This window comes from Streptomyces sp. NPDC102258, assembly GCF_055584685.1.
The window spans coordinates 248,354-305,814 of sequence record NZ_JBVJLO010000010.1 but is presented as its reverse complement, the minus strand read 5'-3'; the positions used below and the strand labels follow the sequence as shown (position 1 = coordinate 305,814).

Annotated in this window: 48 protein-coding genes (2 of these 48 running past the window's edge); 17 read left to right on the top strand and 31 right to left on the bottom strand. The window is 72.4% G+C overall.

Translation table 11 applies throughout. The features are described from left to right. Window positions 1–236, bottom strand: partial view of an ABC transporter ATP-binding protein gene (locus tag ACZ6ZT_RS19535; protein ID WP_469720656.1) — the 5' portion only. The gene continues 802 nt to the left of window position 1, outside the view; the window shows 236 of its 1,038 coding nt (coding positions 1–236); it begins with the start codon at window positions 234–236; its stop codon lies beyond the left edge, outside the window. A 28-nt stretch (window positions 237–264) separates the two neighbouring features. Then, a complete protein-coding gene (locus ACZ6ZT_RS19530; RefSeq protein WP_469720654.1) occupies window positions 265–1,647 on the bottom strand; it encodes an NYN domain-containing protein in 1,383 nt (460 codons plus the stop codon). A 221-nt stretch (window positions 1,648–1,868) separates the two neighbouring features. Here ACZ6ZT_RS19530 and ACZ6ZT_RS19525 point away from each other — a divergent pair, with 221 nt between their 5' ends. After that, window positions 1,869–2,030: a hypothetical protein gene (locus ACZ6ZT_RS19525; RefSeq protein WP_469720652.1), complete on the top strand. Its 162-nt coding sequence runs from the start codon at window positions 1,869–1,871 to the stop codon at window positions 2,028–2,030. 77 nt (window positions 2,031–2,107) lie between these two features. Here ACZ6ZT_RS19525 and dnaE read toward each other — a convergent pair whose 3' ends face one another. After that, a complete protein-coding gene (gene dnaE / locus ACZ6ZT_RS19520) occupies window positions 2,108–5,650 on the bottom strand; it encodes a DNA polymerase III subunit alpha (protein WP_469720650.1) in 3,543 nt (1,180 codons plus the stop codon). A 167-nt stretch (window positions 5,651–5,817) separates the two neighbouring features. Between dnaE and ACZ6ZT_RS19515 the strand changes: the two genes are divergently transcribed. From ACZ6ZT_RS19515 to ACZ6ZT_RS19495, 5 genes are all read left to right on the top strand, one after another. Then, window positions 5,818–7,143 carry a DUF2252 domain-containing protein gene (locus tag ACZ6ZT_RS19515; protein ID WP_469720649.1) on the top strand — a complete coding sequence of 442 codons (1,326 nt, stop codon included), beginning with the start codon at window positions 5,818–5,820 and terminating at the stop codon, window positions 7,141–7,143. Window positions 7,144–7,239: 96 nt separating this feature from the next. After that, window positions 7,240–7,929: a hypothetical protein gene (locus ACZ6ZT_RS19510; RefSeq protein WP_469720647.1), complete on the top strand. Its 690-nt coding sequence runs from the start codon at window positions 7,240–7,242 to the stop codon at window positions 7,927–7,929. Between the two features lie 52 nt (window positions 7,930–7,981). After that, entirely contained in the window at window positions 7,982–8,776 is a 795-nt protein-coding gene (locus ACZ6ZT_RS19505) for a DsbA family protein (RefSeq protein WP_469720646.1), read from the top strand. A gap of 179 nt (window positions 8,777–8,955) precedes the next feature. Beyond that, a complete protein-coding gene (locus ACZ6ZT_RS19500; RefSeq protein ID WP_469720645.1) occupies window positions 8,956–10,638 on the top strand; it encodes an alkaline phosphatase D family protein in 1,683 nt (560 codons plus the stop codon). A gap of 223 nt (window positions 10,639–10,861) precedes the next feature. Then, on the top strand, window positions 10,862–11,812 hold the full coding sequence (locus ACZ6ZT_RS19495; RefSeq protein WP_469720689.1) for a zinc metalloprotease: 951 nt from the start codon (window positions 10,862–10,864) through the stop codon (window positions 11,810–11,812). Between the two features lie 105 nt (window positions 11,813–11,917). Here the strand turns inward: ACZ6ZT_RS19495 and ACZ6ZT_RS19490 are convergent, their stop codons facing one another. After that, window positions 11,918–12,496, bottom strand: coding sequence for a dienelactone hydrolase family protein (locus tag ACZ6ZT_RS19490; protein ID WP_469720643.1), 579 nt, complete (start codon window positions 12,494–12,496; stop codon window positions 11,918–11,920). A 63-nt stretch (window positions 12,497–12,559) separates the two neighbouring features. Here ACZ6ZT_RS19490 and ACZ6ZT_RS19485 point away from each other — a divergent pair, with 63 nt between their 5' ends. Further along, on the top strand, window positions 12,560–13,612 hold the full coding sequence (locus ACZ6ZT_RS19485) for a mechanosensitive ion channel family protein (protein WP_469720687.1): 1,053 nt from the start codon (window positions 12,560–12,562) through the stop codon (window positions 13,610–13,612). Window positions 13,613–13,616: 4 nt separating this feature from the next. Here ACZ6ZT_RS19485 and ACZ6ZT_RS19480 read toward each other — a convergent pair whose 3' ends face one another. The 5 genes from ACZ6ZT_RS19480 to ACZ6ZT_RS19460 all read right to left on the bottom strand — a co-directional run bounded on the left by ACZ6ZT_RS19480 (window position 13,617) and on the right by ACZ6ZT_RS19460 (window position 18,564). Then, a complete protein-coding gene (locus tag ACZ6ZT_RS19480) occupies window positions 13,617–15,209 on the bottom strand; it encodes a Na+/H+ antiporter (protein ID WP_469720642.1) in 1,593 nt (530 codons plus the stop codon). Between the two features lie 459 nt (window positions 15,210–15,668). Continuing rightward, the gene (locus ACZ6ZT_RS19475; protein ID WP_469720640.1) at window positions 15,669–16,139 is read right to left on the bottom strand and encodes a GNAT family N-acetyltransferase; all 471 of its coding nucleotides are present in this window, start codon (window positions 16,137–16,139) and stop codon (window positions 15,669–15,671) included. Next, entirely contained in the window at window positions 16,136–17,077 is a 942-nt protein-coding gene (locus ACZ6ZT_RS19470) for an RluA family pseudouridine synthase (RefSeq protein WP_373918808.1), read from the bottom strand. Before ACZ6ZT_RS19470 ends, ACZ6ZT_RS19475 begins: the two co-directional genes overlap by 4 nt. A 96-nt stretch (window positions 17,078–17,173) precedes the next feature. Continuing rightward, window positions 17,174–17,740: a signal peptidase II gene (gene lspA / locus ACZ6ZT_RS19465; protein WP_469720638.1), complete on the bottom strand. Its 567-nt coding sequence runs from the start codon at window positions 17,738–17,740 to the stop codon at window positions 17,174–17,176. A gap of 65 nt (window positions 17,741–17,805) precedes the next feature. Continuing rightward, complete coding sequence (locus ACZ6ZT_RS19460; protein ID WP_469720636.1) at window positions 17,806–18,564, bottom strand: TraR/DksA family transcriptional regulator; 759 nt, start codon at window positions 18,562–18,564, stop codon at window positions 17,806–17,808. A 545-nt stretch (window positions 18,565–19,109) separates the two neighbouring features. Here ACZ6ZT_RS19460 and ileS point away from each other — a divergent pair. Beyond that, a complete protein-coding gene (gene ileS / locus ACZ6ZT_RS19455; protein ID WP_469720634.1) occupies window positions 19,110–22,256 on the top strand; it encodes an isoleucine--tRNA ligase in 3,147 nt (1,048 codons plus the stop codon). Window positions 22,257–22,331: 75 nt separating this feature from the next. Here the strand turns inward: ileS and ACZ6ZT_RS19450 are convergent, their stop codons facing one another. From ACZ6ZT_RS19450 to rsmH, 17 genes are all read right to left on the bottom strand, one after another. After that, window positions 22,332–22,910: an HD domain-containing protein gene (locus tag ACZ6ZT_RS19450; RefSeq protein WP_469720685.1), complete on the bottom strand. Its 579-nt coding sequence runs from the start codon at window positions 22,908–22,910 to the stop codon at window positions 22,332–22,334. A 162-nt stretch (window positions 22,911–23,072) separates the two neighbouring features. Beyond that, on the bottom strand, window positions 23,073–24,272 hold the full coding sequence (locus tag ACZ6ZT_RS19445; protein WP_469720633.1) for a DivIVA domain-containing protein: 1,200 nt from the start codon (window positions 24,270–24,272) through the stop codon (window positions 23,073–23,075). A gap of 82 nt (window positions 24,273–24,354) precedes the next feature. Further along, window positions 24,355–24,651: a YggT family protein gene (locus tag ACZ6ZT_RS19440; protein ID WP_030155988.1), complete on the bottom strand. Its 297-nt coding sequence runs from the start codon at window positions 24,649–24,651 to the stop codon at window positions 24,355–24,357. 59 nt (window positions 24,652–24,710) lie between these two features. After that, the gene (locus tag ACZ6ZT_RS19435; protein WP_469720631.1) at window positions 24,711–25,328 is read right to left on the bottom strand and encodes a cell division protein SepF; all 618 of its coding nucleotides are present in this window, start codon (window positions 25,326–25,328) and stop codon (window positions 24,711–24,713) included. Window positions 25,329–25,498: 170 nt separating this feature from the next. Continuing rightward, window positions 25,499–26,218, bottom strand: a complete 720-nt coding sequence (locus tag ACZ6ZT_RS19430; RefSeq protein ID WP_469720629.1) for a YggS family pyridoxal phosphate-dependent enzyme — start codon at window positions 26,216–26,218, stop codon at window positions 25,499–25,501. Then, window positions 26,205–26,954, bottom strand: a complete 750-nt coding sequence (pgeF, locus tag ACZ6ZT_RS19425) for a peptidoglycan editing factor PgeF (protein WP_469720628.1) — start codon at window positions 26,952–26,954, stop codon at window positions 26,205–26,207. Before pgeF ends, ACZ6ZT_RS19430 begins: the two co-directional genes overlap by 14 nt. Then, complete coding sequence (gene ftsZ / locus ACZ6ZT_RS19420) at window positions 26,951–28,150, bottom strand: cell division protein FtsZ (RefSeq protein ID WP_469720627.1); 1,200 nt, start codon at window positions 28,148–28,150, stop codon at window positions 26,951–26,953. Before ftsZ ends, pgeF begins: the two co-directional genes overlap by 4 nt. 286 nt (window positions 28,151–28,436) lie before the next feature. Then, on the bottom strand, window positions 28,437–29,288 hold the full coding sequence (locus ACZ6ZT_RS19415) for a cell division protein FtsQ/DivIB (RefSeq protein WP_469720625.1): 852 nt from the start codon (window positions 29,286–29,288) through the stop codon (window positions 28,437–28,439). Between the two features lie 16 nt (window positions 29,289–29,304). Beyond that, window positions 29,305–30,399 (bottom strand): undecaprenyldiphospho-muramoylpentapeptide beta-N-acetylglucosaminyltransferase, encoded by a 1,095-nt coding sequence (murG, locus tag ACZ6ZT_RS19410; RefSeq protein WP_469720623.1) that lies wholly within the window; start codon window positions 30,397–30,399, stop codon window positions 29,305–29,307. 6 nt (window positions 30,400–30,405) lie between these two features. Continuing rightward, entirely contained in the window at window positions 30,406–31,767 is a 1,362-nt protein-coding gene (gene ftsW, locus ACZ6ZT_RS19405; protein ID WP_469720621.1) for a putative lipid II flippase FtsW, read from the bottom strand. Window positions 31,768–31,835: 68 nt separating this feature from the next. Continuing rightward, window positions 31,836–33,263 (bottom strand): UDP-N-acetylmuramoyl-L-alanine--D-glutamate ligase, encoded by a 1,428-nt coding sequence (gene murD / locus ACZ6ZT_RS19400; RefSeq protein ID WP_469720618.1) that lies wholly within the window; start codon window positions 33,261–33,263, stop codon window positions 31,836–31,838. Further along, entirely contained in the window at window positions 33,245–34,315 is a 1,071-nt protein-coding gene (gene mraY, locus ACZ6ZT_RS19395; protein WP_469720616.1) for a phospho-N-acetylmuramoyl-pentapeptide-transferase, read from the bottom strand. The genes murD and mraY overlap by 19 nt, the downstream gene beginning before the upstream one ends. After that, entirely contained in the window at window positions 34,312–35,730 is a 1,419-nt protein-coding gene (locus ACZ6ZT_RS19390; RefSeq protein ID WP_469720614.1) for a UDP-N-acetylmuramoyl-tripeptide--D-alanyl-D-alanine ligase, read from the bottom strand. The genes mraY and ACZ6ZT_RS19390 overlap by 4 nt, the downstream gene beginning before the upstream one ends. Further along, window positions 35,727–37,418: a UDP-N-acetylmuramoyl-L-alanyl-D-glutamate--2,6-diaminopimelate ligase gene (locus ACZ6ZT_RS19385; RefSeq protein ID WP_469720612.1), complete on the bottom strand. Its 1,692-nt coding sequence runs from the start codon at window positions 37,416–37,418 to the stop codon at window positions 35,727–35,729. The genes ACZ6ZT_RS19390 and ACZ6ZT_RS19385 overlap by 4 nt, the downstream gene beginning before the upstream one ends. Window positions 37,419–37,455: 37 nt before the next feature. Then, window positions 37,456–39,432, bottom strand: a complete 1,977-nt coding sequence (locus ACZ6ZT_RS19380; RefSeq protein ID WP_469720683.1) for a peptidoglycan D,D-transpeptidase FtsI family protein — start codon at window positions 39,430–39,432, stop codon at window positions 37,456–37,458. 96 nt (window positions 39,433–39,528) lie between these two features. Further along, complete coding sequence (ftsL, locus tag ACZ6ZT_RS19375) at window positions 39,529–39,987, bottom strand: cell division protein FtsL (RefSeq protein ID WP_469720610.1); 459 nt, start codon at window positions 39,985–39,987, stop codon at window positions 39,529–39,531. Beyond that, window positions 39,984–40,943 (bottom strand): 16S rRNA (cytosine(1402)-N(4))-methyltransferase RsmH, encoded by a 960-nt coding sequence (rsmH, locus tag ACZ6ZT_RS19370; RefSeq protein ID WP_469720608.1) that lies wholly within the window; start codon window positions 40,941–40,943, stop codon window positions 39,984–39,986. Before rsmH ends, ftsL begins: the two co-directional genes overlap by 4 nt. A 247-nt stretch (window positions 40,944–41,190) precedes the next feature. Between rsmH and ACZ6ZT_RS19365 the strand changes: the two genes are divergently transcribed. From ACZ6ZT_RS19365 to ACZ6ZT_RS19350, 4 genes are all read left to right on the top strand, one after another. Further along, window positions 41,191–41,805: a beta-class carbonic anhydrase gene (locus tag ACZ6ZT_RS19365; RefSeq protein ID WP_469720607.1), complete on the top strand. Its 615-nt coding sequence runs from the start codon at window positions 41,191–41,193 to the stop codon at window positions 41,803–41,805. A 137-nt stretch (window positions 41,806–41,942) separates the two neighbouring features. Further along, window positions 41,943–42,953, top strand: coding sequence for an AAA family ATPase (locus ACZ6ZT_RS19360; RefSeq protein WP_469720605.1), 1,011 nt, complete (start codon window positions 41,943–41,945; stop codon window positions 42,951–42,953). Further along, window positions 42,953–44,308 (top strand): DUF58 domain-containing protein, encoded by a 1,356-nt coding sequence (locus ACZ6ZT_RS19355; protein ID WP_469720603.1) that lies wholly within the window; start codon window positions 42,953–42,955, stop codon window positions 44,306–44,308. Before ACZ6ZT_RS19360 ends, ACZ6ZT_RS19355 begins: the two co-directional genes overlap by 1 nt. Further along, entirely contained in the window at window positions 44,305–46,701 is a 2,397-nt protein-coding gene (locus ACZ6ZT_RS19350) for a transglutaminase TgpA family protein (protein WP_469720601.1), read from the top strand. The genes ACZ6ZT_RS19355 and ACZ6ZT_RS19350 overlap by 4 nt, the downstream gene beginning before the upstream one ends. 727 nt (window positions 46,702–47,428) lie before the next feature. On the opposite strand, the gene ACZ6ZT_RS19345 is transcribed toward ACZ6ZT_RS19350, so the two are convergent. Genes ACZ6ZT_RS19345 through ACZ6ZT_RS19335 form a run of 3 tightly spaced genes read right to left on the bottom strand, consistent with a single transcriptional unit; the run spans window position 47,429 to window position 51,135 of the window. Then, on the bottom strand, window positions 47,429–48,061 hold the full coding sequence (locus ACZ6ZT_RS19345; RefSeq protein ID WP_469720599.1) for a TetR/AcrR family transcriptional regulator: 633 nt from the start codon (window positions 48,059–48,061) through the stop codon (window positions 47,429–47,431). A 28-nt stretch (window positions 48,062–48,089) separates the two neighbouring features. Then, window positions 48,090–50,183 carry a YhgE/Pip family protein gene (locus tag ACZ6ZT_RS19340; protein WP_469720597.1) on the bottom strand — a complete coding sequence of 698 codons (2,094 nt, stop codon included), beginning with the start codon at window positions 50,181–50,183 and terminating at the stop codon, window positions 48,090–48,092. After that, window positions 50,155–51,135 (bottom strand): ATP-binding cassette domain-containing protein, encoded by a 981-nt coding sequence (locus tag ACZ6ZT_RS19335; protein ID WP_469720595.1) that lies wholly within the window; start codon window positions 51,133–51,135, stop codon window positions 50,155–50,157. Before ACZ6ZT_RS19335 ends, ACZ6ZT_RS19340 begins: the two co-directional genes overlap by 29 nt. A 206-nt stretch (window positions 51,136–51,341) precedes the next feature. Between ACZ6ZT_RS19335 and ACZ6ZT_RS19330 the strand changes: the two genes are divergently transcribed. The 5 genes from ACZ6ZT_RS19330 (at window position 51,342) to ACZ6ZT_RS19310 (ending at window position 55,551) form a co-directional block, all read left to right on the top strand. Beyond that, window positions 51,342–51,824: an SAV_6107 family HEPN domain-containing protein gene (locus ACZ6ZT_RS19330; protein ID WP_469720593.1), complete on the top strand. Its 483-nt coding sequence runs from the start codon at window positions 51,342–51,344 to the stop codon at window positions 51,822–51,824. A 76-nt stretch (window positions 51,825–51,900) separates the two neighbouring features. Further along, entirely contained in the window at window positions 51,901–52,659 is a 759-nt protein-coding gene (locus tag ACZ6ZT_RS19325; protein ID WP_469720591.1) for a class I SAM-dependent methyltransferase, read from the top strand. 285 nt (window positions 52,660–52,944) lie between these two features. Next, window positions 52,945–53,349: a DUF3040 domain-containing protein gene (locus tag ACZ6ZT_RS19320; RefSeq protein WP_469720589.1), complete on the top strand. Its 405-nt coding sequence runs from the start codon at window positions 52,945–52,947 to the stop codon at window positions 53,347–53,349. Between the two features lie 122 nt (window positions 53,350–53,471). Next, window positions 53,472–54,098 (top strand): DUF4126 domain-containing protein, encoded by a 627-nt coding sequence (locus ACZ6ZT_RS19315; RefSeq protein ID WP_469720587.1) that lies wholly within the window; start codon window positions 53,472–53,474, stop codon window positions 54,096–54,098. Window positions 54,099–54,129: 31 nt separating this feature from the next. Beyond that, window positions 54,130–55,551: a phytoene desaturase family protein gene (locus tag ACZ6ZT_RS19310; RefSeq protein ID WP_469720585.1), complete on the top strand. Its 1,422-nt coding sequence runs from the start codon at window positions 54,130–54,132 to the stop codon at window positions 55,549–55,551. A gap of 25 nt (window positions 55,552–55,576) precedes the next feature. On the opposite strand, the gene ACZ6ZT_RS19305 is transcribed toward ACZ6ZT_RS19310, so the two are convergent. Further along, window positions 55,577–56,497: a hypothetical protein gene (locus ACZ6ZT_RS19305; protein WP_469720583.1), complete on the bottom strand. Its 921-nt coding sequence runs from the start codon at window positions 56,495–56,497 to the stop codon at window positions 55,577–55,579. A gap of 50 nt (window positions 56,498–56,547) precedes the next feature. Then, window positions 56,548–57,461: the 3' portion of a methylenetetrahydrofolate reductase [NAD(P)H] gene (gene metF, locus ACZ6ZT_RS19300; protein WP_469720581.1), read on the bottom strand. 1 nt of this gene lie beyond the right edge of the window; 914 of the gene's 915 nt are visible here — the last part of the coding sequence; the start codon is cut by the window's right edge — 2 of its three bases fall inside, at window positions 57,460–57,461; its stop codon occupies window positions 56,548–56,550.

The window sequence follows — 57,461 nt, the reverse complement described above, 5'->3', positions numbered from 1 at the left end:
CGGACCAGGGTGGACTTGCCGGCGCCGTTGGGGCCGAGCAGGCCGAAGACCTCGCCGCGCCGGACGTCCAGGCAGATCCCGTCGGTGGCGCGGGTCTCGGGCAGGGCGGGGGCGCCGCGCCGGCCGCGTACGGCCGGGTAGGTCTTGACCAGGTCCCGCACCGCGCAGACCACGTCGGAAGCCGCTGCGGTGGCCGCTGCCGTGCCGTGCCCTGCCTGTGCTGTGCCCGTACTCACGAGGGAGCAGCCTACGCGGCTTCCGCCCTCAGCCGGCCGCCGGGGTCGGCGGGCCCTGGCCCGGCGGGACGCCCGCCGGGCCGGGTGCGCCGCCGACGTGTTCGGCGGCGGCGCGGACGTCGATCTCGCGCCAGAACCCGGCGCGGATGGCGTAGCGGTCGTGTTCGTCGATCTGGTCGTCCTTGTGCGCGAGCAGTCCGAACCGGGCGGCGTAGCGCAGCAGCTCCCCGTCGATGCGGTGCGGGACGCGCGGGTACATGGTGGCGAGCTTCTGGAGGTGGACGCTCTCCGGGAGCCGTTCCATCCAGCGCCGGGCGAACACCTGGCCGACCTCGAACGGGTCCCCGCCGACGGTGGTGATGTCCTCCTCGCGGTCGGCCCAGCGCTGTTCGGCGCTGGTGAGCTGGGCGAGGGTGGGCAGGGAGGCGGTCTCGGCCGGTTCGCCGAGCGGGCCGGCCCGGTCGATCCAGCCCTTGTCGGAGGACCAGCGCAGGGCGCTGGCCGGGCTGGGGGCGCCCTGGCCGTTCGGGGCCTGCTGCCCGGCGGCGGCCGGCTGGCCGGGGGCGCGCAGCGAGGCGAGGTCCTTGGGGGTGGGTACGGGCTTGGCGCCTTCGGCGGCGGGCGCGGGTACGGGTGCCCCGTCCGGGGGACTTCCGGCGGGGGCCCGCTCGGGCGCGGCGGCCTCGCCGGCCGGGGCGCCATCGCCGTGGCCGTGCCCGCCCGCGCCGTCGCCGGGGCCGTGGCCGTTCCCGTTGCGGGCGGCTTCGGCGAGGGCCGCTTCGGGCAGCGGCGCGGAGAGGATCGCGGCGATCTCGGGGCGGGGCGCGGGCGGCGGGGCGCAGAGTCCGGCGAGGTCGCGGGCGCGGACGGCCCGGGTGATCCAGGCGCGGTCCAGGACCCGGCGTTCGTCGGCTTCGGCGACGAGGTCCTCGGACTGGTTGTAGTCCCCGTCGGCAGCCTGGACGGCCCACAGGTGGACGGCGACGCCGTGTTCCTTGGCGGACATCAGCCCGGGCAGCAGGTCGCCGTCGCCGGTGACGAGGACCACGTCGGAGCAGGCCCGGTTGCGGGCGAGTTCGGTGAGCTCGGCGTGCATGGCGGCGTCCACGCCCTTCTGCGCCCAGCGGCCGTCGCTGCGGGTCAGGGCGCCGAGGCGGACGGTGACGCGGGGCATGACGCGCAGCCGCCGGTGTTCGGGCTGGGGCACCCGGTCGGGGGCGCCGTCGAACCAGTAGATCCGCAGCAGGGGCTGTTCGGTGTCGGCCTCGGCGCGCTCGCGCAGGCCGTGGATGAGGGCGGAGTGGTCGACGGTGATGCGGGAGCGGGAGGGCTCTCCGGCGAGGAGGCTCGCGGCGGCGCCGAGCAGGTATCCGGCGTCCACCAGGACGACGCAGCGGTCCACGTGTTCCACCCTCTTCCCTGCGGTTCCCTGGGGTCCTCGACAAGTTTTCCCCGAGTCTGCCCGACCGCAAGGGCGTTGACGGCCGGAACTCGATCATCGGCGTGGCGGATGTTCCGGCGGGCCCCGCGAGGGGGCTCCGCTCCGCACGGCAATGATCCAAAATGCGGGGTTTGCGGGGGTGTGTGAGTGTGAAGGCGGCCCTGGCCCCTACACCCCCACGGAGGCATTCCATGGCCAAGAACAAGAACCAGAAGCAGCCCGCGAAGCAGCAGCCGCAGTCGGCGCAGGATACGTCGAAGACGTCGATGGAGTCCTCGCCGCGGGAGCGCTCCGCGCCGAGCCCCCTGGACCTGGCCCACAAGGGCAAGCAGAAGCGCTTCGGCCACAACTGAACCCGCCGCCCCGTGCGGGGTGAACGGAAAAGGGCTCGTCCGGCGCTGCCGGACGAGCCCTTCCGCGTACGGACCGGTCAACCGGCCAGGCAGGACGGCCCGAGCAGCACCTTGAGGTCGCCGAAGAGCGCCGGGTCGGGCTGGACCCGGTGCTTGTCGAGGCGCAGCACGGTGGTGGTCCGCGGCCCCTGGAGCTTGATCCGCACCTCGGTGTTGCCCCTGTGGTGGCGCAGGATCTCCCCGAGACGGGTGACCATCGGCGGGGTGACCTTGACGGTCGGGATGGTGAGGACGACCGGGGCGTTGGTGCCGGCCGACGACAGGTCGGGGACCATCATCTCCATGGCGACCAGCCGCGGGACGTCCTCGCGCTTGTCGAGGCGGCCCTTGACGAAGACGACGGTGTCCTCGACCAGCTGGGTGGAGACGAGCTGGTAGGTCGCCGGGAAGAACATGCATTCGATGGAGCCGGCCAGGTCCTCGACGGTGGCGATGGCCCAGGCGTTGCCCTGCTTGGTCATCTTGCGCTGGAGGCCGGAGATGATGCCGCCGATGGTGACGACCGCGCCGTCGCCGTGCTCACCGCCGGTGAGCTGGGAGATGCCGGCGTCCGTCTTGTCGGACAGCACGTGCTCCAGGCCGAAGAGCGGGTGGTCGGAGACGTAGAGGCCGAGCATCTCGCGCTCCTGGGCGAGCAGGTAGGACTTCTCCCACTCGACGTCGGAGAACTCCACGTCGAGGCCGAAGCCGGGCTCGTCGCCCGCGCTCTCGTCACCCATTCCGCCGAACAGGTCGAACTGCCCCTCGGCCTCCTTGCGCTTGACCGCGACCACGTTGTCGATCATCGGCTCGTGGTGGGCGACCAGGCCCTTGCGGGTGTGGCCCATCTCGTCGAAGGCGCCGGCCTTGATCAGGGACTCGACGGTCCGCTTGTTGCAGACGACGGCCTCGACCTTGTCCAGGAAGTCGGGGAAGGAGGAGAACTTCCCCTTCGCCTTCCTGGTCTTGATGATCGACTCGACGACGTTCTGGCCGACGTTGCGCACGGCGGTGAGGCCGAAGAGGATCACGTCGTCGCCCTGGGCCGCGAAGTTCGGCTCGGACTCGTTGACGTTCGGCGGGAGCACCTTGATGCCCATGCGCCGGCACTCGTTCAGGTAGATCGCGGACTTGTCCTTGTCGTCCTTGACCGAGGTGAGCAGCCCCGCCATGTACTCGGCCGGGTAGTTCGCCTTGAGGTAGGCGGTCCAGTAGGAGACGAGGCCGTACGCGGCCGAGTGGGCCTTGTTGAAGGCGTAGCCGGCGAAGGGGACCAGGACGTCCCACAGGGCCTGGATGGCCTGGTCGGTGTAGCCGTTCTTCCGGGCGCCCTCCTGGAAGATCGTGAAGTTCTTCGCCAGCTCCTCGGGCTTCTTCTTGCCCATCACGCGGCGCAGGATGTCGGCCTCGCCGAGCGAGTACCCGGCGATGATCTGGGCGGCCTTCTGGACCTGCTCCTGGTAGACGATCAGGCCGTAGGTGACCGCGAGCACCTCTTCGAGGGGCTTCTCCAGATCCGGGTGGATCGGGGTGATCTCCTGCTGCTTGTTCTTGCGCAGGGCGTAGTTCGTGTGCGAGTTCATGCCCATCGGGCCCGGCCGGTACAGGGCCGAGACGGCGGAGATGTCCTCGAAGTTGTCGGGCTTCATCAGGCGCAGCAGGGAGCGCATGGGCCCGCCGTCGAACTGGAAGACGCCGAGGGTGTCGCCTCGGCCGAGCAGTTCGAAGGTCTTGGGGTCGTCGAGCGGGAGGGCCAGGAGATCGATGTCGATCCCCTTGTTGGCCTTCACCATCTTGACGGCGTCGTCCATGATCGTGAGGTTGCGCAGGCCGAGGAAGTCCATCTTCAGCAGGCCGAGCGACTCACAGCTCGGGTAGTCCCACTGGGTGATGGTGACGCCGTCGGTGTGCCGCACCCAGACGGGCACGTGGTCGGTGATCGTCTCGCTGGACATGATCACGCCGGCGGCGTGCACGCCCATCTGCCGGACCAGGCCCTCGACGCCGCGGGCGGTGTCGATGACCTTCTTCACGTCCGGCTCGTTCTCGTACATCGAGCGGATCTCGCCGGCCTCGCTGTAGCGCGGGTGCGTGGGGTCGAGGATGCCGGAGAGCGGGATGCCCTTGCCGAGGACGTCGGCGGGCATGGCCTTGGTGAGCCGGTCGCCCATGGCGTACGGATAGCCGAGGACGCGCGCCGAGTCCTTGATCGCGTTCTTGGCCTTGATGGTGCCGTAGGTGCCGATCATGGCGACCTTGTCCTGGCCGTACTTCTCCGTCACGTACCGGATCACCTCGACGCGCCTGCGCTCGTCGAAGTCGATGTCGACATCGGGCATGGAGACGCGCTCGGGGTTCAGGAAGCGTTCGAAGATCAGACCGTGGGTGAGCGGGTCGAGGTCGGTGATGCCCATGGCGTACGCGACGATCGAGCCGGCCGCGGAGCCGCGGCCCGGGCCCACCGCGATGCCCTGGTTCTTGGCCCACATGATGAAGTCGGCGACCACGAGGAAGTAGCCGGGGAAGCCCATCGAGATGATCGTGTCCATCTCGTACTCGGCCTGCCGCATCCGGTCCTCCGGGATGCCTCCCGGGTAGCGGCGGTGCATGCCGCGCATGGTCTCCTCGCGGAACCAGCTGACCTCGGTGTGCCCCTCCGGGATGTCGAACTTCGGCATCAGGTTCCGGAACTGGAACATGCCCTCGGTGTCGACCTGGTCCGCGACCAGCTTCGTGTTGGCGCAACCCTCCTGCCAGGCGTCCGAGGAGTCGATGGCGTACATCTCGTCCGTGGACTTCAGGTAGTAGCCGGTGCCGTCGAAACGGAAGCGGTCGGGGTCCGAGAGGTTCTTGCCGGTCTGGATGCAGAGCAGGGCGTCGTGGGCGCCGGCCTCGCTCGCGTAGGTGTAGTGGGAGTCGTTCGTCACCAGCGGCGGGATGCCGAGCTTCTTGCCGATCTCCAGCAGGCCGTCGCGGACCCGGCGCTCGATCTCGATGCCGTGGTCCATCAGCTCCAGGAAGTACCGGTCCTTGCCGAAGATGTCCTGGTACTCGGAGGCCGACTTCAGGGCCTCGTCGAACTGGCCGAGGCGAAGGCGCGTCTGGAGTTCGCCGGAGGGGCAGCCGGTGGAGGCGATCAGGCCCTCCGACCACTTGGAGATCGTCTCCTTGTCCATGCGCGGCCACTTCGTGAGCCAGCCCTCGGCGTACGCGTCGGAGGACAGCCGGAAGAGGTTGTGCAGGCCGGTGGCGTTCGCCGCCCAGATCGTCTTGTGGGTGTAACCGCCGGAGCCGGAGACGTCGTCGCGCTTCTGGTGGGGCTGGCCCCACTGGATGCGGCGCTTGTTGCGCCGGGACTCGGGGGCGACGTACGCCTCGATGCCGATGATCGGGGTGATCCCGGACTTCTGGGCGGTGTGGAAGAAGTCGTACGCGCCGTGCAGGTTGCCGTGGTCGGACATCGCGATGTGCGTCATGCCCATCTCGTTGCACGCGTTGAACATGTCCTTCAGCCGCGCGGCACCGTCCAGCAGCGAGTACTGGGTGTGGACGTGCAGGTGCGTGAACGGCGTCTTGGTCACGGTGGGGATCCTCCGGCGGGGAGAGAGGGGGGCGGCTCTGAATCCTACGTCGGCCGGGTGACAGTTCCGGGGCACCGACCGGTACGGTCATGCGTTGCAGAACCAAGGACAGTGTCCGAAACCCGATCCCGCACGTGATCGACCAGCGCCACCAGGAGGCACCCGCCATGGCGGTATCCGAGACGACCGACGAGCAGCGCGCCGAGCAGATACTCGACGTGTTCGACACCGCGTTCGGTGAGCTGCTCGCCGCCGACCCCGCCGCCTTCCAGGTCAAATTCCGGAAGATGGCGGCCTCGGCCTTCGCCTTCTACCGGGGCACGGCCTGCCTCTTCTACGCCGACCTGGAGCGCGACCGGCACGGCGGCCCGTACCTGGACGAGCAGACCGGCCGGGTGTGGATCCACGGCGACCTGCACGCCGAGAACTTCGGCACCTACATGGACTCCAACGGCCGGCTGATCTTCAACGTCAACGACTTCGACGAGGCCTACGTCGGCCCCTTCACCTGGGACCTGAAGCGGTTCGCCGCCTCCGTCGCCCTGATCGGCTACACCAAGGCCCTCAGCGACGGACAGATCAGCGAGCTGGTACGGATCTACGCGGGCGCCTACCGCGAGCGCATCCACCACCTCGCCACCGGGGCCAAGCACGAGGAGGTCCCCTCCTTCACCCTGGACACCGCCGAGGGCGCACTGCTCTCCGCCCTGCGCTCGGCCCGCTCCCGGACCCGGTTCTCCCTGCTCGACTCGATGACGGAGATCCGCGACCACGAGCGCCGCTTCACCGACGGCGGCGGCGCGATCGAGCTGGACGCGGCCACCCGCTACAAGGTGCTGGCCGCCTTCGACGGGTACCTGGAAACCCTGCCCGAGGAGTCCCTCGTCCGCCCGGACTCCTACCGGGTCAAGGACGTCGTGGGCCGCCGGGGCGTGGGCATCGGCTCGGCGGGCCTGCCCTCGTACAACATCCTGCTGGAGGGGCACAGCGACGCCCTGGAGAACGACGTCGTGATCTACCTCAAGCAGGCGCAGACCCCGGCGGTGTCCCGGCACGTCACCGACCGGGCGGTACGGGACTACTTCCAGCACGAGGGCCACCGTACGGTGATCTCCCAGCGGGCCCTCCAGGCGCACGCGGACCCCTGGCTGGGCTGGACGGAGCTGGACGGGGCCGGGCAGCTGGTCGCGGAGGTCTCCCCGTACGCGGTGGACCTGGACTGGTCCGACCTGGACGACCCGGAGGAGATCGCGGCGGTCGTCGCCGACCTCGGCCGGGCCACGGCCACCATGCACGCGGCGGCCGACGCGGCGGAGAGCGGCCACTCCCTGGTGCCCTTCTCCACCGAGCGGGCTATCGACGCCGCCATCGCCGCCGACGAGGAGGGCTTCGCCGCCCTGCTGGTGGACTTCGCCCACGCGTACGGGACCCGGGCGCGCGCCGACCACCAGATCTTCGTGGACCTGTTCCGCAACGGCCGGATCATGCCGTAGGCGCCGGTTCGGCGACGGCCGGATCGCGCCGTGGGCCCCGGATCGCGGCCGACCCGGGGCCTTGGATTCACAGGGAGGCATGACAGACTCGCGGCGATGGACATATCAGGGGCAGGACCGAGGGCGCTGCGGGCCGCGCTGTTCAGCGCGCTCGTCGTGCTGCTCTCGGCGGGCTCCCACGTGCTCATGTCCCGGGTCCCGCTGCCGCCCGCGCTGATCGCCGGCGCCTTCGCCGGGGTCTTCGCGCTCGCCTTCGCGCTGGCCGGCCGGGAGCGCGGCTTCGGCCCGATCGCCGCCCTGCTGGTGCCGCTGGAGCTGGCGGCCGACACCGTCTTCACCGCCGGGCAGCACGTCTGCTACGGCCCGGCGGGCGGGCCGGTCTCCGGGCCGCTGCACGCGCTGGGCCTGGACGGGCTGTGCGGCGGGGCCCCGGTCGGTGCCCCGCTGGCCCAGGTGGCCGGGCCCGCCGCGGACCCGGTCTCGCTGCTGGCCGCGCCCGGCCCGTGGACGCCCTGGCTGCTGCTCGGCGCGCACGTCGGCGTCGGGCTGCTGGCCGCCGCCTGGCTGCGGCACGGCGAGCGGGCCCTGGCCCGGCTGCTGCGGGCGGTGGCCGCCTTCGCGTTCCGGCCGCTGCTGCTGGCGGTGGCCTCGGTGGCGGTGGCCGCCGGATGCGCGGGGCGGGCCCTGCGGCCGGTCTTCCCGGGCACGGGGGCCCGTACCCGCTTCCCGGCCCACTCCGTGGGACGACGGGGACCTCCCGTACGCACGGCGCTCGCGAGCGTCTGACGTACGTACGGCAGTCCCCCTTTCCGTCCCTCCCCGTCCCACGGAGATCATCATGAGTGCACGCAACAACCAGCAGAACAAGGCCGCGGCCCGCGAGCGGCTGCGCGTCGAGCGCGACAAGCAGGCCAAGAAGGACAAGGCGCGCCGCCAGGCGTTCGTGGCCGGCGGGATCGTCGCCGTCCTGGCGGTGGCCGCCGGCGTCGGCTACCTGGTCGTCAAGGGCAACGAGCCCGGCTACTGGGACAAGGCCGCCGAGGCCACCCTCGTCAAGCCGAAGAACACCGAGGGCGAGGACGGCCTCACCGTGGTGGTCGGCAAGCCCGAGGCCAAGAAGACCCTGGAGATCTACGAGGACTCCCGCTGCCCGGCCTGCGCCGCCTTCGAGCAGGCGGTCGGCGAGCAGGTCAAGAAGGACGTCGACGCGGGCAAGTTCAAGCTCCGCTACTACGGCGCCACCTTCATCGACAACGCCTCCAAGGGCGAGGGGTCGAAGAACGCGCTGAGCGCGCTCGGCGCGGCGCTGAACGTGAGCCCGCAGGCCTTCCTCGACTACAAGGGCGCGCTCTACTCGAAGGAGCTGCACCCCGACGAGAGCGTCGACAGCTTCGCCAAGGACGATTACCTGCTCAAGGTCGCGGACACGGTCCCGGCCCTGAAGGGCAACGCCGAGTTCAAGAAGGCCGTCGAGGACGGTACGTACGACCGGTGGGCGATGGACATGTCGAAGGCCTTCAACAAGTCCGGGGTCACGGGCACCCCGACCCTGAAGATGGACGGCAAGAAGATCGAGACCCCGGCCACGCCGGAGGCGTTCACGGCGGCGATCGACAAGGCCCTCGCGGGCTGACGGCGGGACGCCGAAGACGCCGGGCTGACGGCGGCCGACGGCAGGCTGGCGGCGGGACACAGGGCCTGATCCCAGGTCATATCCGGCGGCCAACGGGCGGGTGGACTCCGAGAGTTCGCCCGCCCGTTCCCGTCCGGAGGCTGTTCCCGGGCGCATACCGATCAGTAATATCCTTGTCCGTGACCAGTCATCTCTCCCCTTCCGCCGGCAGCGCCGACCCGGCCTCCCGCCCCGCGCACCCGCGCCGCCGTTCGGTCGTCCTGGCCGCCGCGGCCACGGCCGCGCTCGCGCCGCTCGCCTCCCTGGGCGCGACGGCCGCCCACGCGGCGGACTCCGCCCCCGCCTTCCTGCACGGCGTCGCCTCGGGCGACCCGCTGCCGGACGGGGTCCTGCTGTGGACCCGTGTCACCCCCACCGCCGAGGCCGTGCCCGGCTCCGGACTCGGCCCGGACACCGCGGTGGGCTGGGAGGTGGCCGAGGACAAGGCGTTCTCCCGGATCGTCGCGAGCGGTTCGGTCACCGCCCGCGCCTCGTCCGACCACACCGTCAAGGCCGACGTGCGCGGACTGCGCCCGCAGACCCCGTACTGGTACCGGTTCACCGCCGGCGCCGCGCTCTCCCCGGCCGGCCGCACCCTGACCGCCCCGGCCGCCGGCACCACCACCCCCGGCGTCCGCTTCGGCGTGGTCTCCTGCGCCAACTGGGAGTCCGGGTACTTCTCCGCCTACCGGCACCTGGCCGCCCGCGCCGACCTGCACGCCGTCCTGCACCTGGGCGACTACCTCTACGAGTACGCCAACGGGGCCTACCCCGAGGCGAAGTACGTCGTACGCCCCCACGAGCCCCGGCACGAGATCATCTCGCTGGGCGACTACCGCACCCGGCACGGCAAGTACAAGACGGACGCCGACCTCCAGGCCCTGCACGCGGCCCACCCCGTCGTCGCGATCTGGGACGACCACGAGTTCGCCAACGACTGCTGGACCGGCGGCGCGGAGAACCACACCCCGGGCGCCGAGGGCGACTGGGCGGACCGCGCGGCCGCCGCGAAGCAGGCCTACTTCGAGTGGATGCCCGTACGTCCCTCCACCGCGGGCACCGTCTACCGCCGGCTCCGCTTCGGCACCCTGGCCGATCTGCACCTGCTGGACCTGCGCTCCTTCCGCTCCCAGCAGGCCAAGGTCGGCAGCGGCGCGGTGGACGACCCCGAGCGCACCATCACCGGCCGGGCGCAGCTGGACTGGATCAAGGCGGGCCTGGCGTCCTCGGACGCGACCTGGCAGCTGGTCGGCACCTCGGTGATGATCTCGCCGATGGCCTTCGGGGCGCTGCCGGCGCACCTGCTGAAGCCGCTCACCAAGCTGCTCGGCCTGCCCGAGGGCGGAATAGCGGTCAACGTCGACCAGTGGGACGGCTACACGGACGACCGCAAGGAACTCCTCGGCCACTTGAAGGACCGGAACATCAAGAACACGGTGTTCCTGACCGGCGACATCCACATGGCGTTCGCCAACGAGGTGCCGGTGGAGAAGGCGACGTACCCCGGTTCGGGGACGGCGGCGACGGAGTTCGTGGTGACCTCGGTGACGTCCGACAACCTCGACGACACCCTGCACGTCCTTCCGGACACGCTCTCGCTGGTGGCGGAAACGGCCATCAAGGGCGCGAACTGGCACGTCAAGTGGCTGGACATGGACGCCCACGGCTACGGCGTGCTCGACGTGACGGCCGAGCGCTCGCAGATGGACTACTACGCCGTCTCCGACAAGCGGCGCCAGGACGCCACCTCCGCCTGGCAGCGCTCGTACCGCACCCTCAACGGTACGCAGAAGGTCGAGCGGGCCGACGGCCCGGTCCGCTGATCAACTGTCAAATCTGCTGTCACAAGGGGCCCCTGGTACGCACCGGGGGCCCCTTCGGCCTCTTCGGCAACAAATCTTTAACCTACGACTACTTGCCAACTTGATGACATGCGCACGTAAGCTTCCGGCCAGCGTGAGGACCTGCCTCACCCCCCACCACGCTTCGCGAGGAGTCAACGTGCGCGCTGCCGCCCGCATATCCCCCCTGCTCCGCCGCCGCCTCATGGGCACGGCCGTCCTGGCCTCCACCCTGGCGTTCGCCCCGCTGACCGCCCCGACCACGGTCGCGGCCGCCGCCGCCAAGACCCCCGCCGAGGTCTGTGCCGAGCAGGGCTCCGCCCCGGCCAACGCCCGGGTGGCCCGCCCGAAGGACCAGCACGCGGCCGACCCCAACGAGGTCACCGACGCCCAGGTCAAGTCCATGGACGCCGACCTGAAGAAGAAGCTCTCCCAGCTCCAGCTCTCCCCGCAGCGCAGCGAGGGCATCGCCGGCGCCGCGGCCACCACGACCATCCCGGTCTACGTGCACGTCATCACCTCCGGCACCGCCGGCAAGCTGACGGCCGCCCAGGTCAACAGCCAGATCTCGGTCCTCAACGCCGCGTACGCGGGCCAGGGCACCGGCAACGTCGACTCCGGCTTCCAGTTCAGCCTGGCCGGGACCGACTACACCGACAACGCGGCCTGGTACACCGTCTCCGACGGCACCAAGGCCGAGAAGGACATGAAGAACGCCCTGCGCAAGGGCGGCAAGAACGCGCTCAACCTCTACACCGCCAACCTCGGCGGCGGGCTCCTCGGCTGGGCCACCTTCCCCAGCTCCTACGCCTCGCAGCCGAAGATGGACGGCGTCGTCATCCTCAACAGCTCGCTCCCGGGCGGCACGGCCACCAACTACAACCAGGGCGACACCGCCACCCACGAGGTCGGCCACTGGCTCGGGCTCTACCACACCTTCCAGGGCGGCTGCTCGGGCAGCGGTGACTCCGTCTCCGACACCCCGGCCGAGTCCACCGCCGCCTTCGAGTGCCCGACCGGGCGCGACACCTGCACCGCGCCCGGCGCCGACCCGATCCACAACTTCATGGACTACACGTACGACTCCTGCATGTACCAGTTCACGGCCGGCCAGGTCAGCCGCATGAAGAGCATGTGGACCGCCTACCGCGCCTGATCCGCGTCCCCGCCGCGCCCGCGGCGGCCGCGCCTCCCCGCGCGTACGGCAGGGCCCCCGGCGATCACCGCCGGGGGCCCTGCCGCGTACGGGGTACGGGGCCGGCTAGAGGGTGTCGAGGAAGCCGAGGGCGGTCTTCCAGGTCTCCTCGGCCGCCTGCGCGTCGTAGTCCTCCAGGTCCGGGTCCGTGAACAGGTGCCCGGCCCCCGGATAGGTGTGGACCTCCACGTCCGCCCCGGCCCGCCGCATCCGCAGGTACCAGGCGGTCAGCCAGTCGTGCGGCTCGAACGGGTCCGGGTCCGCGATGTGCAGCTGCACCGGCAGCTCGTCCGCCGTCGTCCCCTCCTCCAGGTCCGCCGTGCCGTGCAGGAGCAGCAGACCGCGCGCCTTGTCGTCAGCCAGCGCCAGGTGCTGGGCGACGGAGCCACCGTAGGAGAAGCCCGCGTAGACCAGGCCCTGGTCGGAGTACGGCGCCACGGCCAGCACCGCCCGCTTGAGCAGCTCGTCGCGGCCGACCTCCTCCTGGTGGGCCAGCCCCTCCTCGACCGTCGCGAACGTACGCCCCTCGAAGAGGTCGGGCACCTGGACCTGGTGTCCGGCCGCGCGCAGCCGGTCGGCCGCCGCGTGCACCGCGGGCCGCAGCCCGTACGTCGAATGGAAGAGCACGATGTTCATGCCTCCCATCGTGCCATTCGCGGCGAACGCGGGGGTCCGGGGACCCGGCCCGGCTAGGTTCTGGGCATGGAGATGGAGAACGTCCTGCGTCCCGTCGTGGCCGTCGCCGCCGTACTGGTCCTCACCCTGCTCGCCGGGTGGCTGCTCGACCTGCTGCTGCGCCAGGCCGACGCCCGGCACACCGAGACCCCGCTGTGGGGGCTGCTGCGCCGGTGCGTCACGCCGTTCCGGCTGGCCCTCGCCACCGCCCTGCTCCAGGGTTCGCACCGGCGGGCGGGCCTCTTCCCCGGGTACGGGGCCGCCGTCGGGCACCTCCTGGCCCTGCTGATGATCGCCTCGACCGCCTGGCTCCTGGTGCGGATCGCCACGGCCGTAGTCGAATCCGGCTACGCCCGGTATGCCGCCTCCGCCCCGGACGACGCCCGGGTGCGCCGGGTCCGCACCCAGGTCGCCCTGATCCAGCGGGTGGTCACGGCCGTCGCGGTGGTGGTCGCCGCCGCCGCGATGCTGCTGACCTTCCCCGCGATGCGCGCCGTCGGCGCCTCCGTCCTGGCCTCCGCCGGGGTCCTCGGCATCGTGGCCGGCATCGCCGCCCAGTCCTCCCTCGGCAACCTCTTCGCCGGCCTCCAGATCGCCTTCGGGGACACGGTGCGCATCGGGGACACCGTGGTCGTGGACAAGGAGTGGGGCACGGTCGAGGAGATCACCCTCACCTTCCTCGTCGTCCGCACCTGGGACGAGCGCCGGATCACGATGCCGGTCTCGTACTTCACCGGCAAGCCGTACGAGAACTGGTCGCGCGGCGGCGCCCAGATCACCGGCACCGTCTTCTTCCACCTGGACCACGCGGCCCCCGTCGCCCTGATGCGGGCCGAGCTCACGGAACTCCTCAAGGGCATCCCCGAATGGGACGGCCGCACCGGCAGCCTCGCCGTCACCGACACCACCCCGAACACCATCGTGGTGCGCGCCGTCGTCACCGCCCGGAACGCCGCCGAGCTGTGGACGGTGCGCTGCGCGGTCCGCGAGCGGCTGATCGGCTGGCTGGCCGCCGAACACCCGGACGCCCTCCCCCGCGTCACCACCTCGGAGCCGCCGCCCCCGCCGCCGCCCCCGGACGCCTGACGCGCTACGGGTTGCGCAGGCTGCGTACGTCCAGGTGGCGCAGCACCCGGTCCACGATCTCCGGGTCCGATCCCGGCTCGCTGCGCGCCGACAGCACCTCGTGCCGGGCGGCGGACATCATCTCCCGCTGGATCCGCTGGATGTCCCGGATCCGCTCCACCCGCTTCGCGTAGGCCTCGCGCCGCTCCTCGTCGACCAGATCGGGGCTGATCCTGGCCCCGACGTCGTACGCGCGCCGGTGCAGCGTCTCCAGCAGGTCATCGGGCAGGTCCTCGGCCTCCTCGATCTCCTTCAGCCGCCGCTTGGCGGCCTTCGCGGCGCGCAGCGCCAGCTGCCGCTGCGTCTCCCGTTCGGCGTCGGGGTCCGCCTCCACGCCGAGGCGGCGCACCAGCGCGGGCAGGGTCAGCCCCTGGCACAGCAGGGTCACCATGATCACCGCGAAGGCGATGAAGATGATCTCGTCGCGGTCGGGGAAGGGCTCCCCGGCGTCCGTGCGCAGCGGGATGGCCAGGGCCAGCGCCACCGAGGCCACCCCGCGCATCCCCGACCACCACATCACGACGCTCTCCCGCCAGCTGAGCGGGATCTCCTCGTCGTAGTCGCGGCGCCGGTGCAGCTTCTGCGCGAGCCAGCCGGCCGGCAGCAGCCACAGCAGCCGTACGCCGACCACCACGACGACCACGACCGCCGCCCAGCCGGCCATCTCCCACTCGCGGCCCTTCGCGACGCCGAAGACGTTGTGCAGCTCCAGCCCGATCAGCCCGAACGCCACGCCGGTGACGAGCGTGTCGACGATCTCCCAGAAGGTGTGGCCGGCCAGCCGCCCGAGCACGTCGTCGGCGTCGGAGGCGTACTCGGCGAGGAACAGCGCGGTGGTGAGCACCGCCAGCACCCCGGAGCCCTGGAGCTCCTCGGCCACCACGTACGAGACGAACGGGACCAGCAGGGTCAGCCCGATCTGGAGGGTGGCGTCCCCGAGCCGGCCCATCAGCCGCTGCGTGACCCAGCCCAGCGCGAGGCCGACGGCCACCGCGACGACGGCGGACAGGACGAACTCCCCGAGGGCGTCGGACCAGGAGAAGCTGCCGCTGACGGCGGCGGCGATGGCGACGTGGTAGAGCACGATGGCGGTGACGTCGTTGAACAGGCCCTCGCCCTCCAGGATGGACACCATCCGGCGGGGCAGCCCGAGCGTGCCGGCGACGGCGGTGGCCGCGACGGGGTCGGGCGGGGCGACGAGCGCGCCGAGCGCGACGGCGGCGGCGACGGGCAGCCCCGGCACGACGGCGTTCGCGACGGCCGCGACGGCCGCGGTGGTCACGAACACCAGGGCCACGGCGAGCAGCAGGATCGGCCGTACGTTGGCCGCGAACTGCCGCCAGGAGGTCCGCTGCGCGGAGGCGTACAGCAGCGGGGGCAGCACGAGCGGCAGGATGTACTCGGGCGGGATGTCCACGTTGGGCACGACCGGCACCAGCGCCAGCACGACCCCGCCGATGGTCATCAACACGGGCGCGGGCAACCGCAGCCGGTCCCCGAGCGGCACGGTGACGACGGCCCCGAGCAACAGCACGAACAACAGAGCAAGCTGATCCACTCCCCCACCCTGCCACTACGCGCCGCTGGGTCACCGGGTCGAAGGTCCCGCCCCATCCGTGTCGGCCGCCCCCTCGCGCCCGCGCGGTCACCACACGGCGCTCCGCGCCCGCGCCTCAAACGCCGGCGGGGCTGAAATTGCCCTCCGAGCAATCCGGCCTCCGCCAGGACGTTTCCAGCGCCGACCGGCAAAAGCGCCCGCGCGGTCACCACACGGCGCTTCGCGCCCGCGCCTCAAACGCCGGCGAGGCTGGAATTGCCCTCCGGGCAATCCAGCCTCCGCCGGCACGTTTCCGGCGCCGAGCGGCGAAATCAGCCTCGCCGGCGTTTGAGGCGCGGGGGTCCGGGGGCTGGCCCCCGGCGACGGCGCGCAAGGTGAAGGGGCCGCCCTGCCAAAATCCAGCCCCGCCGGCGATTGAGGCGCGGGGTCTGGGGCGGAGCCCCAGGGGGTTCGGCCCGGCTACGGCAGGGGGCGCCGCATCGCTCGGTGCGGGATGTCCGCGTCCAGGAACTCCGGCCCGTAGGCCACGTACCCGAGCCCCTCGTAGAAGCCGAGCGCATGCGTCTGCGCCCCCAGCTCCACCGCCACCAGCCCCAGCCGGCAGGCCTCGGCCTCGATGGCCCGGACCAGCGCCACCCCGACCCCCATCCCCCGCGCGGACTTCCGTACGGCCAGCCGCCCCAGCGACCCGACATCCGGCGCCCCGGTCTTGCCGAGCGCCGCGTCCCCGTGCAGCAGCCGCCCGGTGCCCAGCGCCTCCCCGTCCGGCCCCACGGCCAGCACGTGCAGCGCCACCGCGTCGTACGCGTCGTACTCGATCGACTCCGGCACCGACTGCTCGACCACGAACACCTCGGTCCGCACCGCGTTGCACGCCGCCCGGTCGGCCCCCGACCGCGCGACCCGCACCGAAACGCCGACGGCGGTCACTGGCTCTCGGCCCGGATCACATCCAGCGCGTGCTGGAGGTCCGCCGGGTAACCGCTCTCGAACTCCACCCACTGGCCGTCGGCCGGGTGCTCGAAGCCGAGCCGTACCGCGTGCAGCCACTGCCGGGTCAGCCCCAGCCGCTTGGCGACGGTCGGGTCGGCTCCGTAGGTCAGGTCGCCGACGCAGGGGTGCCGGTGCGCCGACATGTGCACGCGGATCTGGTGCGTACGCCCGGTCTCCAGCTTGATGTCCAGCAGCGAGGCCGCGCGGAACGCCTCGATCAGGTCGTAGTGGGTGACGGACGCCTTGCCGTCCTGGGTCACCGCCCACTTGTAGTCGGCGCTCGGGTGGCGCCCGATCGGCGCGTCGATGGTGCCGCTCATCGGGTCCGGGTGGCCCTGCACGAGCGCGTGGTAGCGCTTGTCCACGACCCGCTCGCGGAACTGGTTCTTCAGCGAGGTGTACGCGCGCTCGGACTTGGCGACGGCCATCAGCCCGGAGGTGCCGACGTCGAGGCGGTGGACGACGCCCTGCCGCTCGGAGGCGCCCGAGGTGGAGATGCGGTAGCCGGCGGCGGCGAGGCCGCCGATCACGGTGGTGCCGGTCCAGCCGGGGCTCGGGTGCGCGGCGACGCCCACCGGCTTCATGATCACCACGATGTCGTCGTCGTCGTGGACGATCTCCATGCCGGGTACGGGCTCGGCGACCAGCTCGACCGGCCGCGGCGGGGCGGGCATCTCGACTTCGAGCCAGGCGCCACCGTGCACGCGCTCGGACTTGCCGACGACGCTGCCGTCGACCGAGACCTTCCCCTCCGACGCCAGTTCGGCCGCCTTCGTCCGGGAAAAACCGAACATACGGGCGATGGCGGCGTCGACGCGCTCGCCTTCGAGGCCATCGGGAACGGGCAGGGTGCGGATCTCGGGAATCGTACTCACCTGTCGAGTATGCAGGACTCGGCAGAAGAGCATTCCCGCACTCGGCCCCCGCCAGGCCCCGGCCAGGCCCCCGCCGGGCCTCCCCGCCGCCCCAGGTCAGTCCTTGTGGACGGTCCCGTCCGGGTCCAGACCCCTGAAGGACAGCAGCACGATCAGGATCCCGCCGCACACGATCGCCGAGTCCGCGAGGTTGAAGACCGCGAAGTGCGCGGGGGCGATGAAGTCGACGACCGCCCCCCGGAAGACGCCCGGGGAACGGAAGATCCGGTCGGTCAGGTTCCCCAGCGCGCCGCCCAGCAGCAGCCCCAGGGCGATCGCCCACGGCAGGCTGTACAGCTTGCGCGCCAGCCGCACGATCACCACGATCACGGTGGCCGCGATGCAGGTGAAGATGATCGTGAAGGCCTCGCCGAAACCGAACGCGGCCCCCGGATTGCGGATCGCCTCGAACTTCAGCAGGTCCCCGACGACCCGGATCGGCGGCTCGTGCTCCAGCCGGGCCACCACCAGCATCTTGCTGCCGAGGTCGAGCAGGTACGCGAGCACCGCCACGACGAGCAGCGCCGCGATCCGCCGCCGCCCGCGCGGCGCGGCCGGCTCCGGCTGCGGCTCGGCGTCGTCCCCGACGTCCGGAGTACCGATGATGTGCTCCGCCTCTGCCACGTGAGTCCCTCGACTAGCCCGATCCCGACGAGACACGAGAGTACGTCAGGCAACACCTGACGCGCCTAGTGCCTCCGCTCCTGCTTCTGCTTGCAGTCGACGCACAGCGTGGCCCGCGGGAAGGCCTGCATCCGGGCCTTGCCGATGGGCTTGCCGCAGTTCTCGCAGAGCCCGTACGTGCCCGCCTCCAGCCGTTCCAGGGCCCGCTCCGTCTGCTCCAGCATGGAGCTGGCGTTCGCGGCGAGGGCCAGCTCGGACTCCCGGGTGATGTTCTTCGTACCGGTGTCGGCCTGGTCGTCGCCCGCGCCGTCGCCCGAGTCGCGCATCAGGCCCGTGATGGCCACCTCGGAGGCGTCGAGCTCGGCGCGCAGCCGCAGCACCTCCGCCATCAGCTCCTTGCGCGCCTCCTCGACCTCCTCCTCGCTCCAGGGGTCCTCGCCCGGGCGTACGGCGAGCTCCTCGGGCGCCGTGGCCGCCGTGGCCCGGACCTTCGGGAGCCCGCTGGTGGCCGCGGTGGCCGTCTTCCTGGCCGTACCCGCGCTACCCGCGGTCTTCTTGGCAACCACTTTCCGAGCTCCCGTCTTCCGCGCGGCCGGGGCCGCCCCCTCGGTCGTGGCCTTCTTGGCCGCGGCCTTGCCCGTGGTGCCCTTCGCGGCCGCCTTCTTCGCCGGGGCCGCCTTCTGCTCCGCCGGCGTCCCGTCGACCGCGGTCACGGTCGTGCCGGCGGCGCCGCTCTTCGCGCCGGCCGCGGTCTTCCTGGCGGCCGTCTTCTTCACGGCCGCCGCCGTCTTCTTGGCCGCGCCCGTCGTCTTCTTCGCCACCATGGCAGCGGCCCCTTTTCACATACTGTGATCTTGTTCGCGAATCGTGCCGGAACGATAAATCGGCGCCGACCACACGGCAACGGGGCACACGTCCATCGAGGTCAACCTGCATCCGTTGTGCCCAGCGGGAAGCCCGGTAATCCGCCCCGCCCGCCCCGGTGGATCCCGTACGCGCCGATCAGCCCATCCGGGTCACCGCGCCCCCGCCGAAAACCCGGTCTGCCGAGCCGGGCCCCGGCCCGTACACTGGGCCCAGCGAGAGGCATGGATGGGGACGAGTAGCGTCGGACGCAGCCAGGAGCGACCCGGGGACGGTGAGAGCCCGGGGGCGAGCGCGATGTGAAGGATCACCCCGGAGCCGCCGGAAGAACGCCGTACGGATGTCCGTACGGCCAGTAGAACCGGCTTCGCACCCCAATGAGGGGGCCACCGGCGCGTCCGGCGGCCAAGGAGGGTGGTACCGCGGGAGCAGCGCGTCCTTGACCGGGACGGCTCTCGTCCCTCCGGACGGAAGTGACATCCCGCCGGAGGAAGAGTTCAGCCTCATGACCACACCGCCGCAATACCGCCCGGTACCCGCCCAGGTCGACCTGCCCGCACTGGAACACGCGGTCCTCGACTTCTGGCGGGAGAGCAAGACCTTCGCCAAGACCCTGGAGCAGTCCGAGGGCCGCCCCGAGTGGGTGTTCTACGAGGGCCCGCCCACCGCCAACGGCATGCCCGGCGCGCACCACATCGAGGCCCGCGTCTTCAAGGACGTCTTCCCCCGCTTCCGCACCATGCGCGGCTACCACGTGGCCCGCAAAGCCGGCTGGGACTGCCACGGCCTGCCCGTCGAGCTCGCCGTCGAGAAGGAGCTCGGCTTCAACGGCAAGCAGGACATCGAGGCGTACGGCATCGCCGAGTTCAACGCCAAGTGCCGCGAGTCCGTGACCCGCCACACCGACGCCTTCGCCGAGCTGACGACCCGCATGGGCTACTGGGTCGACCTGGACGACGCCTACCGGACCATGGACCCCGAGTACGTCGAGTCCGTCTGGTGGTCGCTGAAGGAGATCTTCAACAAGGGCCTGCTCACCCAGGACCACCGCGTCGCCCCCTGGTGCCCGCGCTGCGGCACCGGACTGTCCGACCACGAGCTGGCGCAGGGCTACGAGACGGTCGTCGACCCCTCCGTCTACGTCCGCTTCCCGCTGACCTCCGGCCCGCTCGCGGGCGAGGCGGCGCTGCTGGTGTGGACGACGACCCCCTGGACCCTGGTGTCCAACACGGCGGTCGCCGCGCACCCCGAGGTCACGTACGTCGTCGCCACGAACGGCGCCGAGAAGCTGGTCGTCGCCGAGCCGCTGCTGGAGAAGTCCCTCGGCGAGGGCTGGGAGGCCACCGGCCAGAGCTTCACCGGCAAGGAGATGGAGCGCTGGACGTACGAGCGCCCCTTCGACCTGGTCGAGTTCCCGGCCGAGGCGCACTACGTCGTGAACGCCGAGTACGTCACGACCGAGGACGGCACCGGTCTGGTCCACCAGTCCCCCGCCTTCGGCGCCGACGACCTCGCGGTCTGCCGCGCGTACGGCCTGCCCGTCGTGAACCCGGTCCGCCCCGACGGCACCTTCGAGGAGGACGTCCCGCTGGTCGGCGGCGTCTTCTTCAAGAAGGCCGACGAGAAGCTGACCGCCGACCTCGACGCGCGCGGCCTGCTCTTCAAGCACATCGCCTACGAGCACAGCTACCCGCACTGCTGGCGCTGCCACACCGCGCTGCTCTACTACGCGCAGCCGTCCTGGTACATCCGCACCACCGCCGTCAAGGACGCGATGCTGCGGGAGAACGAGAAGACCAACTGGTTCCCGGAGTCGGTCAAGCAGGGCCGCTTCGGCGACTGGCTCAACAACAACATCGACTGGGCGCTCTCCCGCAACCGCTACTGGGGCACCCCGCTGCCGATCTGGCGCTGCGAGGAGGACCACCTCACGTGCGTCGGCTCCCGCGCAGAGCTGAGCGAGCTGACGGGCACGGACCACTCCGGCCTGGACCCGCACCGCCCGTACATCGACGAGGTGACCTTCACCTGCACCCACGAGGGCTGCGCGCTGGAGGCCGTCCGCGTGCCGGAGGTCATCGACGCCTGGTACGACTCGGGCTCGATGCCGTTCGCGCAGTGGGGCTACCCGTACAAGAACAAGGAGATCTTCGAGAAGCGCTACCCGGCGCAGTTCATCTCGGAGGCCATCGACCAGACCCGCGGCTGGTTCTACACGCTGATGGCGGTCGGCACCCTGGTGTTCGACAAGTCGGCCTACGAGAACGTGGTCTGCCTCGGCCACATCCTCGCCGAGGACGGCCGCAAGATGTCCAAGCACCTGGGCAACATCCTCCAGCCGATCCCGCTCATGGACCAGCACGGCGCGGACGCGGTCCGCTGGTTCATGGCGGCCGGCGGCTCCCCGTGGGCGGCGCGGCGCGTGGGTCACGGCACGATCCAGGAGGTGGTCCGCAAGACCCTCCTCACGTACTGGAACACCGTCGCCTTCCAGGCGCTGTACGCCCGTACGTCGAACTGGGCGCCCTCCGCGGCCGACCCGGCCCCGGCGGACCGCACGGTCCTGGACCGCTGGCTCCTCTCCGAGCTGCACACCCTCGTCGCCGAGGTCACCGAGGCGATGGAGGCGTACGACACCCAGCGCGCCGGCAAGCTCCTGTCCTCCTTCGTGGACGACCTCTCGAACTGGTACGTGCGCCGCTCGCGCCGCCGCTTCTGGCAGGGCGACAAGGCGGCCCTGCGCACCCTGCACGAGGTCGTGGAGACGGTGACCCGCCTGCTCGCCCCCCTGACCCCCTTCATCACGGAGCGGGTCTGGCAGGACATGATCGTCCCGGTCACCCCGGACGCCCCGGAGTCGGTGCACCTCTCCTCCTGGCCGCAGGCGGACACCTCGGCGATCGACCCGGTCCTCTCGCAGCAGATGCTGCTGGTACGCCGCCTCGTGGAGCTGGGCCGCGCGACCCGCGCGGAGTCCGGCGTCAAGACCCGCCAGCCTCTCTCGCGGGCGCTGGTCGGCGCGACGGGCTTCGACGCCCTCTCCGCCGACCTGCGGGCGCAGATCACGGAGGAGCTGAACGTCTCCTCCCTGGCCTCCCTCTCGGAGGTCGGCGGGTCGCTGGTGGACACCACCGCCAAGGCGAACTTCCGGGCGCTGGGCAAGCGCTTCGGCAAGGGCGTCCAGGACGTCGCGAAGGCGGTGGCCGCGGCCGACGCGGCGGCGCTGTCGCTGGCGCTGCGGTCGGGCGAGGCGGTGGTCTCGCTGAACGGCGAGGAGATCACCCTCACCCCCGAGGAGGTCATCATCACGGAGACCCCGCGCGAGGGCTGGTCGGTGGCGTCCGACTCCGGCGCGACGGTGGCCCTGGACCTGGAGATCACCCCGGAGCTGCGGCTCGCGGGCCTGGCCCGGGACGCGATCCGCCTGATCCAGGAGGCCCGTAAGAACTCCGGCCTGGACGTCGCGGACCGCATCGCCCTGCGCTGGTCCTCCACGGACCCGGAGGTGGTGAAGGCCCTGACGGACCACGCCCCCCTGATCGCGGACGAGGTCCTCGCCACGGACTTCTCCCCCACCCCCCCGGACACCACGTACGGCCCCCCCTTCACGGACACCCCCCTGTCCCTGACCTTCCACCTCCGCAAGGCATAACCACCCCCGAAGCGGCCCGCACCCCCACCGGGGGCGCGGGCCGCTTCCGCTTTCCTCCCCCGGCCGCGGCGAGGGTCAGGCGTGGACCGGGAAGGCCGCCTGGAAGGCCAGGCGAGGGCCGGCGTCCGCGCCGAGGCGGGCGAGCAGGTCGTCGAGCGCGAGGTACTCCTCCCAGGGCGGCCGGCCCGTCGCCCCGGCCAGCGCCCGGACGAGCCGGTCCTCCAGGTCGGGGACCCGCTTGTCCTTCCACACCTTGTCCGCCGTGCTGACCAGGAGGTCCTCGATCGTCACCGCGGGACCGTCCCAGCTCGCGTGGGTGGCGGCGAACCGGGCGAGCGCGGACGGGAAACCGCGTTCCAGCAGCAGGTCGCGGCCGGCCGCCTCGTGCGCCGAGCCGGGCCCGGCGAGCTCCTCGGGGTGCAGGGCCTTGCCGATGTCGTGGGTCGCCGCGCCGAAGAGGACGGCGTCACGGTCGACGTCCAGATCCGGGTACCGGTCCCGTATCCCCTCGACGAGTTCGACCGCCACGTCGTGTACCGCGCGCAGGTGCGCCGCCAGCCGGGGCGGGACCCGCAGCGAGCGCAGGAGTTCCGCCACCACGGGCGGCAGCGGCCGCAGCGGCGGCTCGCCCGGGGCGTCGAGGGCACGGAGCAGGAAGGCGGAAGGCGTCACGGTGACCTCGCGATCGGACCCGCCGACGTTCGCGGCGCCGGGGCTGGAGTGGAGCACCAGGGTACGAGAACGGGCCGGGCCCGGTGACCCCTTGGGGGTTACCGGGCCCGGCCCGTCAGACTGCCGACAGGGGCGGCGGCGCCCCTAGTTGTCGTCCTCGTCGATCAGGAAGCCCCGCATGGGAGACGGCGCCTGCTGCATCGGCTGCGGCGCGGCCGGCCGTACCGGAGCCATCGGCTGCGTCATCGCCGGGGACATCTGCTGCTGCCCGCCGTAGGACGGTCCGCCCATCGGGGAGGGGCCGCCCATCGGGGACGGACCACCCATGGAGTGCCCCATCGCGCCGGCCGGAGCCATCGAGGGCGACGGCGACGGCGGCAGGGCCGGGCCGGCCGGGTTCCGCGGCGGGGCCAGGGAGTCGTCGGCCTGGGTCTCCAGCTGGCGCAGCTGCGACTCCAGGTAGGACTTCAGCCGCGTACGGTACTCACGCTCGAAGCCCCGCAGGTCCTCGACCTTGCGCTCCAGCGTGGCGCGGGCGGACTCCAGCGAGCCCATCGCGACGCGGTGCTTCTCCTGCGCGTCCCGCTCCAGCGCGTCGGCCTTGGCACGGGCGTCCCGCTCCAGGCCCTCGGCACGCGAACGGGCCTCGCCGACGATCTTGTTGGCTTCGGAGCGCGCCTCGGCGATCGCCTGGTCGGCGGTCTGCTGCGCGAGCGACAGGACGCGGGCGGCGCTGTCGCCACCGGGGCCCTGCTGCGGCAGCTGCGGCGGCTGCTGCTGCTGCATCTGCTGCTGCATCGGCTGCATCTGCTGACCCATGGGCTGCATCTGCTGCCCCATCGGCTGCATCTGCTGGCCCATCGGCTGTCCGAGCGGGTTCTGTCCGCCCATGGACTGCTGCTGCATGGGGTTGCCCATCTGCTGCTGCTGCGCCATGGGGTGCTGGCCGCCCATGGACTGCTGCTGCATCGGGTTGCCCATCTGGCCCGGACCCTGCGGTCCGTGTCCACCGGGGCCGGCGGGCAGCTGCGGCGGGCCCATCTGCGGCTGCTGCTGCTGCGGCGGGCCGGATATGGCCGCGGGCACGGGGGCGCCCGGGCCTCGCTGGTCCTGGGGCTCCGGCTTGCGCATGTTCTGCTGCTGTTGCTGCTGCTGCTGGTTCTGCGCGGCGGCACGCGTCGCGGCGGCCAGCTTGGCGCGCAGGTCCTCGTTCTCGCGCAGCAGGCGCGTCAGCTCCGACTCGACCTCGTCGAGGAAGGCATCGACCTCGTCCTCGTCATAGCCTTCTCGGAGGCGGACGGTCGTGAACTGCTTGTTCCGCACGTCCTCGGGAGTCAGCGGCATGTCTTCTTCACCTCTACGTAGTCGTCGGCAGTCGGCAAGACCGTATCGGGACTGTCCCCGCGTGCGCGGAGAAGCTCATCGTTCACACGCTTCTCGCAGCGGTGCTCACGAAACTGATGAGGATGTAAACGATGATCATCAGAACGAAGAAGGACAGGTCGAGTGCCACGCCCCCGAGACGCAACGGCGGGATGAATCGCCGGAGAAGCTTGAGCGGTGGATCGGTGACAGTGTAGGTGGCCTCCAGAACGACCACCATCGCCTTGCCGGGTGTCCATGAGCGGGCGAACTGGAACACGTAGTCCATGACCAGTCGGAAGATCAGCACGATGAGGAAGCACATCAGCGCGATGTAGACCACTTGCAGTGCGACGCCCATCCCGCGCTTCCCTCTCCCCGTTCTCGCTCTGTTCCCGGTCCCGTGTCTGACGGATCGGTCTAGCTTTGGTTGAAGAACCCGCCCTCCGCGATGCGGGCCTTGTCCTCCGCCGTGACATCGACGTTAGCAGGCGACAGCAGGAACACCTTCTGTGTCACGCGTTCAATACTGCCGTGCAGACCGAAGACGAGACCGGCCGCGAAGTCGACCAGACGCTTCGCGTCCGTGTCGTCCATCTCGGTGAGATTCATGATCACCGGAGTGCCCTCACGGAAGTGTTCCCCGATGGTACGGGCCTCGTTGTAGGTCCGGGGGTGCAGCGTCGTGATGCGGTACGGCTCCCGCTCGGAGACGACCTTGGGCATGATCACGGGGGCGTTCTTCTCCAGGCTGGTGCGGTCAGGTGTGATGGATGCCACGGGGGCAATTCGCGCTGGACGTCCGTTTTCTGACGGAATTGGGAGAGGCTCCCGTGGCGCCGGCGGCTGTACTACTCGTACCGGTTCGTCCGGTACGGGCGATTGGTGCACGGGCTGCTGTCGGCGATCCCGGTCCCGCGCGCGCTCCGGTTCCGGCTCGGGCTCGAACTCGTCATCGGGGTCGTACCCCGGGTTGTCGTACCGGTCGTCCTCCACGAGGCCGAGGTAGACCGCCATCTTGCGCATCGCGCCGGCCATTCTCCGAGTCCTCCGCTCTGTGGTGGATCGCCCTGTCGCAGGTGTCGCTGTGTCCGTCAGCGAAGTCGCTGTGTCACCAAAGTAACCAACTGCCCGCGATCCACGTGGTCTGTCCGCTCATCTGCGGAAATGACCATATTTTCTGCTGTGGTCCGACTTTCTTCGCGACGTTACCCGAGCCGGGGTCTCGCGCCGAGTACCGCAGTGCCGACGCGTACATGTGTCGCACCGGCCAGGACGGCCTGTTCCAGGTCGGCGCTCATTCCGGCCGACACCATCGTGGCAGCCGGATGGTCCGCGCGCAGGCCGGATGACAATTCCATCATCCGCTCGAATGCGGCCCGTTCGCGCCCCGCGTAGGGGCCGGCCAGCGGAGCCACCGTCATGAGGCCGTCGAGCCGCAGTCCCGGGGCGGCGGCAACGAGGCCGGCCAACTCCGGGAGCAGATCGGGGGCGGCGCCGCCACGGGCCCCGCGCTCCCCCGACTCGGCGTCGAGCGCGATCTGCACCAGACAGCCGAGTTCGCGTCCCCGCGCCTCGGCGGCCGCCGACAGCGCACTGACGAGCTTCGGCCGGTCGACCGACTGCACGACGTGCGCGTAAGCCGCCACCGAACGGACTTTGTTCGTCTGCAACTGGCCCACGAAATGCCAGCTCAGCGGCAGATCCGCACAGGCCTCCGCCTTGGGGCCGGCATCCTGGTCCCGGTTTTCCGCAACATGACGGACCCCCAGGTCCGCCAGCAGTCGTACGTCGCTCGCCGGGTAGGTCTTGGTGACCACGATCAGGGTCACCTCGTCCCGCTCCCGGCCGGCCGCCGCGCAGGCGGACGCGATCCGCTCCTCCACCCGCGCGAGGTTCTCCGCGAGTTCCGACTTACGGTCTGTCATCGATCCGTTCACACCACACATATCCGGCGAGCCGCCCGGTCACCCGGTCACGGCGGTACGAGAAGTGGTCCCGCGACTCCAGTGTGCAGACCGGCGAACGGTGGCGGTGCGCCACCCCCGCCTCCGCGAGCTGCGCGTGCACCCCGGCGACCACGTCCACGGCCGGTGTCCCCCAGCTGGTCTCGGCCCGCGCGGCCGGTACCACGGCGGCGACCGCGTCCCGCATGTCGGCGGGCACTTCGTAACACCGTCCGCAGACGGCCGGTCCGGTACGGGCGACCATCCGCGCGGGGTCCGCCCCCAGGGCCGTCATCGCCTCGACGGCGGCGGGCACCACCCCGGCGACCAGCCCGGGCCGCCCGGCGTGGGCGGCCCCGACGATCCCGGCGACGGGATCGGCCAGCAGCACCGGGGTGCAGTCGGCGGTGAGGACCGCGAGGGCGAGCCCCCGGCGGGCGGTCACCACCGCGTCCACCGCCGGAACGTTCCGGCCGGCCGGCCAGGGGCCGTCCACCACCGCCACGTCCCGCCCATGTACCTGGTTCATCCAGACGACCAGGTCCGGGTCGATGCCCAGCTCCCCCGCCGCGGCGGCCCGGTTCGCGCGAACGGCGGCCGGGTCGTCTCCGACCGCGCCGCCGAGATTGAGCTCCTCGTACGGAACGGCGCTCACCCCGCCCCACCGGTCGGTGAAGGCGAAGTGGGCGCCGTTCTCGCTGTGCTGCCCCAGGGTCACTTCAAGAAGTCCGGGACATCCAGCTCTTCGGCCGGGCTGTCCTGGTACGGGCGGGCCGTCGGCACCTGCGGCGCGGGCGCCGGCTCGACCGGGAGCTCCACCGGGGCCGGGGGGTCCTCGCGCGGGGTCACCGAGCCGAGTCCGCCGAAGGCCGGACGGACCGGCTCCGGCGCGCGGGCCGGAGCCGGGGCCGGCTCCTCGCGCTTGGTGGACGCGGCACCGATGACGTTGTCCCGGCGGGCGGGGGGCTGGCCCCCGTCGAACCCGGCGGCGATGACGGTGACGCGCACCTCGTCGCCGAGCGCGTCGTCGATGACGGCGCCGAAGATGATGTTCGCCTCGGGGTGGGCGGCCTCGCTCACCAGCTGCGCGGCCTCGTTGATCTCGAAGAGACCGAGGTCCGAGCCACCGGAGATGGAGAGCAGCACGCCGCGGGCCCCGTCGATGGAGGCCTCCAGCAGCGGCGAGGAGATCGCCATCTCGGCGGCGGCCACCGCGCGGTCGTCGCCGCGGGCCGAGCCGATGCCCATCAGGGCCGAGCCCGCCTCGGACATCACGGACTTGACGTCCGCGAAGTCCAGGTTGATCAGACCCGGGGTGGTGATGAGATCGGTGATGCCCTGGACGCCGGAGAGCAGGACCTGGTCGGCCGACTTGAAGGCGTCGAGCACGCTGACCTGGCGGTCCGAGATGGACAGCAGTCGGTCGTTGGGGATGACGATGAGGGTGTCGACCTCTTCGCGGAGCTCGGCGATGCCGTCCTCCGCCTGGTTCGCGCGGCGCCGGCCCTCGAAGGTGAACGGCCGGGTGACCACACCGATCGTCAGGGCGCCCAGCGAGCGCGCGATGTTGGCGACGACGGGTGCGCCGCCGGTGCCGGTGCCGCCGCCCTCGCCGGCGGTGACGAAGACCATGTCGGCCCCCTTGAGGACCTCCTCGATCTCCTCGCGGTGGTCCTCTGCCGCCTTGCGACCGACGGCCGGGTTGGCTCCGGCGCCGAGGCCCCGGGTGAGTTCCCGGCCGACGTCGAGCTTGACGTCGGCGTCGCTCATCAACAGCGCCTGGGCGTCCGTGTTGATGGCGATGAACTCGACGCCCTTGAGACCGACCTCGATCATTCGGTTGATGGCATTGACACCACCGCCGCCGACACCGATGACCTTGATGACTGCGAGGTAGTTCTGCGGTGCTGCCACGTCGAAGGCCTCTCGCCTCGATTTACGTGTCGCCGCCTCGCGGGCCTGCGGTGCGACGACTGATGCCGAAATTGGGGCGGTCCCTACCCGCCGACCCGAACCCTCACCCTGAAGTTTAGGGTTAGGGATGTGTCCGTTCCTTGGATCCCATGGACTTCCGAACAGGACACTAAGTCGACAAGTAGCGCGGGTTCAACGAACACGCCGAACCTCCCGTTTTTCTTTTCACCCTATGTGATCACCCGTATCGGTGGCCAACCAGGGTGCTCCGCCGTTCGACCCGACGTCAACTCCCGGACACCGCAGGGGCGGTGGGGACGCTCACGTCGAAGTGGGCGGCCCTGGGCGCGGCTTTGAGCAGAGCGGTCAGCGCTCGCCCCTTCGCGTCGCCCAGTTCACCGCTCCCCCACACCACCGTGCGCCCCTTCGTCAGCTCCAGCCGGACCGAATCGTACGAGCCCACCTTGACCTGCAAGGTCTCCTTGGCGACGGCCTCGGGAAGGCCGCCGGCGATGGCGACCGCCTCGCGCAGCAGCCGCTGCTCGTCGAAGCGCCGGGCGCTCGGGGAGCGCTCGGCCGCCAGGTCGAGGACCGGGACGTGGGCGGGCGCCTGTCGGACCGTGTCGAATCGCACACCCGAAGCGTCCACTTCGACGAACTCCGCGCCCTTTCTGATGAGCAGGACGGGTTTGCGTTCCGTCACTTTCAGCCCGATCCCGTGCGGCCAGGCGCGCACCACGTCGACCGAATCGATGCGCGGCAGCCGCTGCCGCAGCCGGGCCGCGATCTCGTCGGTGTCGATCCCGACGAGGGGCGCGCCGAGGGGCACGGCCGCGGCGGCGAGGACCTGCTCGGGGGTGAGCACCTCGGTGCCGGAGGCCGTGACCTTCTCGACGCGGAGCCAGGAGGAGCCGTAGAGCGCCCAGGTGCCGCCCGCGACGAGGAGCGCCGCGGCGGCGAGGGAGGCCAGCAGGGTGATCCGGCGCCGCCGTCCGGCGCCGGGCCCCCGCGGGCCGGTCCGCTCCGGCGGCTCGGGGGGCCGGGGCGGCCGCGGCCGCGCCGGGCGGCCGGAGCCCTTGCCCCCGCCCCCGCCGCCCGGCCGGTCGGAAGTGCCGCGCTGTGCCGTCGCTCCGGCCACTCCTGTGCCTCCTGGGTCAGCGGTTACGTACGGCCGCGATCGCCTCGTAGACCAGGCCGACGAGCAGGTCGTCGGCGTCCCGGCGGCCGAACTCGGCGGCCGCGCGGGACATCTCGTACAGGCGGTGCGGATCGGACAGCACCGGCAGGATCTGGCCGAGCACCCAGTCGGGCGTCAGCTCCGCGTCGTCGACGAGCAGGCCGCCGCCGGCCTTGACCACCGGCTGGGCGTTGAGCCGCTGTTCGCCGTTGCCGATCGGCAACGGTACGTACGCGGCGGGCAGCCCGACGGCGGAGAGTTCGGCGACGGTCATCGCGCCCGCGCGGCACAGCATCATGTCGGCGGCGGCGTACGCGAGGTCCATCCGGTCCATGTACGGTACCGGGACATACGGCGGCATCCCGGGCATGTTGTCGACACGCGGCAGTTCGTTCTTCGGGCCGACCGCGTGCAGGATCTGGATCCCGGAGCGCTGGAGGGTCGGCGCGACCTGCTGGATGGTCTCGTTGAGGCGGCGGGCGCCCTGCGAGCCGCCGGAGACCAGCAGGGTCGGCAGGTTGGGGTCCAGACCGAAGGCGGCCCGCGCCTCGGGGCGTACGGCGGCCCGGTCCAGGGTGGAGATGGACCGGCGCAGCGGGATGCCCACGTAGCGGGCGCCGCGCAGCTTGCTGTCCGGGGTGGACACCGCGACGGCGTGCGCGTAGCGGGAGCCGATCTTGTTGGCCAGTCCGGGCCGGGCGTTGGCCTCGTGGACGATGATCGGCACTCCGAGCCGTTTGGCGGCGAGGTAGCCGGGGAGCGCCACGTAGCCGCCGAAGCCGACGACGCAGTCGGCCTTGGTCCGCGTGAGGATCTCCTCGGCGGCCTTGATCGTGCCGCGCAGCCGTCCGGGGACGGTGATCAGCTCGGGCGTCGGCTTGCGGGGCAGCGGTACGGCGGGGATCAGCCCCAGCTCGTAGCCGCGCTCCGGGACCAGCCGCGTCTCAAGGCCGCGTTCGGTACCGAGGGCGGTGATGCCCACGGTCGGGTCCTGCCTGCGCAGGGCGTCCGCGAGGGCGAGCGCCGGCTCGATGTGGCCGGCGGTCCCCCCACCGGCGAGTACGACATGCACCGAAATTCACCGCTCTCCGGACGGACGCCTCTTGACGCGCCGTCTCATCGACTTCCATATCGGCCCGCTCCGCAGCCGGCCGGACCTCGGCTGGCGCATCGCGAGCGCCGCCCGCGCCGCCGGCTCCTCCCGCGCGAAGGCGATGAGCAGTCCGACCGCGAACATGGTCGGCAGCAGGGCCGACCCTCCGTAGGAGAACAGCGGGAGGGGGACCCCGGCGATCGGCAGCAGACCGAGCACCGCACCGATGTTGATCACGGCCTGCGCCGTGATCCAGGTGGTCACGCCTCCCGCGGCATACCGTACGAAGGGGTCCTCCGTGCGTCCGGCCACGCGGATACCCGCATAGCCTAGGGCCGCGAACAGGGCGAGTACCGACAGCGTCCCTGCCAGTCCCAGTTCCTCACCGGTGATGGCGAAGATGAAGTCGGTGTGCGCTTCGGGTAGTTGCCCCCATTTTTCCACACTCGCACCCAGGCCGGAACCGAACCATCCGCCCGACGCGAGGGCATAGATCCCGTGCACGGCCTGCCAACAAAGGTCGTTCTTGCCCGGGTCTGTCGCCCCCAGGCAGGCGAGCCGGTCCATCCGGTGCGGGCTGGTCTTGATGAGCAGGGCGACGATCGCAGCCGCGAAGACCAGCACGCCCGCGAACATCCGGGTCGGCGCCCCGGCGAGCCAGAGCAGCCCGAACAGGACGGCGCCGAGGATCATCGCGGTGCCCATGTCGCCGCCGAGCATGATGAGCCCGAGCAGCAGGAAGGCGACCGGGACCAGCGGCACCAGCAGGTGCTTCCACTGGCTCAGCAGCCCCTTCTCGCCCTTGCGGGCCAGCAGGTCGGCGCCCCACAGGATCAGGGCCAGCTTGGCGAACTCGCTGGGCTGGAGCATGAACGGGCCGCCCAGCGAGATCCAGTTCTGGTTGCCGTTGATCGAGACCCCTATCCCGGGGACCTGGACCAGGACCATCAGGAACAGGGTTCCGGCGAGCACCGGGTAGGACAGCGCCCGGTGCAGTTTGACGGGCATCCGGGAGGCGGCGAAGAGCAGGACGGCGCCGATCAGGGCGGCCAGGAACTGCTTCTTGAAGAAGTACGCGTCTCCCAGGCCCAGCTGGAGGGCCTTGATCATGGACGCCGAGTAGACCATCACCAGGCCGAGCCCGGTCAGCAGCAGCGCACTGCCGAGAATCAGGTAATAGGCGGTGAGCGGCCGGTCCCAGGCCTTGTTCACCTGCCACTGGACACGCCGCAGCCGCTCCAGCGGCCCGCGCCGGGCGGGCCGCCCCGCGGTGGCGGCGGGGCGTTTGCGGCCCTGCGCCTTCACGGCGGACGGCCGCCGCCCCGGCAGCATCTGCTTGACCGGCATCTGTGATCTTCCCCTCCACTCGTACGAGGCGAGCAGCCGGGTCGGGCAGGAGACCTGCCCGGGTCGACCTAGGCGCTCTCGGCGGCCAGTTCGCGCACGGCGTCGGCGAACGCGTCCCCACGCTTGTTGTAGTTCGCGAACATGTCCATCGAGGCGCACGCGGGCGCCAGCAGGACCGTGTCGCCGCGCTCCGCGAGCCCGGCCGCCTCCCGGACCGCTGCGAGCATCGCCCCAGTGTCGGTCCGGTCGAGGTCGACGACCGGGACCTCGGGCGCGTGTCGCGCGAGCGCCTCGGCGATCAGCGCCCGGTCGGCGCCGATGAGCACGACCGCGCGGAGCCGGTCGGCGGACCGCTGGACGAGTTCGTCGAAGGTCGCGCCCTTGGCGAGGCCCCCGGCGATCCAGACGACCGGTTCGAAGGCCGCCAGCGAGGCCTGCGCCGCGTGGGTGTTGGTGGCCTTGGAGTCGTCGATGTACGTGACCCCCTCGACCTCGTCCACGTACGCGACGCGGTGCGCGTCGGGGCGGAAGTCGCGCAGGCCGTCGCGGACGGCGCGCGGCGGCACGCCGAAGGCGCGGGCCAGGGCGGCGGCGGCGAGGGCGTTGGCGATGTTGTGCGGGGCCGGCGGGTTGACGTCCTTGACCTCGGCGAGCTCCTGGGCGTTCTTCTGCCGGTTCTCCACGAAGGCCCGGTCGACGAGGATCCCGTCGACCACCCCGAGCATGGAGGGGCCGGGCGCGCCGAGGGTGAAGCCGATGGCGCGGCAGCCCTCTTCGACGTCGGCCTCGACGACCAGGGCCTCGGTGGCGGGGTCGGCGGCGTTGTAGACGCAGGCGACCGTGTTGCCCTCGTAGACGCGGCCCTTGTCGGCGGCGTAGGCGTCCATGGAGCCGTGCCAGTCGAGGTGGTCCGGGGCCAGGTTGAGGACGGCCGCGGAGTGGGCGCGTACGGAGGGCGCCCAGTGCAGCTGGTAGCTGGAGAGCTCGACGGCGAGGACGTCGTAGCTCTCCTCGCCGGTCACCACGTCGATGATCGGGGTGCCGATGTTGCCGACGGCGGCGGTCTTCAGACCGGCCGCCCGCAGGATCGACGCCAGCATCTGGGTGGTGGTGGTCTTGCCGTTGGTGCCGGTGATCGCGAGCCAGGGGGCGGCGTCAGGGCCGCGCAGCAGCCAGGCGACCTCGACGTCGCCGACGACGTCGACCCCGGCCTTGGCGGCGGCCTCGAACAGGGGGCTGTCGGGCTTCCAGCCGGGCGAGGTGACCACGAGGTCGGTGCCCTCGGGGAGGGTGTGCGCGTCGCCCAGGCGTACGGAGATCCCCGCCGCCTCCAGCTCCGCGGCCGTGGCCCGGTGGCCCGCGGTGTCGCCGCCGTCGACGACCGTCACCACGGCGCCGAGGCCGGCCAGGGCGCGGGCGGCGCTGACGCCGCTCACGCCGAGGCCGGCGACGGTGATGTTCCTGTCCTGCCAGGAGGTCACTTGTCTGCTGCCCATCCCGCGTAGAAGAGACCGAGACCGACGATCACGCACATGCCCTGGATGATCCAGAAGCGGACCACCACGAGGACTTCGGACCAGCCCTTGAGTTCGAAGTGGTGCTGGAGCGGGGCCATCCGGAAGACGCGCTTCCCGGTCATCTTGAAGGAGCCGACCTGGATGACGACCGACATCGTGATGAGCACGAAGAGACCACCGAGCAGGGCCATCAGGAACTCCGTGCGGGAGCAGATGGCCAGGCCCGCGAGCGCGCCGCCGAGGGCGAGCGAACCGGTGTCGCCCATGAAGATCTTGGCGGGCGAGGTGTTCCACCACAGGAAGCCGAAGCAGGCTCCCATCAGGGCGGAGGCGACGACCGCGAGGTCCAGCGGGTCGCGCACCTCGAAACAGGCGTTCGGGTTGGTCAGGGTCTGCGCGTTGACGCAGGACTCCTGGAACTGCCAGACGCCGATGAAGGTGTAGGCGCCGAAGACCATCACGGCGGCGCCGGTGGCGAGGCCGTCCAGACCGTCGGTGAGGTTCACGCCGTTGGACATGGCCAGGATCATGAACAGCGCCCAGACCACGAACAGCACCGGGCCGATCGCCCAGCCGAAGTCCGTGACGAACGACAGCTTGGTGGAGGCCGGGGTCAGGCCGCGCGAGTCCGAGAACTGCAGCGCGAGCACCGCGAAGGCGATGCCGACGATCAGCTGGCCGGCCATCTTGGCCTTGGCGCGCAGACCGAGCGAGCGCCGCTTGACGATCTTGATGTAGTCGTCGAGGTAGCCGACCACGCCCATGCCCGCCATCAGGAAGAGGACGAGCAGACCCGACATGCTGGGCGACTCACCGGTGATGGCCTTCGTCGCCGCGTACGCGATGAGCGTCGCCAGGATGAAGGAGATGCCGCCCATGGTGGGCGTCCCCTTCTTCCCGGCGTGGCCGCGCGGGCCGTCGTCGCGGATGAACTGGCCGTAGCCCTTGCGGGCCAGCAGCTTGATCAGCAGCGGGGTGCCGATGACGGTGAGGAACATGCCGATGACACCGGCGAACAGGATCTGCCTCATCGGTCGGAGGCCTCGCCTTCGAGCAGAGCCTGCGCGACCCGCTCCAGACCGGCCGACCTGGAAGCCTTCACCAGCACGACGTCACCCGGGCGCAGTTCACTGCGCAACAGGTCGACCGCCGCCTGTGCGTCGGACACGAGCACCGACTCCTCACCCCACGAACCCTCGTTATAGGCGCCCAGTTGCAGCCAGGACGCTTCCCTGCCCCCGACTGCGACGAGCTTGCTCACGTTGAGCCGGACGGCGAGCCGTCCCACCGCGTCGTGTTCGGCGAGCGCGTCGTCACCGAGCTCGGCCATGGGGCCGAGCACCGCCCACGTGCGGCCCCCGTTCGCCTGTGCGGCGCTGCCCATCGCGGCGAGCGCTCGCAGAGCGGCCCGCATGGACTCGGGGTTCGCGTTGTAGGCGTCGTTGACGATCGTGACGCCGTCCGCGCGCTCGGTGACCTCCATCCGCCACCGGGACAGGGTGCCCGCCCCGGAGAGCGCGGTGGCGATCTCCTCGGCGGACATGCCCAGGACATGGGCGACCGCGGCCGCGCCGAGCGCGTTCGACACGTGGTGCTCACCGTACAGGCGCAAGGTCACGTCACCGCACCCGGTGGGTGTGTGGAGTGTGAACGAAGGCCGCCCCTGGGACGTCATACGGACATCCGTGGCCCGTACGTCGGCGTCCTCGGCCTCGCCGAAGAGGACCGTACGGGCCTTCGTACGGGCCGACATGGCGCGGACCAGGCGGTCGTCGGCGTTCAGCACCGCGACGCCGCCCTCGGCCTCGGACGGCAGGGCCTCGACCAGCTCGCCCTTGGCCTGGGCGATGGCCTCGCGGCCCCCGAACTCGCCGATGTGGGCGGTGCCCACGTTCAGTACGAGGCCGATGCGGGGCGGGGTGAGCCCCGTGAGGTAGCGGATGTGGCCGATGCCGCGGGCGCCCATCTCCAGCACCAGGTGCCGGGTCTCCTCGGTGGCGCGCAACGTGGTGATCGGCAGGCCGATCTCGTTGTTGAGGTTGCCCGGCGTCCACACCGTCGGCGCGTGGTGCTGGAGGACCTGGGCGATGAGGTCCTTGGTGGAGGTCTTGCCGGCCGAACCGGTCAGGGCCACCACGTCGGTTCCGATCCGGGCGACCACGGCCCCGGCGAGCGCCCCGAGGGCCGCGACCACGTCGGGGACGACGATGGCGGGCACGGCGACGGGCCGGGTGGCGAGGACGGCGCGGGCGCCCGCCCCGATGGCCGTGGCGGCGTAGTCGTGCCCGTCGACGCGCTCACCGACGAAGGCGGCGAACAGGCTGCCGTCCTCCACCTGGCGGGAGTCGAACACGACGGGGCCGGTCACCAGGACGGACGGATCCGGTATGTCGTGGAGCTGCCCGCCGGTGATGTCGGCGATCTCGGCGAGGGAGAGGGGAATCACGGGGTCACCTCGGCCTGGGGAGCCTGCTGTTGGCGTTCGATGGCGGCGCGCAGCACCGCGCGGTCGTCGAAGGGACGGACGACGCCCGCGGTGTCCTGGCCCTGCTCGTGGCCCTTGCCGGCCACCAGGACGGTGTCGCCGGCCCGGGCGCGCGCGACCGCGGCGGCGATGGCCGCGGCCCGGTCGGCGTCGACCAGGACGGCGCCCCGCTCCTCGGGCGGTACGGAGACGGCGCCTTCGAACATCGCGGCGAGGATGGCGAGCGGGTCCTCCGAGCGCGGGTTGTCGGAGGTCAGGATCGCGGTGTCGGCGAAGCGGGCGGCCGCGGCGCCCATCGGGGCGCGCTTGGTGGTGTCGCGGTCGCCGCCGCAGCCGAGCACGATGTGCAGCCGGCCCTCGGTGACCTCGCGCAGCGCCCGCAGCACCGATTCGACGGCGTCGGTCTTGTGCGCGTAGTCCACGACGGCCAGGAACGGCTGGCCCGCTTCGACCCGTTCCAGCCGGCCCGGTACCCCGGGGACCGCGGCGACGCCGTCGGCGGCGGTCTGCGGGTCGATGCCGGCGGCGGCGAGCGTGACGATCGCGGCGACGGTGTTGGCGACGTTGAACGGGCCCGGCAGCGGGGCGGTGGCCCGTACGCGCTGACCCTCGGGACCCAGCAGGGTGAACGTGGAGTCGGCGGCGCCCAGGACCACGTCCTCGGCGCGCCAGTCGGCGGCGGGGTCGCCGGTGGCGGAGAAGGTGACGACCGGGATCGTCGCCTCCTTGGCCAGGCGACGGCCGTACTCGTCGTCGGCGTTGACCACTCCGAGGCGGGCGCGGCGCTCGGTGAAGAGCTGCGCCTTGGCCTGGAAGTAGTCCTCCATGCCGGAGTGGAACTCCATGTGCTCGGGGCTCAGGTTGTTGAAGACGGCGACGTCGAAGACGCAGCCGTCGACCCGGCCGAGCACCAGGGCGTGGCTGGAGACCTCCATGGTCACGGCCTCGACCCCGCGTTCGCGCATGACGGCGAACAGGGCCTGGAGGTCGGTGGCCTCGGGGGTGGTGCGCTCGGACTTGATGCGCTCGTCGCCGATGCGCATCTCGACGGTGCCGACGAGTCCGGTGGCGCGGCCGGCCGCGCGCAGGCCGCCCTCGACGAGGTAGGCGGTGGTGGTCTTGCCGGAGGTTCCGGTGATGCCGAGCTGGAGCAGGCCCGCACCGGGGCGGCCGTAGATCTCGGCGGCGAGTTCGCCCATCCGGCCGCGCGGGTCGGCGACGGTGAGGACGGGCAGGCCGGTCGCGGCGGCGCGGGCGGCGCCGTCGGGGTCCGTCAGTACGGCGGCGGCGCCGAGGGAGGCGGCCTGCGCGGCGAAGTCCGCGCCGTGCAGCCGGGCGCCGGGCAGGGCGGCGTACAGGTCGCCGGGGCGCACGGCACGGGAGTCGTGCGTGATGCCGGTGACCTGTGCGGCGTCTGGCTCAGGCAGTCCCAGCAGGGTGGCCAGCGCGCCCAGGGGGGTCGGGCGGGCGGACACGGGCCGGGGCGCTCCCGGCGGCGCTGCCGGGGCGTCTTTCTGGGCGGTTCTGGGCTGATCAGCGTGGGGCACGGCGGTGAGCGTACCGGGCGCGGTGGGCCGCTCGCGAAGCGAGGGCCCGCCCCGGGCGTCGGCGGCCGACTGGTTCCCGGGGTTCGGGGTGATCGTTGTCACTGATGGTGCCTCACGCGTTTCTGGCCGGTCGGCCGGTTCACTGTCCGGTCTGCGGACCGGGCTGCGGGCTGGTCGGGGCGGTGTTCGGTGCGGTGTTGGGTGCGGTGGTGGGCGCGGTGTTCGGGGCGGCCGGCCGCGGGCCGGGGTCGAAGGTCACGGGCAGCCCGGCGGGGGCCGTTCCGGTGGGGGCGACCTGGAGGGTCTTGAGGGCGAACTCCATGACGGTCTTGTAGATCGGGCCGCAGATCTGGCCGCCGAAGTAACTGCCCTTGGTGGGGTTCTGGATGGCGCAGTAGACGGTGATCCGCGGGGCGTCGGCGGGGGCGAAACCGGCGAAGGACGCGGTATAGCCCTTGTAGCGGCCGGTGGCCGGATCCACCCGGTTGGAGGTGCCGGTCTTGCCGCCGACCCGGTAGCCGGGGATGCGGGCCCTGGTGCCGGTGCCCTCCTGGTCGTCGACCACGGATTCGAGCATCTCCGAGAGGGTCTTGGCGGTCTCGGCGCTGATCACGCGCGTCTGTCCGGGAGCCGGGGCGGGGGTGAAGCGGCCGTCGGGGCCCTTCGTCCCGCGTACCAGGGTGGGGGTGATCCTGACCCCGCCGTTGGCGATGGTGGAGTACACGGAGGCCGCCTGCATGGCGTTGAGGGAGAGGCCCTGGCCGAAGGGGATCGTGTACTGCTGGGAGGTGGACCAGGCCTCGGGCCGGGCGAGGATGCCGCGGGACTCGCCGGGGTAGTCCAGGCCGGTGGGGCGGCCGATGCCGAACTTGTCCAGGTAGGAGTACAGGACCTTGTTGGCCTCGGTCTGGGTGGCGCCGAGCTGGCCGGTGGCCAGGATGGTGCCGATGTTGGAGGACTTGGCGAGGACCCCGTTGAGGGTCAGGTACCAGGTCGGGTGGTCGACGTCGTCCTTGAAGAGCCGGTCGCCGCGGTGGAGCCGGTTGGGGACCTCGACGTGGGTGTCGGGGGTGGCCTTCTTCTCCTCCAGCACGGCGGCCATCGACATCACCTTGGCGGTGGAGCCGGGCTCGTACACGTCCTGGAGCGCGGCGTTGCCCATGGCGGCGGTACTGGCCCGGGTCAGGTCGTTGGGGTCGAAGCCGGGGGCGTTGGCCATGGCGAGGACCTCGCCGGTACGGGTGTCCTGGACGACGACGTAGCCGCGGTCGGCGCCGGACTTCTCGACCTGCTCGGTGATGGCGGACTGCGCGGCCCACTGGATGTCGCGGTCGATGGTCAGCTCGATGTCGTCGCCGGGTACGGCGGGCTTCTCGCTGGACCCCGCGGTGGGGACGGGGCGGCCGCCGGACTGGGCGTAGGTGAGCTGCCCGTCCTTGCCGGCCAGCTTCTTGTCGAGGGAGGACTCCAGGCCGCCGCCGCCCTTGCCCTCGGCGTTGACGTAACCCAGTATCCCGGCGGCGAGGGTGCCGTTCGGGTACACGCGCTTGCTGCTGACCTCGTTGAAGACGCCGGCGATGACGTTGGCGCCGGGGCCGTTGCGCTTCTTGTCGGCGGCGGCCTTGTCGGCGAAGAGCTTCTTCAGGTCCTTGATCTGGTTCCACACCTGGGGGGTCTGGCGGCGGGCCAGGACCACGTAGCGGGTGTTCTTGGTCTTCAGGCGGGCGGTGAGCTCCTTGGCGTCCTTGCCGAGGATGGGGGCGAGGAGGGCGGCGGCCTGCTCGGGGGCGTCGGGGGCCTTGCTCTCCTGGGGGGTGAACATCTTGGGGTCGGCGGTGATGTCGTACGCGTCGACGCTGGTGGCCAGGGCCACGCCCCGGCGGTCGGTGATCTCGCCGCGCTCGGCGGCCAGGGTGTAGCTGGTGAAGCGGTTCTCGGAGGCCTTGGCGGAGTACGCGGAGGCGTCGACGGCCTGCACCTGGAGGAGCCGGACGACGAAGGCCAGCATGACCAGCGTCAGCCCGACGCCGACCAGCCGCAGCCGGGGCCGCGGACTCCCGAGCCGAATGGTGTGCGGCGCCCGCGCCGCGCCGGCCCGCCGGGCCGGCCCCGGCACCTTCTGCGGACTCACCGCACCTCCCACGTCTCACACGCCGGCGAGGCCGCGCGGGCACGCCGGGCAGGGCCACATCCGGGGGTCCGCGTCACGGCGTCACCTTCCGGGGGTCTGGTTCGGTTGCGGCTGGGCGGACGGTACGGCCGCCGGGGGCGACGGGGCCTCCGCCGGCGCGGCGGTGCCGGCGACCTTGCCGTCGGCCCCGACGAAGACGGGACTGCCGCCCGGCACCAGCCCCAGCTCCCGCGCCCGCCGCTGCAACGCGTCCGGCGCCGAGTACCCGTCCACGTCCCGCTGGAGCGCCTGCTCCTCGTCCGTCAGGGCGGTGGTCTCCTTCTTCAGCTTCGTCAGCTGGAAGGACCCCTGGTTCAACGCGGAGTTCAGCAGCAGCAGACTGATCAGCCCGCCCCCCAGCAGCGCCACCACCAGCAGGACGAACGGCATCCGCGCCGCCTGCGCGCCCGAAGCCCCGCCGGCCCCGGCGGGCCGCACCCGGACGAAGCGACCCGCCTTGCCGGCCCCGCCACCGCCCCCGGCGCGGCCCGCCGGGCTCACAGCCGCGCCTCGCGGATCCGCTCGACCCCGCGGAACCGCGCCGGAGCGGCCCGCCGGTTCTCGGCGATCTCCTCCTCCGTCGGCAGCTCCGCGCCCCGCGTCAGCAGCTTCAGCTTCGGCTGGTACTTCTCCGGCACCACCGGCAGCCCGGCCGGCGCCGTGGAGGTGGCCCCGGCCGCGAAGACCTGCTTGACCAGCCGGTCCTCCAGCGAGTGGTACGAGAGCACCGCGATCCGCCCGCCGACCGCGATCCGGTCGACCGCCGCCGGGATGGCCTTCTCCAGCCCGGACAGCTCCCCGTTGACCTCGATCCGCAGCGCCTGGAAGGTCCGCTTGGCGGGGTTGCCCCCGGTCCGCTTCGCCGCCTGCGGCAACGCGTCCCGGATCAGCTCCACCAGCCGTGCGCTGTTGCTGAACGGCTCCTTCTCCCGCTCCCGCACGATCGCCGACACGATCCGCTTGGCCTGCTTCTCCTCGCCGTACTGGCGCAGGATCCGCACCAGCTCGCCCGGCGCGTAGGTGTTGAGGACCTCGGCGGCGCTGATCCCGGTGGTCTGGTCCATGCGCATGTCCAGCGGCGCGTCCTGCGCGTACGCGAACCCGCGGTCGGCTTCGTCGAGCTGCATGGAGGAGACGCCGAGGTCGAAGAGGATGCCCTGGACGGCCGGGATCCGCAGCCCGTCCAGCACCTCGGCGAGGTCGGCGTAGATCGCGTGGACGAGGGTGGCCCGCTCCCCGAAGGGCGCGAGGCGTTCGCCGGAGAGCCGCAGGGCCTCCTTGTCGCGGTCGAGGCCGATCAGGTGTACCTCGGGGAACCGGGTCAGCAGGGCCTCGCTGTGGCCGCCGAGGCCGAGGGTGCAGTCGACGACGACGGCCCCGGGCCTCTCCAGCGCCGGGGCCAACAGGTCCAGGCACCGCTGGAGCATCACCGGGACATGTCGGGACTCGCTAGTCAAAGCGCCCTCTCAGATAACGGCGCGGCAGGCGTACGCCGCGCCGCGCACGCGGAGTTTTACCAGGGGGCCGGGCGGCCGGTGAGGGCCGGGCTCCGGCCGGTTCGCGTCACTTTAGTGCAACGCCCGCCCCGGTCAACGAACCGCCCCGCGCCCGGTGCGCCCCCTGGAAGGGAAGCCGCGAAAGCCGTGAATCACCCGGGCGGCGGCCCCCGGCTCACTCCTGTGGGTTAGCTCACAACAAGATCCGTTGACGTTCTTTGTCCCCTCTCGCCCCGTGCCGTCCCCGCCCGTGACCACTAACGTCGTAACCATGACGACTTCCGCATCCCTGCCCGCCGGCCCCGCACCCCAGGCACCCGGCGGCGACTCCGTCACCGACCGACTGGTAGAGGCGAACCGCCGCTACGCCGCCCGGTTCACCGACCCGGGCATGGACGCCCGCCCGGTGCTGCACGTCGCCGTCGTCGCCTGCATGGACGCCCGCCTCGACCTGCACAAGGCCCTCGGCCTGGAACTCGGCGACTGCCACACCATCCGCAACGCCGGCGGCGTCGTCACCGACGACACCATCCGCTCGCTCACCATCAGCCAGCGCGCGCTCGGCACCCGCACGGTGATACTGATCCACCACACCGGATGCGGCCTCGAAAGCCTGACCGAGGACTTCCGGCACGAGCTGGAGGACGAGGTCGGCCAGCGCCCCGCCTGGGCCGTCGAGGCCTTCCGCGACGTCGACCAGGACGTCCGCCAGTCCATGCAGCGGGTCCGCACGAACCCCTTCCTGCCCCACAAGGACGATGTGCGAGGCTTCGTCTTCGACGTGCACACCGGACTCCTGCGGGAGATCGATCCCGCCTCTTGAGTGACACCGGGCCGTGACGGCGTCAAGAATGCGGGGAGACGCGCCCCGGAACCCCTCCGGAACGGCGTCCGTGTTTCGGGGTGGGCCGGTTCGCGCGCCAGCGGCGTCGGCCCTGGGAAAGGGCCGAGGAGAACCAGGTGACCACGTACGACGACCGAGCGAGCCTCGCTGATCTGACCAGCACGGCCGAGCGGATCCGGCAGTCGGTCGAGGGCGTGATCGAAGGCAAGCCCGAGGTCGTGCGCCTCGCGCTCACCGTGCTCCTCGCCGAGGGCCACCTGCTGATCGAGGACGTGCCGGGCGTCGGCAAGACCATGCTGGCCAAGACGCTCGCCAAGTCCATCGACTGCTCGGTGCAGCGCATCCAGTTCACCCCGGACCTGCTGCCCTCCGACATCACCGGTGTCAGCATCTACGACCAGCAGCGCCGCGAGTTCGAGTTCAAGCCGGGCGCGATCTTCGCGCAGATCGTCATCGGCGACGAGATCAACCGCGCCTCGCCCAAGACGCAGTCGGCGCTGCTGGAGTCGATGGAGGAACGCCAGGTCACCATCGACGGCACCACCTACGCGCTGCCCAGCCCCTTCATGGTGGTCGCCACCCAGAACCCGGTGGAGATGGAGGGCACCTACCCCCTCCCCGAGGCCCAGCGCGACCGCTTCATGGCCCGCGTCTCCGTCGGCTACCCCAGCCCCGAGGCCGAGCTGGAGATGCTCGACGTCCACGGCGGGGTCTCCCCCCTGGACGACCTCACCGCCGTCGCGCACGCCCACGACGTCGTCAAGCTGATCGAAGCGGTCCGCGAGGTGTACGTGGCCCCGCCCGTGCGCCGCTACGTGGTCGACCTGGTCTCCGCCACGCGCAGCCACCCGGACCTGCGCCTGGGCGCCTCGCCCCGCGCCACCCTGCACCTGCTGCGCGCCGTGAAGGCCTGCGCCGCCCTGGCCGGCCGGGACTACGTCCTGCCCGACGACGTCCAGCAGCTGGCCGGGCCCGTCCTCGCGCACCGGCTGCTGCCCACCGCGCAGGCGCAGCTGAACCGGCGCACCGCCGAGCAGGTCGTCCACGACATCCTCCAGCGCACCCCGGTCCCCGCCGCGCACGCCCGCGGCGAGATGCCGCCCGGCGCGGGCATCCGGGGCTTCTGATGGGCGCCGGTGCCCCGGGCGGCGCCGGCGGGGAGGTTCGGGACCCGGGCGGGCTGCGGGCCTCGCTGGCCGGGCTGACCACCCGCGGCCGCTCGTTCCTGGCCGCCGGGGCCGCCGCCGCCGTGTGCGCGTACGTCCTGGGCCAGGGCCAGCTGCTCCGCGTCGGCCTGCTGCTCATCGCCCTGCCGCTGATCTGCGTACTCACCCTGCACCGCACCCGCCACCGGGTCACCTCCGGCCGTCTGCTCACCCCCGCGCGGGTGGCCGCCGGATCCGAGGCCCGGGTCCAGCTGCGGCTGGAGAACGTCTCGCGGGTGCCCACCGGACTGCTGATGCTCCAGGACCGGGTGCCCTACGTGCTCGGCCCCCGGCCCCGCTTCGTCCTGGACCGCGTCGAGGCCTCCGGCCGCCGCGAGGTGTCCTACCGGGTCCGCTCCGACCTGCGCGGCCGCTACCCGCTGGGCCCGCTCCAGCTGCGGCTGAACGACCCCTTCGGGCTGGTCGAGCTCACCCGCTCCTTCAGCACCTACGACACCCTCACCGTCATCCCCCGCACCGAGCCGCTGCCCCCGGTCCGCGTGACCGGCGAGGCCAACGGCTACGGCGACGGCGCCCGCCGCTCGCTCGCGCTGGCCGGCGACGACGACGTGATCCCCCGCACCTACCGGCGCGGCGACGACCTGCGCCGGGTGCACTGGCGCTCCACCGCCCGCTACGGCGAGCTGATGGTGCGCCGCGAGGAGACCCCACAGCGCAGCAAGGCCACCGTCCTGCTCGACACCCGCGGCGGCGCCTACGAGGGCGCGGGCCCCGACTCGGCCTTCGAGTGGGCGGTCTCCGCCGCCGCCTCCACCGTGCTGCACGTCCTGGAACAGGGCTTCTCGGTGCGGCTGCTCACCGACACCGGCGACTCGGTGCCCGGTGAGGGCTCCGGAGGCTTCTCGGCCGGCGGGCAGGAGTCCGCCGAGGCGGCCGGGCTGATGATGGACACCCTCGCGGTCGTCGGCCACTCCGACGCCGCCGGGCTCACCCGCGCCCTCGAAGCGGTGCGCGGGCCCGGAGCGGGCCTCGGCGCCGGCGGGGACGGCCTGCTCATCGCGTTCTTCGGCGACCTGGACGACGTACAGACGCAGACGGCGGCCCGGATGCGGCAGCGCAGCGCGGGCGCGGTGGCGTTCGTACTGGACTCCGCGACCTGGGCGGGCGAGCCCACCCGGGTGGAGGAGCGGCTGCGCGGGCTGCGCGAGGCGGGCTGGACGGCACTGGCCGTACCGCCCGGCGCCGCGTTCGCCGAACTGTGGCGGCAGGCCGGGGACACCCCCCTCGGCGCGGGAGCGGCGGGAGGCCGGGCATGAGCGGGCGGGCACGCGTGACGCTGTTCGGCGTACTGGCGACGCTGCTGACCTCCTGGTCGCTGGCCCCGCTGGTGGAGACCTCCGGCTGGCTGCTCCAGGGAGCGGCGCTGCTGTGCGTACAGGCCGCGGTGGGGGCGGGGGCGCGGCGGGTGCCGCTGGCCCGGCCGCTGACCGTGGGCGCGCAGCTGCTGGTGACGCTGCTGCTGCTGGCCTTCCTCTTCGCCGGGAAGGGCGAGTCCACCGGGAGCGGGCCGCTGGCCTTCCTGGTCACCGACTTCGGGGCACTGTTCGAACGCGGCGTACGGGACGTGGGCGAGTTCGCCATACCGGCACCGCTCTCCGACGGCATCCGGCTGCTGCTGCTGTCCGGGATGCTGCTGGTCGGGCTGCTGGTGGACCTGCTGGCGGTGACGCTGCGCACGGCCGCGGCGGCCGGGCTGCCGCTGCTGGCGCTGTACTCGGTGGCGGCCGGGCTGTCGGCGGGCCAGGGCGGCTCCTGGTTCGCGTTCCTGCTGGCCGGCGCCGGCTACCTGCTGCTCCTGCTGTCGGAGGGGCGCGACCGGCTCGCCCAGTGGGGCCGGGTCTTCGGCGCGGCCCCCGGCACGCGGGTCTCGGCCGCCTCGGGGTACGGGGGCGGCCCGGGCGGCGGCGGGCGGGCGCTGGCCCCCGTACGCACGGGGCGGCGCATCGGCGCGGTCGCGCTGGGGCTGGCGCTGGCGGTGCCGGCCGTACTGCCCTCGCTGGGCGGCGGGGTGCTGGGCGCTCCCGGCGAGGACGCGGCCGTCGCGGGCGGCGGGGGCACGATCTCCGCGGTGAACCCGCTGGTGTCCCTGCAGAGCAGCCTGAACGCGACGGACAACCGGGTGGTGCTGAAGTACCGCACGGACAGCCCGCAGCTGGGCGAGCAGTACCTGCGCATCCTGGCGCTGGACGAGTTCAACGGGGTCAAGTGGGAGGCCTCCGGGCGCCCGCTGACCGATGTGCCGCAGCGGCTGCCGAACCCGATGGGGCTCAGCGAGCAGGTCCGCGGGAGCGCCGCGGAGGTGCGGACCACCGTCTCGGCGGCGGAGACGTACGCCCAGCGCTACCTGCCGATGCCGTACCCGGCAACGCAGGTGGACATCGGCGGGAAGTGGCGCTACGAGCCGGTCGGCCGGACGCTGGTCGGCGACCAGCTGGGCAAGGACCGCTTCCAGAACGTGCAGGGCGCGCAGTACACCGTACGGAGCCTGCTGCTGCGGCCCACCGCGGCGCAGCTCCAGGCCGCGCCGGAGCCCAACCCCTTCGTGCGCGCGGAGTACACCCGGCTGCCGGACAACCTGCCGCCGGTGGTGGCGGAGACCGCGCGGCGGGTGACGCAGGGCGCGCGGGACGACTACACGCGGGCCGTCCGGCTCCAGGACTTCTTCGCGGTGAACGGCGGCTTCCGCTACGACACGAAGGTGTCCTCGGGGACGGGTTCGCAGGCCATCGCCCGCTTCCTGGCGGACAAGGAGGGCTTCTGCGTCCACTTCGCCTTCTCGATGGCGGCGATGTCGCGCACGCTGGGCATCCCGGCGCGGGTGGCGGTCGGCTTCACCCCGGGCGAGAAGCAGTCCGACGGCAGCGTGAACGTCTCGATGCGGGACGCGCACGCCTGGCCGGAGCTGTACTTCGAGGGCGTGGGCTGGACCCGGTTCGAGCCGACGCCGCGGTCGGGGATCTCGGTGCCGGACTACAGCCGCACCGACGTCCCGGCGCCGCAGCCGTCGGCGCCGTCCGCGCTGCCCTCGCAGTCCGCGGCGGCGCCCTCGGCGGCGCCCTCGCAGAACGACGCCTGCCCGCCGGAGCTGAAGAAGCTCGGCGAGTGCGGGGTGGCCGCGCCGAAGCAGGACCTCGGGGCCGGTTCGGGCGGCGTGTCCGCCGGCGCGGTCCTCGCCTGGAGCGCGGGGGTCCTGGCCGTGCTGGCCCTGCCCATCGTCCCGCTCCTGTGGCGGCGCCGGGTGCGTGCCCGCCGGCTGGCGACCGGGGACGTCCTGGACGCCTGGCGGGAACTCGGCGACTGCGCCTGGGACGTGGGGATCCCGCCCGACGAGGCGCTGTCGCCGCGCGGGGCGGGGGAACGGGTGGTGCTGCTGGGCGGGCTGGACGGAGAGGCCGCCGAGGCGGTGCGCCGGGTCGCGGGCGCGGTGGAGCGCGCCCTGTACGCCCCGCCCGGCGCGGACGCCGGCTACCCGGCCCTGCGCGCGGACGTCCTCCGGGCCGGCGCCGCCCTCCTCGCCTCGGCCTCCCGCGGAACCCGCCTGCGCGCCCTCTTCCTCCCCCAGTCGGCCTCCCGCACCACCGCGGCCGCCACCACCCGCCTCACCACGTACACCACCCGCCTCACCACCCTCCGCCCCCGCCGCCCCTGACGGCGCCGGCGGCGGGGTCGGGGGTGACCGGGCGGCTCGTCCCCCCTGCGCGCCGCTCCCGGGGACCAGCCCCCGGACCCCCACGCCTCAAACGCCGGCGAGGCTGATCTTTGCCAACCGGGGTGGGCAACCTCAGACCCCCGGGATGTCCAAGGCGGGCAACCTCAGCCCCGCCGGCGTTTGAGGCGCGGGCGCGGAGCGCCGTGGGGTGAGGCGCGGTGGGGCACGGACCCGATGCGCACCACGGCTGCGGCCCGGCTCTTTCAGCCGCGCCGACGTCTGAGGCGGGAACGGTGGAAGGGCGGGGAGGGGCCGGCCCCGCGCAGCGGCTCCGCCCGGCGGCCCGACGGACGGAGTCCGGCGCAGCGCGGCGAAGCCGGGGAGGCCGCCCACGGCCGAGCCGTGCGAGCGGCGCATAAAGAAGGGAAGGGCCGCCCACGGCCGAGCCGTGCGAGCGGCGCGTGAAGAAGGGGCAACGCAAACGCCGGTGGGGTTGGGCTCGTTCCCCCCGAGCCCTGCCCCACCGGCGATTCGCGATTCCGGGTCCCCCCGGACCCCGCTCGCTCCGCGGCCCCGTGTCCGCGGTGCGGGCGGCGTCCGCCCGATGCCCCCAGTCTGCTGTCCGCGCGGCCGGGGGCCATCCGTACGCGTACTCATCTGTGCGACTAGGTACGGATACTCAGTTCTACGCCGCCCCCACCCCCGGAGGGCACCGCCGACCGGGGGGTCACCGGCTCCCGCTCACCCGCCCCCGCAGCAGCAGCGACAACGCCGAGTGGACGTCGTCCAGCGACCGCTCGCTCTGGAAGGCCTGCCAGTCCAGCGCGGCGACCAGCACCATCCCCACCATCGCCGCCGCCGTCAGCTGCACATCGATCTCGGGGCTCAGTTCCCCCCGCTCGACGCCCTCCCGCAGCACCGTCTCCACCACCGCGACCGCCTCCTGCCGCACCACCATCAGGGTGGACTGCCAGGCCCGGTTGGTGCGCCACAGCTCGGCCACGTACAGCTGCGTGAAGGCCGGGTAGCGGTCGATGAAGACCAGCCCCGCCCGGATCATGGCGTCGAGCGCCTCGACCCGCGTCCCGCCCCGCTCCTCGGTCTCCCGCGCGGCGTCCCGCAGCGAGGCGGTCAGCAGACCGACCCCGTGCCGCAGCAGCTCCTCGAAGAGGTCGGTCTTGCTCGCGAAGTTGTAGTAGACGGTGCCCTTGGCGACGCCGGCCCGCTCGGCGATCTCATCGACCGTGGTCGCGGAGAAACCCTGCTCGGCGATGAGGGTGACGGCGGCTTCGTAGAGCTTCTGCCGGGTGGCCTGGCGGCGTGCGCCGCCCGTGCCCGTACCGGTGCTGCTGCTTTCCATGGCGCTGATTCTCACAGGTCAACGCCCCTCACAGGCTCAGTTCGGGGTGCAGCCGGTCCATCGTCCAGACCTGCTTGCCGCGGGCGGCGAGCGCGGTGAGGGCCAGGGCGCCCACGGTGAAGGCGGCCAGCACCCCGCAGCCCTGCCACACCGGGGTGAGGTCGCCGCCGGTGATGAGCCGGCGCAGGCCCTCGACGATGTACGACATCGGCAGGTAGGGGTGGATGGCGTTGAAGAAGCCCGGACTGGTCTGGACGGGGTACGTACCGCCCGCCGAGGTCAGCTGGAGCATCAGGAGGGCCAGTACCAGGATCCGCCCGGCCGCGCCGAACTTGGCGTTGAGCCACTGCACGATGGCCGCGAAGCAGCAGGTGACCAGGAACAGGAAGCCGAGGGTGAGGGCCGGCCGGGCCATCTCCAGGCCGAGGCCCCAGTGGAGTACGGACATCAGCGCGCCCACTTGTGCCACGCCGAGGGCCGCCACCGGCAGCCAGCCCGACAGCGCGACCCGCCAGGGCGAGGCGCCGGCGGCGAGGGCCCGCTTGTTCAGCGGCGCGATCAGCATGTAGGCGACCATCGCGCCGACCCACAGCGAGAGCGGGATGAAGTACGGGGCGAAGCCGGTGCCGTAGTTGGGCGCCTTGTGCAGGGCCTGGTTGGCGAGCTTGACCGGGTCGGCCATGACCTGGGTGCGGGCGTCGCGCTGCTGCTGGTCGTAGTCGGGGATCTTGCCGACGCCGTCGTGCAGGCCGCCCGCGAGGTCGCCGCTGCCGTCGACCAGCTTGAAGATGCCGCCGTTGAGGGTGCGCGCGCCGTCGCCGAGCTTGCCGACGCCCTCACTGAGGGCCCCGGAGCCGCCCGCGGCGGTGCCGATGCCGGAGTGCAGCTGGACCATGCCGTCGGCGGCCTTGTGGGCGCCGGTGTTGAGGGCGTTGACCTTGGCGACGGCCGATTCGAGGTCCGCGGAGAGGCCGGGGGCCTTGACGGCGAGCTCGCGGGCCGTGGTCTCCAGGTCGCTCAGCTGGCCGCGCAGCTTGTCGACGTCGCCGTTCGAGTTCCCGACGAGGGTGTTGACGTCGGCGGAGAGCAGCGCGGCCTCGGCGGCGGTGTCCCTGGCCTTCTTCGCCGCGGCGCACAGGCCCGGCGGGAGCGGCTGGCCGGAGGCGGGGCTGACGCAGTACTTCGTGTACAGGCCGTCGGAATCGGCGGCGGCCCGCTTGTTGAGGGCAGCCAGCACCGGGGCCTTCTCGACGAGCTTGCCGAGGTGGTTGTTGACCACCTTCGCGGTGTCGGCGACGAGTTTGGCGCTGTCCGCGAGGTTCTTGGGGTCCTTGACGAAGGGGCGGGCCTTGTCGGCGGCGCCGTTGACCTTGTCGGCAAGGGTCTGGGTGCCGGAGGCGAGCTCCTTGGTGCCGTCCTCCAGCTGGCCGGCGGCGGAGTTGAGCTTCTTCAGCCCGCCGGTGAGTTCGCCCGTCTTCTCCTTGGCCGTGTCCAGGCCGTCGGCGAGGTCCTTCGCGCCCTGCTGGGCCTTGCCCGCGCCGTCCTTGAGCTTGTCGGCGCCGTCGGCGGCCTCGGCGGTCTTGTCGTGCAGGTCGGAGAAGGAGACGAAGATCTTGTCCAGGAAGCCGCGGGAGGCGTTGGCGGTCGCCGCCGAGCGGACCTCGGCGAAGACGGTCCGGGAGATCGAGCCGACGATGTAGTTGTTGGCGTCGTTCGTGCGGACCTGGAGGGCGCTGGTGGTGGGGTCGGAGCCGCCGCTGGAGGCGATCTTCGCGCTGAAGTCGGCGGGCATGGTGAGGGAGAGGTAGTAGGTGCCGTCCTCCAGGCCCTTGGCCGCGTCGGCGGCGCTGACCTCGTGCCACTCGAAGGTCTTGCTGGCGTGCAGCTTCTTGGTGATCTCCCCGCCGGCGTCGAGGCGCTTGCCGTCCGCGGTGGTGCCCTGGTCGGCGTTGACGAGGGCGACGGGCACCTTGTCGAGACGGCCGTACGGGTCCCAGAACGACCAGAGGTACAGGGCTCCGTAGAGCAGCGGCAGGAGGAGCAGCGCGACGAGAGCGGCCCGGGGGAGCTTGCCCCGCCCGAACCGCTTCAGCTCAAGCGCGGCCAGTTTCGGCGAGCGCATCGTCCGCCCCCTTCGGGTCTTCGTCGTCGTCGTGGGTGGTGGCGGCAGTGGTGGCGGCCCCGCCGTCCTCGGGCCGGTCCGCGACGCCGTCCGTGTCGCCGTCCGTGTCGTTGTCCGGGGCCGGCCGGCCCCAGGTGATCTTCGGAGTGGTGCCGGGGACGACGGCCGTCGGGGGGGCGGGCTCGGCAGCGGGGGCGGTTTCGGCTTCGGCTTCGGCTTCGGCTTCGGCTTCGGCTTCGGCTTCGGCCGGTGCGGCGGCGGCGCCCGTGCGGATCACCAGCACGCCCTCCGGGGCCTCGCTGCACACCGCGAGGACGGTGGTGCCCCGGTCGGCGATCGAGCGCAGCAGCGCCCACGCCTCGGCCCGTTCGGCGTCCGAGAGCTTGAGGTCGAGGTCGTCCACGGCCAGCAGGCGGGGGCTGCCGAGCAGCGCCAGCGCCAGGGAGAGCCGTACGACTTCCAGCCGGTCCAGGTCGCGCACCGCGGTCCGGCTCCCCTTGGGCAGGGTCGCCGGGTCCAGTCCGGCGGCGGCCAGAGCGGCGTCCACGCGGGCCGCCGCCCGGGCGCGGCGCTCGCCGCGCGGGCGCAGCAGGGCGCGCACCGGGCCGTCGTAGCGGCGCTGGAGCAGGGCGCCCTCGCGCAGGTGCTCGGCGACGGTCAGGGCGGGGTCGAGGTCGTTGACGCCGGGGACCGGGCCGAGGGCGGCGATGCGGCGGACCGCCGCCATCTTCTTCGGCAGCCGGTGCCGGCTGATCTCGGCCTGGCCCTCGGTGGACTTCATCCGCCCGGTGAGCGCCAGGAGCAGGCAGGTCCGGCCGCTGCCGGACGGTCCTTCGAGCGCCACGAGCGATCCGGGCTCCGCGTCGATGTCCACGCCGCGGAAGGCCCAGCCGCGCGGGCCCTTGAGTCCGAAGCCGGCGGCCTTGACGGCCGCGCCGTGCGGGCTGTCCACGCCTTCCCCCCTTCGTTTGCACCTCTTTTGAACTGACCGGTCAGTTCAAAAACTTAGCAGGTCCGGCGCCAAACCCCCCACACGGGACCGGTCTTGAGGGCGAAAGCGCAGGTCAGCGCGATTGTCAGTGGGCCCGTTCACGATGGATGTACGCACCCGCGTACCCGCAACACCGCCGAGCACCACGCATCGACAGGAGGTTCGTCATGGCCACACCGTCCCCGTCCCCTGTCCACCCCGTCCCGCGCAGGTCGGCCGCACCACCGGCCGCCCTGGACCTGCTCGCCAAGGCCCGCGGCGGCCTGGCCGAGGCGGCGCAACTGCCCCGGCCCCACGAGCGGTACGCCACCGCCCACCTGGCCGCGCTGCGCGCCGCCGCGGCCGTGCTGGCCGCGCGCGGCCGGCCCGAGCCGGCCCGCCCGAGGCGGCGGCCCCGGATCCGCAGCGCGTGGGAGGTCCTCCCGGAGACAGCTCCGGAACTGACCGAGTGGAGCGCCCTGTTCGCCTCGGGCGCGGCCCGCCGGGCCCGGGCGGAGGCGGGCATAGCGGATGCGGCGAGCGGCCGGGACGCGGACGACCTCGTACGGGAGGTGGGGATGTTCCTGCGCCTGGTGGAGCGGATGCTGGCGCTCCAGCCCCCGGCCCAGCCCCTCCCCCAGCCGCGGCCGGAGCGTCCCCAGGCGGGATGACCTGCCCGGTCGGCCGAGGCAATAGGGTGGGGCACGCACCGCTCCCCCACCCTTACGCGCCGAGGAGTCATCAGCCGTGTCGGACACTTCCCGCCCCCGTGCCTCCCTCCGCACCGCCGTGGTGTGGGAGGTCCTCAAGGAGGCCCTCGACCGCCGGGCGAAGGCGACCGGGCGGGACGTCCTGGACGTGCTGGACACCGGCGGCGGCACCGGCAAGTTCGCCGTGCCGGTGGCCCGCCTCGGCCACCGGGTGACCGTGGTCGACCCCAGCCCGAACGCGCTGTTCGGGCTGGAGCGCCGGGTCGCCGAAGCCGGGGTGGCCGACCTGGTCCGCGGGGTCCAGGGCGACGCCCAGGGCCTGCTGGACGTGGTCCAGCGGGAGGCGTACGACGTGGTGGTCTGCCACGGCGTGCTGGAGTACGTGGACGACCCGGCCGAGGGCGTGGCCAACGCCGTCGCCGCGCTGCGCCCCGGCGGCGTCCTCAGCCTGCTCGGCGCCGGCCTCGGCGGGGCGGTCCTCGCCCGGGCCCTGGCCGGCCACTTCACCGAGGCCCGCACCGCGCTCGGCGACCCGGCCGGCCGCTGGGGCTCCGGCGACCCGGTGCCGCGCCGCTTCACCGCAGAGCAGCTGAGCGAGCTGGTCGGCGGAGCCGGCCTGGAGGTCGGCGCCGTCCACGGCGTGCGGATCTTCGCCGACCTGGTGCCCGGCGTCCTGGTCGACACCGAGCCCGGCGCGGTGGAGGCACTGCTGCGACTGGAGGAGGCCGCAGCCGAGCTGCCCGCCTTCCACGCGGTCGCCACGCAACTGCACGTCCTCGGCCAGAAGCCCGCCTGATCTGCGGCCTTGCCCGAACGGGCTCTCCCGCTTCGCCCTCCGAACCGGCCCTCGGCCACGTATGATCGGAAGCACCTGTCGGCATGCCGGAGAGCTCAGTGGGGAATAAGCGCCTCAGTGACCGCGCTGGCGACGGTACGTTTCACGCATTGCTCCATGTTTTCTTGGCTCAGCGGTTGCAGAATGTGGCGTAGAGGGCGGGTATTCACGGGGGCGATTCCCCGCCTATCCTGAAGGGGACCCCTGGTCGCTACCCCCCGCGACCGACGGATGAGGAGGACTCCCGTGCCGCTCTCGGAGCACGAGCAGCGAATGCTCGAGCAGATGGAGCGAGCGCTGTACGCCGAAGACCCCAAGTTCGCGACAGCGCTTGAGGGCAGTGGACTGCGCACGTACACCCGGCGACGGGTCTACCAGGCAGTCGCAGGCATTGTGGTGGGTATCGCGCTCCTCATGACCGGTGTGATCTGGCAGGAAGTGCTCTGGATCAGTGTGGTGGGATTCCTCGTCATGCTGGCCTGTACGGTCCTCGTCGTCACCGGTTGGCGCAAGGCACCCAAGCCCGGCGAGCAGCCCGTCTCCGGAAGTGCAGTCGGTTCGGCCCGTGGCGGCCACAACCGTCAGCGCCGGTCGATGATGACCCGTATCGAGGAACGGTGGCAGCGCCGCCGTGACGAACAGGGGCAGTAGCCCCCGTACCCGTTCCACCCAGTCCTTCGCCGAGGGGACCGCCGCCTGCGGGCCGCGGTCCCCTCGGCGTTCCCCCGACGTCCGTACCGGGCGGGCGGCGCCGCGTGCGGCATGATGGCCGGGTGAGTGTGCTCCCCCTGGTCTTCACCAGCGGCTGGGCCAGCGGGATCAACGCGTACGCCGTGGTCCTCCTGCTCGGCATCTTCGGCGCCACCGGCCTGACCGACGAGGTCCCGGCCTCGCTCCAGCGCACCGACGTCCTGATCGTGGCGGGCGTGCTCTTCCTCTGCGAGGCGGGCGCCGACAAGATCCCGTACGTGGACTCCCTCTGGGACTCCGTCCACACCGTGATCCGGCCGGTCGCGGGCGCCGTCGTGGGCGCCCTGCTGGCCGGGCAGAGCGGCTCCCTGTCCGACCTCGCCGCCGGCGCCGTGGGTGGCTCCACCGCCCTGGCCAGCCATTTCGTCAAGGCCGGCACCCGGATGGCGATCAACACCTCACCGGAGCCGCTCAGCAACATCGTGGTCAGCACGGCCGAGGACCTCGGCGTGGCCGGTCTCGTCACCTTCGCCATGTTCAACCCGCAGGCCGCCGCGGTCATCGCGGCCGTCCTGCTGGCCACCGGCCTGGCCATGGTGGCCTTCCTCTGGAGCCGGATCCGCCGCTTCCGCCGCCGCCGGGCCCAGCGCCGCGAGGAGAAGCACCTGGCCGCCGGAGTCCGCGACGGTACCGGGGCACCACCGGGCTGACGCCCTGACCTCGCTCGATAGGCTCAGCCGCATGGCGAGAATTGCGGTGATCGGCGCCGGCATGGGCGCGATGGCGACGGCGGCCCGGCTGGCGGTCGCGGGACACCAGGTGACGGTGTACGAGCGGGGGGCCTCCTACGGCGGGGCGGTCGGCCGCTTCGCCCGCGACGGCTTCACCTTCGACACCGGCCCCGGGCTGCTGCACCTGCCCGCCGTCTACCGCGACCTGTTCGTGAAGACCGGCAAGCGCCCGCTGGAGGACCTGGTCGGCATGGTCCAGCTGGACCCGGCCGTCCGGCACGTCCTCGCCGACACCTCCGTCACCCTCCCGGGCGCCTCGCGCGGCGGCGTCGCGGCCGCCCTCGACGAGGCCTTCGGCAAGGGCGCGGGCGAGCGCTGGAACGCCGTCCTGGGCCGCGCCCGCGACACCTGGGACGCCACCCGCCGCCCGCTGCTGGAGGAGCCGCTGCGCCCCGACTGGCAGGTGCTGGGCCGCGACCCCTATCCGGCGCTGCGCGGGAGCGGCCTGCTGCGCCGCCGCACCCCCTCGCTGGCCGAGGTGGCCGCGCGCGAGCTGGGCGGCCCGCTCGGGGAGCTGCTGGCCGGACGGGTACGGGCGTACGGGCTGGACCCGGACGCCGCGCCCGCCTCCGCCGCCGCGCTGCCCTACATGGAGCAGACCTTCGGCAGCTGGTACGTCCTGGGCGGCATGCGCGAGCTGGCCACCGCCCTCTACGAGCGCTGCCTGGAGCGGAAGGTCACCTTCGCCTTCGACACGCCCGTACGTGAGGTCCTGGCGCGGGGTGGCCGGGCGGCCGGGGTGCTGCTGGGCGACGGCACCGAGGCGACGGCCGACTCCGTGGTCTGCGGGATGGACCCGCGGCGGCTCCCGGCCGGGTCGGTGTCCTGGCCGCACGGCGGCGCGCCCGCCCGCGGCGACGGGGTGCCCGGCCGGCTGACCCTGCTGCTGGCCCTGCGCGGGGCCCGGCCGGACGGCACCGTGCACCGCACGCTGGTGCACTCCCCCGGGCTCGACGTCACCGTCCTGCGCCCGGACGACCCGGCCACCCGGCCCGACGCCGACCACGAGGCGGTCACGGTGACCGCCGTGTGCGGCCCCGCGGGCGGGGCCCCGGTGCCGGACCCCGAGGAGCTGCTGGACCTCGCCGCCCGGGCCGTACCGCGGTTGCGGGAGCGGCTGCTGTGGCTGGAGGTGCGTACGCCGTCGGACGTGGAGGCGGCGACGGGCGCGCTCGGCGGCTCGGTGCCCCCGCCCGCCCTGGCCGGGGACGGCGGCCGGCTGCTGTACCCCGCCAACGCGACGGCCCTGCCCGGGCTGTACCTGGCGGGCGGCTGGGCGCACCCCGGCGGCGGGCTCGCGCACGCCGGGATGACCGGGGCCCTGGTGGCCGGGCTGATCGTGGAGGGGGAGGGCTTCCGGGGCTCGCGGTGAGCCGGGGCCCCGGGCCCGGACGCCGTCAGTAGCGGTACTGCTCGTACTCGCCGGCGCCGTTCCCGTTGCCGCCGCCGTTCGCGTCGCCCTGGTACGGGTACCCCTGCGGCGGCTGCTGGCGGCCGTCCTGCTCCGGGTACCCGGCCGGGGCGTCGGTGGCCCGCTGCTGCGGGACCCACACTCCGCCGGGCGGGGTGTCGGTGGAGTACTGCTGCGCGGCGGGGTCGGCGTAGGACGGGTAGGCGGTGTACGCCGTGTAGTCGGGGTAGTCGCCGGGGGCGGCCGGGGTGAGCCCGCCGCCGGTGCCGATGTACGGGTCCGAGTAGGCGGCGTAGACCTGCTGTTCGCCGCCGGCCGGGTAGCCGGTGTAGTCGTAACCGCCCTGGCCCTGCTGGGGGTCGTAGGAGGCGGCGTACTGGTGGGCGTCCTGCTCGGCCGTGGTGAAGGGCGAGGCGAAGGCGGCGGTGGCGTCGGGCTGCCCGGAGGCGAAACCCTGTATCCCGTACGAGCCCGTCTCCTCGGGCACCGGCCGCGGGGTGAACACGTCGTCGGAGTCGTCATGGCGCTCCGGGCTCCGCGCGTCCGCGCCCGGGGCCCCGTACTCCACCCCGGTGACCTCCAGGGCGGGTTCGCGGCGCGGCGCGGGGCCGCCCCGCCGGCGCCGGCTCCGCGTCTGGCGGACGGGTTCGCCGCCGCGGCGCAGGGCCCAGCCGGCCACGAAGCCCTTGCGGAAGGAGAGCGTCACGAGGGTCTGGCCGACGGCGAAGGCGGTCGCGCCCACGGCGATCACGACGACCGACGGCAGCACCACCCCCGCTACGACGCCGGCGAACCCGGCGAAGGCGAGCAGGCGCCAGCGCAGCCGGGCCTTGTACTGCATCAGGACCTCGGCAAGCAGCCACAACGCGACGATGCCGAACGCGATGTAGAGGACCGTCATTCCCATGCAAGGCCCCTCTCGGTACGGCCGCCGGCGCGGGAACGGGAGACGGCCGATCAGGCCCGCTGGTGCAGGCCCAGGTTCTCGTAGATCTCAAGGGTCGCCGTGGAGTTGTTCAGCGTGATGAAGTGCAGCCCCGGGACACCCTCGGACAGCAGCCGCGCGCAGAACTCCGTGGCGAACTCGATGCCCATGGAGCGTACAGCGGCCGGATCGTCCTTGACGGCGAGCATGCGCTCTTTCACGTCCGCGGGGAAGACGGCGGTGCTCAGTTGGGGCAGCCGGTCGAGCTGCTTGATGGCCACAACGGGCATGACCTCGGGGATGATCGGGGTCTCGCAGCCGGCCTTGGCGGCGCTGTCGCGCAGCCGCAGATAATTTTCGGGATCGAAGAACATCTGGGTGATCGCGTAGTCCGCGCCCGCACGGCACTTGTCCACGAAGTGCCGGATGTCCGTGTCCCAGTCCTCCGAACGGGGGTGCATCTCGGGGAAGGCGGCGACGCCCACGCAGAAGTCGCCGGACTCCTTGAGCAGCCGGACGAGGTCGGCGGCGTAGTCCACGCCCTCCGGGTGCTTGACCCAGGGGGCCATCGGGTCGCCCGGCGGGTCACCGCGCAGCGCGAGCATGTTGCGGATGCCGGCGTCCGCGAACTGGCCGATCACGTGGCGCAGCTCGGCGACGGAGTGGTCGACGGCGGTGAGGTGCGCGACGGGGGTCAGGGTGGTGTCGGCGGCGATCTGCTGGGTGGCGCGGACGGTGCCGCCGCGGGTGGAGCCGCCGGCTCCGTAGGTGACCGAGACGAAGCTCGGGGAGACGGCCTCGATCCGGCGCAGGGCGTTCCAGAGGTTGCGCTCGCCCTTCTCGGTCTTGGGGGCCCAGAACTCGAAGGAGTACGAGCGCCCGGACGCGAGGAGGTCGCGGACCGTGTGCGCACGGTCCGACCAGGTGGAAGCGGTACCAAAGGCCA

Excerpts from the sequence above, each read along its gene's own strand:
- ftsW (WP_469720621.1), bottom strand. The coding sequence starts at position 31,767 with ATGCCGGTCAAGCAGATGCTGCCGGGGCGGCGGCCGTCCGCCGTGAAG.
- ACZ6ZT_RS19505 (WP_469720646.1), top strand. The coding sequence starts at position 7,982 with ATGAGTGCACGCAACAACCAGCAGAACAAGGCCGCGGCCCGCGAGCGG.
- ACZ6ZT_RS19305 (WP_469720583.1), bottom strand. The coding sequence starts at position 56,497 with ATGGGAATGACGGTCCTCTACATCGCGTTCGGCATCGTCGCGTTGTGG.
- ACZ6ZT_RS19485 (WP_469720687.1), top strand. The coding sequence starts at position 12,560 with ATGGAGAACGTCCTGCGTCCCGTCGTGGCCGTCGCCGCCGTACTGGTC.
- ACZ6ZT_RS19440 (WP_030155988.1), bottom strand. The coding sequence starts at position 24,651 with ATGGGCGTCGCACTGCAAGTGGTCTACATCGCGCTGATGTGCTTCCTC.
- ACZ6ZT_RS19435 (WP_469720631.1), bottom strand. The coding sequence starts at position 25,328 with ATGGCCGGCGCGATGCGCAAGATGGCGGTCTACCTCGGCCTCGTGGAG.
- ACZ6ZT_RS19350 (WP_469720601.1), top strand. The coding sequence starts at position 44,305 with ATGAGCGGGCGGGCACGCGTGACGCTGTTCGGCGTACTGGCGACGCTG.
- ACZ6ZT_RS19460 (WP_469720636.1), bottom strand. The coding sequence starts at position 18,564 with ATGGTGGCGAAGAAGACGACGGGCGCGGCCAAGAAGACGGCGGCGGCC.
- mraY (WP_469720616.1), bottom strand. The coding sequence starts at position 34,315 with ATGAGGCAGATCCTGTTCGCCGGTGTCATCGGCATGTTCCTCACCGTC.
- ACZ6ZT_RS19330 (WP_469720593.1), top strand. The coding sequence starts at position 51,342 with ATGGCCACACCGTCCCCGTCCCCTGTCCACCCCGTCCCGCGCAGGTCG.
- ACZ6ZT_RS19515 (WP_469720649.1), top strand. The coding sequence starts at position 5,818 with ATGGCGGTATCCGAGACGACCGACGAGCAGCGCGCCGAGCAGATACTC.
- murD (WP_469720618.1), bottom strand. The coding sequence starts at position 33,263 with ATGGGCAGCAGACAAGTGACCTCCTGGCAGGACAGGAACATCACCGTC.
- ACZ6ZT_RS19355 (WP_469720603.1), top strand. The coding sequence starts at position 42,953 with ATGGGCGCCGGTGCCCCGGGCGGCGCCGGCGGGGAGGTTCGGGACCCG.
- ACZ6ZT_RS19495 (WP_469720689.1), top strand. The coding sequence starts at position 10,862 with ATGGGCACGGCCGTCCTGGCCTCCACCCTGGCGTTCGCCCCGCTGACC.
- ACZ6ZT_RS19340 (WP_469720597.1), bottom strand. The coding sequence starts at position 50,183 with ATGCGCTCGCCGAAACTGGCCGCGCTTGAGCTGAAGCGGTTCGGGCGG.
- ACZ6ZT_RS19445 (WP_469720633.1), bottom strand. The coding sequence starts at position 24,272 with ATGCCGCTGACTCCCGAGGACGTGCGGAACAAGCAGTTCACGACCGTC.
- ACZ6ZT_RS19525 (WP_469720652.1), top strand. The coding sequence starts at position 1,869 with ATGGCCAAGAACAAGAACCAGAAGCAGCCCGCGAAGCAGCAGCCGCAG.
- ACZ6ZT_RS19510 (WP_469720647.1), top strand. The coding sequence starts at position 7,240 with ATGGACATATCAGGGGCAGGACCGAGGGCGCTGCGGGCCGCGCTGTTC.
- ACZ6ZT_RS19345 (WP_469720599.1), bottom strand. The coding sequence starts at position 48,061 with ATGGAAAGCAGCAGCACCGGTACGGGCACGGGCGGCGCACGCCGCCAG.
- ACZ6ZT_RS19490 (WP_469720643.1), bottom strand. The coding sequence starts at position 12,496 with ATGGGAGGCATGAACATCGTGCTCTTCCATTCGACGTACGGGCTGCGG.
- ACZ6ZT_RS19310 (WP_469720585.1), top strand. The coding sequence starts at position 54,130 with ATGGCGAGAATTGCGGTGATCGGCGCCGGCATGGGCGCGATGGCGACG.
- ACZ6ZT_RS19430 (WP_469720629.1), bottom strand. The coding sequence starts at position 26,218 with ATGACAGACCGTAAGTCGGAACTCGCGGAGAACCTCGCGCGGGTGGAG.
- ileS (WP_469720634.1), top strand. The coding sequence starts at position 19,110 with ATGACCACACCGCCGCAATACCGCCCGGTACCCGCCCAGGTCGACCTG.